This window comes from Clostridiaceae bacterium (genome assembly GCA_012840395.1).
In the GTDB taxonomy this organism is placed as follows: domain Bacteria; phylum Bacillota; class Clostridia; order Acetivibrionales; family DULL01; genus DULL01.
In genome coordinates, this window is sequence record DULL01000106.1 from 1 (window position 1) to 42,277 (window position 42,277).

General features: G+C 34.3%; 41 protein-coding genes and 1 other RNA gene. 33 read left to right on the plus strand and 9 right to left on the minus strand.

What is annotated here, in order from left to right:
* Positions 1 to 270: 270 nt before the first annotated feature.
* From GXX20_11315 to rsmI, 3 genes are all read left to right on the plus strand, one after another.
* Complete coding sequence (locus GXX20_11315) at positions 271 to 441, plus strand: 4Fe-4S binding protein (GenBank protein ID HHW32238.1); 171 nt, start codon at positions 271 to 273, stop codon at positions 439 to 441.
* Between the two features lie 128 nt (positions 442 to 569).
* Positions 570 to 1,355 (plus strand): tRNA1(Val) (adenine(37)-N6)-methyltransferase, encoded by a 786-nt coding sequence (locus tag GXX20_11320; GenBank protein ID HHW32239.1) that lies wholly within the window; start codon positions 570 to 572, stop codon positions 1,353 to 1,355.
* Positions 1,356 to 1,462: 107 nt separating this feature from the next.
* On the plus strand, positions 1,463 to 2,290 hold the full coding sequence (gene rsmI / locus GXX20_11325) for a 16S rRNA (cytidine(1402)-2'-O)-methyltransferase (GenBank protein ID HHW32240.1): 828 nt from the start codon (positions 1,463 to 1,465) through the stop codon (positions 2,288 to 2,290).
* An 87-nt stretch (positions 2,291 to 2,377) separates the two neighbouring features.
* On the opposite strand, the gene GXX20_11330 is transcribed toward rsmI, so the two are convergent.
* Positions 2,378 to 2,617, minus strand: coding sequence for an AbrB/MazE/SpoVT family DNA-binding domain-containing protein (locus tag GXX20_11330; GenBank protein ID HHW32241.1), 240 nt, complete (start codon positions 2,615 to 2,617; stop codon positions 2,378 to 2,380).
* Positions 2,618 to 3,156: 539 nt separating this feature from the next.
* Here GXX20_11330 and GXX20_11335 point away from each other — a divergent pair.
* Complete coding sequence (locus tag GXX20_11335) at positions 3,157 to 3,798, plus strand: nucleoside recognition protein (protein HHW32242.1); 642 nt, start codon at positions 3,157 to 3,159, stop codon at positions 3,796 to 3,798.
* Entirely contained in the window at positions 3,786 to 4,319 is a 534-nt protein-coding gene (locus GXX20_11340) for a spore maturation protein (GenBank protein ID HHW32243.1), read from the plus strand. The genes GXX20_11335 and GXX20_11340 overlap by 13 nt, the downstream gene beginning before the upstream one ends.
* Before the next feature lie 2 nt (positions 4,320 to 4,321).
* On the opposite strand, the gene GXX20_11345 is transcribed toward GXX20_11340, so the two are convergent.
* Positions 4,322 to 5,401, minus strand: a complete 1,080-nt coding sequence (locus tag GXX20_11345; protein HHW32244.1) for a DUF2600 family protein — start codon at positions 5,399 to 5,401, stop codon at positions 4,322 to 4,324.
* Positions 5,402 to 5,701: 300 nt separating this feature from the next.
* On the opposite strand from GXX20_11345, the gene metG reads away from it, so the two are divergent.
* The 8 genes from metG to GXX20_11385 all read left to right on the plus strand — a co-directional run bounded on the left by metG (position 5,702) and on the right by GXX20_11385 (position 15,199).
* Positions 5,702 to 7,699: a methionine--tRNA ligase gene (metG, locus tag GXX20_11350; GenBank protein HHW32245.1), complete on the plus strand. Its 1,998-nt coding sequence runs from the start codon at positions 5,702 to 5,704 to the stop codon at positions 7,697 to 7,699.
* Positions 7,700 to 7,770: 71 nt separating this feature from the next.
* Complete coding sequence (locus GXX20_11355) at positions 7,771 to 8,538, plus strand: TatD family hydrolase (GenBank protein ID HHW32246.1); 768 nt, start codon at positions 7,771 to 7,773, stop codon at positions 8,536 to 8,538.
* Positions 8,539 to 8,560: 22 nt separating this feature from the next.
* Positions 8,561 to 9,271: a hypothetical protein gene (locus GXX20_11360; protein HHW32247.1), complete on the plus strand. Its 711-nt coding sequence runs from the start codon at positions 8,561 to 8,563 to the stop codon at positions 9,269 to 9,271.
* Positions 9,272 to 9,400: 129 nt separating this feature from the next.
* A complete protein-coding gene (locus tag GXX20_11365; GenBank protein ID HHW32248.1) occupies positions 9,401 to 9,823 on the plus strand; it encodes a hypothetical protein in 423 nt (140 codons plus the stop codon).
* A gap of 253 nt (positions 9,824 to 10,076) precedes the next feature.
* Positions 10,077 to 11,096: an amidohydrolase family protein gene (locus GXX20_11370; protein HHW32249.1), complete on the plus strand. Its 1,020-nt coding sequence runs from the start codon at positions 10,077 to 10,079 to the stop codon at positions 11,094 to 11,096.
* A gap of 450 nt (positions 11,097 to 11,546) precedes the next feature.
* Positions 11,547 to 12,584 (plus strand): DUF348 domain-containing protein, encoded by a 1,038-nt coding sequence (locus tag GXX20_11375; GenBank protein ID HHW32250.1) that lies wholly within the window; start codon positions 11,547 to 11,549, stop codon positions 12,582 to 12,584.
* Positions 12,585 to 12,753: 169 nt separating this feature from the next.
* Complete coding sequence (rsmA, locus tag GXX20_11380; protein HHW32251.1) at positions 12,754 to 13,662, plus strand: 16S rRNA (adenine(1518)-N(6)/adenine(1519)-N(6))-dimethyltransferase RsmA; 909 nt, start codon at positions 12,754 to 12,756, stop codon at positions 13,660 to 13,662.
* Between the two features lie 112 nt (positions 13,663 to 13,774).
* On the plus strand, positions 13,775 to 15,199 hold the full coding sequence (locus tag GXX20_11385; GenBank protein HHW32252.1) for a hypothetical protein: 1,425 nt from the start codon (positions 13,775 to 13,777) through the stop codon (positions 15,197 to 15,199).
* 58 nt (positions 15,200 to 15,257) lie between these two features.
* Here GXX20_11385 and GXX20_11390 read toward each other — a convergent pair whose 3' ends face one another.
* Positions 15,258 to 15,602: a DUF4870 domain-containing protein gene (locus tag GXX20_11390; protein ID HHW32253.1), complete on the minus strand. Its 345-nt coding sequence runs from the start codon at positions 15,600 to 15,602 to the stop codon at positions 15,258 to 15,260.
* Positions 15,603 to 15,956: 354 nt separating this feature from the next.
* Between GXX20_11390 and GXX20_11395 the strand changes: the two genes are divergently transcribed.
* The 7 genes from GXX20_11395 (at position 15,957) to GXX20_11425 (ending at position 23,305) form a co-directional block, all read left to right on the plus strand.
* Positions 15,957 to 16,538 (plus strand): DUF1836 domain-containing protein, encoded by a 582-nt coding sequence (locus GXX20_11395; protein HHW32254.1) that lies wholly within the window; start codon positions 15,957 to 15,959, stop codon positions 16,536 to 16,538.
* A 313-nt stretch (positions 16,539 to 16,851) separates the two neighbouring features.
* The gene (gene zapA / locus GXX20_11400) at positions 16,852 to 17,262 is read left to right on the plus strand and encodes a cell division protein ZapA (protein ID HHW32255.1); all 411 of its coding nucleotides are present in this window, start codon (positions 16,852 to 16,854) and stop codon (positions 17,260 to 17,262) included.
* A gap of 106 nt (positions 17,263 to 17,368) precedes the next feature.
* On the plus strand, positions 17,369 to 19,894 hold the full coding sequence (locus GXX20_11405) for a U32 family peptidase (protein HHW32256.1): 2,526 nt from the start codon (positions 17,369 to 17,371) through the stop codon (positions 19,892 to 19,894).
* Positions 19,895 to 19,970: 76 nt separating this feature from the next.
* The gene (locus GXX20_11410; GenBank protein ID HHW32257.1) at positions 19,971 to 20,591 is read left to right on the plus strand and encodes an aminotransferase; all 621 of its coding nucleotides are present in this window, start codon (positions 19,971 to 19,973) and stop codon (positions 20,589 to 20,591) included.
* 168 nt (positions 20,592 to 20,759) lie between these two features.
* On the plus strand, positions 20,760 to 22,007 hold the full coding sequence (locus GXX20_11415; GenBank protein HHW32258.1) for an aminotransferase class I/II-fold pyridoxal phosphate-dependent enzyme: 1,248 nt from the start codon (positions 20,760 to 20,762) through the stop codon (positions 22,005 to 22,007).
* 181 nt (positions 22,008 to 22,188) lie between these two features.
* On the plus strand, positions 22,189 to 22,617 hold the full coding sequence (locus GXX20_11420; protein ID HHW32259.1) for an NUDIX hydrolase: 429 nt from the start codon (positions 22,189 to 22,191) through the stop codon (positions 22,615 to 22,617).
* Positions 22,618 to 22,660: 43 nt separating this feature from the next.
* Positions 22,661 to 23,305 (plus strand): YigZ family protein, encoded by a 645-nt coding sequence (locus GXX20_11425; GenBank protein HHW32260.1) that lies wholly within the window; start codon positions 22,661 to 22,663, stop codon positions 23,303 to 23,305.
* Here GXX20_11425 and GXX20_11430 read toward each other — a convergent pair.
* On the minus strand, positions 23,298 to 24,023 hold the full coding sequence (locus GXX20_11430; GenBank protein HHW32261.1) for a HAMP domain-containing histidine kinase: 726 nt from the start codon (positions 24,021 to 24,023) through the stop codon (positions 23,298 to 23,300). The genes GXX20_11425 and GXX20_11430 overlap by 8 nt on opposite strands.
* 232 nt (positions 24,024 to 24,255) lie before the next feature.
* On the opposite strand from GXX20_11430, the gene GXX20_11435 reads away from it, so the two are divergent.
* Complete coding sequence (locus GXX20_11435; protein ID HHW32262.1) at positions 24,256 to 24,999, plus strand: YebC/PmpR family DNA-binding transcriptional regulator; 744 nt, start codon at positions 24,256 to 24,258, stop codon at positions 24,997 to 24,999.
* A gap of 87 nt (positions 25,000 to 25,086) precedes the next feature.
* On the opposite strand, the gene GXX20_11440 is transcribed toward GXX20_11435, so the two are convergent.
* Positions 25,087 to 25,422: a hypothetical protein gene (locus GXX20_11440; GenBank protein HHW32263.1), complete on the minus strand. Its 336-nt coding sequence runs from the start codon at positions 25,420 to 25,422 to the stop codon at positions 25,087 to 25,089.
* Between the two features lie 840 nt (positions 25,423 to 26,262).
* Complete coding sequence (locus tag GXX20_11445; GenBank protein ID HHW32264.1) at positions 26,263 to 26,478, minus strand: DUF378 domain-containing protein; 216 nt, start codon at positions 26,476 to 26,478, stop codon at positions 26,263 to 26,265.
* 321 nt (positions 26,479 to 26,799) lie between these two features.
* Between GXX20_11445 and ytxC the strand changes: the two genes are divergently transcribed.
* The 3 genes from ytxC to GXX20_11460 all read left to right on the plus strand — a co-directional run bounded on the left by ytxC (position 26,800) and on the right by GXX20_11460 (position 29,305).
* Positions 26,800 to 27,708 carry a putative sporulation protein YtxC gene (gene ytxC, locus GXX20_11450; GenBank protein HHW32265.1) on the plus strand — a complete coding sequence of 303 codons (909 nt, stop codon included), beginning with the start codon at positions 26,800 to 26,802 and terminating at the stop codon, positions 27,706 to 27,708.
* A gap of 475 nt (positions 27,709 to 28,183) precedes the next feature.
* The gene (locus tag GXX20_11455) at positions 28,184 to 29,014 is read left to right on the plus strand and encodes an Asp23/Gls24 family envelope stress response protein (GenBank protein ID HHW32266.1); all 831 of its coding nucleotides are present in this window, start codon (positions 28,184 to 28,186) and stop codon (positions 29,012 to 29,014) included.
* Between the two features lie 72 nt (positions 29,015 to 29,086).
* Positions 29,087 to 29,305 (plus strand): hypothetical protein, encoded by a 219-nt coding sequence (locus GXX20_11460; protein HHW32267.1) that lies wholly within the window; start codon positions 29,087 to 29,089, stop codon positions 29,303 to 29,305.
* On the opposite strand, the gene GXX20_11465 is transcribed toward GXX20_11460, so the two are convergent.
* Together GXX20_11465 and GXX20_11470 are read right to left on the minus strand one after the other, a co-directional pair.
* Positions 29,295 to 30,572 (minus strand): hypothetical protein, encoded by a 1,278-nt coding sequence (locus GXX20_11465; protein HHW32268.1) that lies wholly within the window; start codon positions 30,570 to 30,572, stop codon positions 29,295 to 29,297. The genes GXX20_11460 and GXX20_11465 overlap by 11 nt on opposite strands.
* A gap of 54 nt (positions 30,573 to 30,626) precedes the next feature.
* The gene (locus tag GXX20_11470; GenBank protein HHW32269.1) at positions 30,627 to 31,403 is read right to left on the minus strand and encodes an ABC transporter substrate-binding protein; all 777 of its coding nucleotides are present in this window, start codon (positions 31,401 to 31,403) and stop codon (positions 30,627 to 30,629) included.
* Positions 31,404 to 31,511: 108 nt separating this feature from the next.
* Between GXX20_11470 and GXX20_11475 the strand changes: the two genes are divergently transcribed.
* The 3 genes from GXX20_11475 (at position 31,512) to GXX20_11485 (ending at position 33,881) form a co-directional block, all read left to right on the plus strand.
* Entirely contained in the window at positions 31,512 to 32,402 is an 891-nt protein-coding gene (locus GXX20_11475; GenBank protein ID HHW32270.1) for a DNA-3-methyladenine glycosylase 2 family protein, read from the plus strand.
* A gap of 137 nt (positions 32,403 to 32,539) precedes the next feature.
* A non-coding RNA gene (gene ssrS / locus GXX20_11480) (6S RNA) lies at positions 32,540 to 32,753 on the plus strand.
* A 204-nt stretch (positions 32,754 to 32,957) separates the two neighbouring features.
* Positions 32,958 to 33,881 carry a hypothetical protein gene (locus GXX20_11485; protein ID HHW32271.1) on the plus strand — a complete coding sequence of 308 codons (924 nt, stop codon included), beginning with the start codon at positions 32,958 to 32,960 and terminating at the stop codon, positions 33,879 to 33,881.
* Between the two features lie 74 nt (positions 33,882 to 33,955).
* Here the strand turns inward: GXX20_11485 and GXX20_11490 are convergent, their stop codons facing one another.
* On the minus strand, positions 33,956 to 34,324 hold the full coding sequence (locus GXX20_11490; GenBank protein HHW32272.1) for a phage holin family protein: 369 nt from the start codon (positions 34,322 to 34,324) through the stop codon (positions 33,956 to 33,958).
* A 466-nt stretch (positions 34,325 to 34,790) separates the two neighbouring features.
* On the opposite strand from GXX20_11490, the gene GXX20_11495 reads away from it, so the two are divergent.
* The 6 genes from GXX20_11495 to GXX20_11520 all read left to right on the plus strand — a co-directional run.
* Complete coding sequence (locus tag GXX20_11495; GenBank protein ID HHW32273.1) at positions 34,791 to 35,723, plus strand: serine acetyltransferase; 933 nt, start codon at positions 34,791 to 34,793, stop codon at positions 35,721 to 35,723.
* Positions 35,724 to 35,861: 138 nt separating this feature from the next.
* A complete protein-coding gene (locus tag GXX20_11500; GenBank protein HHW32274.1) occupies positions 35,862 to 37,280 on the plus strand; it encodes a cysteine--tRNA ligase in 1,419 nt (472 codons plus the stop codon).
* Positions 37,281 to 37,472: 192 nt separating this feature from the next.
* Positions 37,473 to 38,471, plus strand: coding sequence for a LacI family transcriptional regulator (locus tag GXX20_11505; GenBank protein ID HHW32275.1), 999 nt, complete (start codon positions 37,473 to 37,475; stop codon positions 38,469 to 38,471).
* A gap of 218 nt (positions 38,472 to 38,689) precedes the next feature.
* On the plus strand, positions 38,690 to 40,201 hold the full coding sequence (locus GXX20_11510) for a hypothetical protein (protein HHW32276.1): 1,512 nt from the start codon (positions 38,690 to 38,692) through the stop codon (positions 40,199 to 40,201).
* 73 nt (positions 40,202 to 40,274) lie between these two features.
* Entirely contained in the window at positions 40,275 to 41,630 is a 1,356-nt protein-coding gene (locus GXX20_11515) for a hypothetical protein (GenBank protein HHW32277.1), read from the plus strand.
* A gap of 87 nt (positions 41,631 to 41,717) precedes the next feature.
* Positions 41,718 to 42,277: hypothetical protein (locus GXX20_11520; protein HHW32278.1), on the plus strand; the 560-nt coding region annotated here is incomplete at its 3' end.

Here is a 42,277-nt window from a genome sequence, read left to right on the forward strand (position 1 = left end):
AAAAAGTATAGAGAGATGGATTAATGAATATCCAAGAAGAATGTTTGGTTATAGGTCAGCCATAGAAATGGCGGTATGATGTATAGAATTTATTCCAGTAAGCAATGGATTTACCAAATTTTTCACGACATTTAATATTGCAATTTATAATAAATTATATTAACAAAAAAAGTATTCCTTTTGTCCTTTATTGATGGTAGAATAAATTTGTTGGGTTTTGGGGCAAAAGAACCTGACCTTAACTGTATTTTGTGGGGAGGTGTACTATAGATGGCATATTTTATTAGTGATGCTTGCATTAGTTGCGGCGCTTGTGAGTCTGAATGCCCCTCATCAGCCATTTCTGCTGGTGAAGATACTTATGTTATAGATGCTGAAGCTTGTATAGATTGTGGAGCATGTGCAGATGTTTGTCCAGTAGGCGCTCCGGAACAAAAATAATTAATTATTGCAGATAAACTGCAAATAAGAGGTCAGGTAGGGAGTTAATAAGTTCTTTCTACTTGGCCTTTTGTTATATAACTAAATATATGACTGTAAAAATAATTAATATATGAGGGGTGAAATATTTGGAGTTCTCCAATGAGGTTGAACTGCTGGATAACGAGAGAATAGATGATCTTCAGCTTAATGGTTTGCGTATTATACAAAAAAGAGAGGGTTTTTGTTTTGGAATAGATGCAGTACTCCTGGCGAATTTTGCAGATGTTAGAAAAAAGGATAAAGTTATTGACTTGGGAACAGGTACCGGGATTATACCTATTCTACTGTCAGGCAAAACTCAGGCAGCTTCAATAACTGGAATCGAAATTCAACCTGATATGGCGGAGATGGCTTCAAGAAGTGTCAGATTAAATGGACTGGAAGAGAGAGTCAGTATAATATGCATGGACTTAAGAAAATCTGTTGAGTATTTCGGCGCTTCCAAATTCAATGTAGTAATATCAAACCCTCCTTATATAAATCAAGGTTGCGGTCTGGTTAATCCATCAGACACTAAGGCTATTTCCAGGCATGAAATAATGTGCAGCCTTGAAGATATTATAAATACTGCCAGCAGGCTCCTTGTTCCGGGAGGACAGTTTGCCATGGTTCACAGGCCTTACAGATTGGTTGACATAATGTATCATATGAGAAATTATTCTTTAGAACCTAAATACTTGCGTTTTGTTCATCCTTCAGCCGGGAAAAAGCCTAATTTATTGCTGATTAAAGGAATAAAGGGAGGAAGGCCTGAACTTAAAATGATGGATCCCTTATATATCTATGATGAAAATGGAAAGTACACTCGTGATATTGATTTAATTTATGGAAGAATAACTGTGATGGAATTAAAGATAAATGAAGATAAATGATGGTATATAAATAAAAATAAAATTGAAAATATTGAGAGGGAAATACCTTGAATGATACAGGAACAAATGCAGGAACACTTTATATAGTTTCAACGCCTATAGGTAATATGGAAGATATTACATTCAGGGCTCTTAACATATTAAGAGAATCAGATGTAATTGCCGCAGAAGATACAAGGCAGACATTAAAGCTGTTAAATCATTATGGAATCAAAAAAAAGCTGATAAGCTATTATGAGCATAATAAGATAAAACAGGGAAATTATCTTATAAAGCTGCTTCTTGAAGGGAAAAATATAGCTCTTGTATCTGATGCAGGTACTCCGGGAATATCAGATCCCGGTGAAGATCTCATAAAGCTTGCCATTGAGGAAGGAATTAAAGTGGTAGCAGCTCCAGGGCCTACTGCTGCAATTACGGGGCTTGTAGTGTCCGGATTGCCTACCAACAGATTTGTATTTGAAGGGTTTCTTCCAATGAATAAAAAAAGCAGAAAAGAAAGGCTTTCAGAAATAAAAAAGGAATTTAGAACTATGGTGCTTTATGAAGCTCCCCATAAGCTTAGGAATACGCTAAATGAATTATTTGAGACTCTTGGAAACAGAAAAATAGTAATAGCCCGTGAACTGACTAAAAAATTTGAAGAAGTAATACGGTGTACTCTAAAAGAAGCTGTTGAAATATATAAAGAAAAAACACCTAAGGGAGAATATGTACTTATACTTGAAGGTTACTGTGTTGATGAAAATATTCAGGATAATATAAATAAATGGGAGGGCATTCCAATAAAGGAACATTTGGATTATTGGATAAAAAACGGTTTAAGCAGAAAGGAAGCTTTAAAGAAAGTTGCCGAGGAAAGATCAATGTCCAGAAGAGAAGTGTATGACAGCATAATTAAGGATAAAGATGAAATCTGTGAAGAAAACCGGTAAAACATGGAACCTTATATTACTGAAAATATAGGTCCGTAAAATATAAAAAAAGCTTAGATTTAATCTAAGCTTTTAAGGGATTTGAGATTATTTTTTTAATTCTTTCAGGCAGTTGGGGCAAATATTTTTGCCTTTGTATACAACAACATCTTTTGCATCGCCGCAGAAAATACATGCAGGCTCATATTTTTTCAATATAATGGTATTTCCATCTACATATATTTCTAATGCGTCTTTTTCTGCAATATCAAGAGTTCTTCTGAGTTCTATGGGAAGAACAACTCTTCCTAACTCATCAACCTTTCTTACTATACCAGTAGACTTCATATCAACATCCTCCCTGAAATTACAATTTTCGACAAATTTATTTTATCATAAATTCCAATAGTCGTCAACAAATTATAAAAAAAATTTCAAATATTTTCTATGGAAATATATTACATAGAAAATATTCCAGAAATGTCCAAATCCCTGTAATATGCATGAATGCTGCTTATTCAAATTTGAACATTTATAATTATTTTTATTTAGATTGATTTAAATAATATTAGCTAACATATATAGAAGTAATTACCAGGGAATATTTAGATAACTTTCTTGAAAATCTCATGTAAATAATAGGAAGTGTATTCTAATAAAGTTAAATATATCCACTCATTTTTCGACATTATTCGACTAAATATATTTTTCCATTAATACTTTATACTCGTTTAAGGTTGAACTTAATGTGTACACTTTATTATCTATCTTTATTATGAATTCAATATATAAATTCAATGTAGTAACATAATTATGAATAGTCTCCTGCCAATCTTCATATGAATTATTACTGGGTTTTAGTTTTCTGGTGTTAGGGAGCAGATAATATGCTTAATTACATATGGCTTGGGATGCTGATGGCCGGGTTTGTCATTTCCATTCTCAACGGCAATGTGGAAGCCACAACCCAGGCAGCTTTGGAATCTGCCGGGAAAGCAATAGAATTATGCATTGGTCTTGCAGGTGTAACATGCCTGTGGACAGGTATAATGGCAATAGCTGAAAAAAGTGGTTTGGTTCAAACAATTTCAAAACTTATGCGTCCTGTCTTAAGATTTTTATTTCCTGAAATTAAACGGGATCATCCGGCAATGGGAGCTATTGTGATGAATCTTGCAGCTAATTTTTTAGGTCTGGGAAATGCTGCTACACCACTAGGACTAAAAGCCATGCAGGAACTTCAAAAATTAAACCCTAAAAAAGACAGGGCTACCAACGCAATGTGCATGTTTCTTATTCTGAATGCACAATCATTGCAACTGATACCTGCAACATTGATAGCCATCAGGCTTAAAGCTGGCTCTGATAACCCCACAGATATAATAGGAGTAATCTGGTTGGTTTCATCTTTAGCAGCCATGACTGGAATCATTCTGGCTAAATTATTTTCAGGCGCAAATATAACAAGTACAGATATAAAAAGAAAAAATAAAAAAGTAGGAAGAAAGCAGGGTATATGGATTTTTTAAAAGAAATATCAAAATATGCTATAGCTGTAATTTTTACAATAATTTTATTTTCCGGACTGTATAATGGAGTCAGGGTTTATGATGTGTTTGTTGAAGGTGCAAAAGAAGGAGCAAATACTATATTTAGAATAGTTCCCTCTCTTGTAGGATTATTTGTAGCCATTGAGGTTTTCAAGGCTTCAGGTGCACTTGATTTAATAATACATGCAGTTGCTCCTTTAACTTCCCTTGTGGGAATCCCCAGGGAGGTGCTGCCTCTGGTTCTGCTAAGGCCGATTTCCGGTAGCGCTTCTCTTGCTGTGGTAGCCGGGATTATTGAAAACTATGGCCCCGATTCATTGATAGGAAGAATTACTTCTGTGATGATGGGGTCAACAGAAACAATTTTTTATACACTAGCTATTTATTTTGGCTCGGTAGGCATAAAGAAAATAAGATATACTCTTGCGGTAGCTCTAATAGCAGATGCTGTCAGTATACTGCTGTCTGTATGGATATGTACCCTTGTCTTTGGAAACTAATATCAAATTGCTTTTATATACCTCAATAACTGGCAAACCTTATAATAGGCGCCCGTTGGTGGGGGCGGCTGGATAAGCAATTTGGAACTGGTTAATTTATTCATCCCGAAAGAAGCTCTAGGGTCTGAGAGATAAGCAGCTATCAATGCTTTTATTACTGTAGCATGAAAATCTCCATGCTTTAATTTTGTACAGAGCAATAAAGACTTATCTATAAAAAAAGACAACCTCTCTTCACATTGTTTTAGGTTTCTATAGTAGTAAGTATAGTTCAGTTTACCCAGTTGGAAATGTTCCTGATAGTTAATGTAATGATTTAGTAAGGAATGCAGGCCACATATCCATGGAAAGTAAACAGAAACTAAAGTATTTACTTCTGAAGAAGACAGATTAGGGTCATATGCTGCAGCAATTAGAGAAAAGATTCCAAAGAGAGATTCTGATGAAGAAGCAAATTCCCACCAATATATTTCAGGATAGCTGCTGGTATAATTATCTGCCCATGTTTTTAGCAAGTCATCTCTTAAATCTTTATTCATATGTTTATATACTTGTATATCAATATAATAATTTATAAATTTTATAATAGATTTTTTAATTACATTATATGAGGGCAGGGTTTTAAGCTGATTTCTGCAAAGATCCACAAGATTATTTAACAGATCACTCTTTTTCTTGACGGTATTATATTTGAAATAATTACTTTTTAATCTTTCAGGCTCAGTAATATCTAAAAGTGCCGTATACATTTGTCTGAAATTGGCTTCTTCTTTTGTTGCCGAAAGATTACATAAATTGTCCAGGTAATAGCATAAAAAGTTTAAAGGGACAATGATTTTTATTATATCGGGTACTTTCACTCCCGGATAAATGGCATATAAGCTTCCTTCCCTGAAATATGTCTTTTTTTCAGAGAAATCTTCAGCCAGTTGTTCATACAGTAATTCCATATCATCATTTTTCAGAATATTTATATATGACTTAATCTCTCTGTCTACTTTAGGAAATACTTTTATAAAGCATGTTAATAATAACTTGCTGTAATCGCTGCTACCATATAAATTACACTGACTGTCTGCCATTAATTCATCCCCAATCTTAATTGATATTATATTCTTGCCTTTCCATATTTTAATAAACTAATGGGTTGACAGCTTATAAATTCTAACACAAATTTACAGTATTGTTAATACATATGGTAATTATTTCCTGAAAAGCTTGTTTATCAGAATAATCCTGCAAATATGTAATTTTCCAATATGAATTAGCCTTGAAAAAAAGTTTCCTAAAATGTATAGTAATACTAAGACAATTTTTGTGCTGTTTTTTAAGTCATTTTCGTTATTAATAACAAACTGCTTGTTAGTTGCAAGGAGGATACGATGAGTAAAGGTACTTTTTATATAACTACACCTATATATTATCCGAGCGATAAGCTCCATATAGGCCACTCCTATACCACAGTGGCAGCTGATGCCATGGCAAGATATAAGAGACTGAGAGGCTATGATGTAATGTTCCTGACGGGTACTGACGAACATGGGCAGAAAATTCAGAGAAAAGCCCAGGAAAAGGGCGTTCCCCCAAAGGAATATGTAGATAATATTGTTGATGGAATAAAAAAATTGTGGAAATTAATGAAAATAACCAATGATGATTTTATAAGAACCACTGACAAGAGACACGAAATGACCGTTCAAAAAATATTCAAGCAGCTTTATGACCAGGGAGATATATATAAAAGCGAGTATGAAGGCTGGTACTGTACTCCTTGTGAGTCTTTCTGGACGAAAACCCAGCTGGTGGACGGAAAATGTCCTGATTGCGGAAGAGAAGTTGAATTAACTAAAGAAGAGAGCTATTTTTTCAGATTATCAAAATATCAGGACAGATTAATTAAATATTTGGAGGAAAACCCTGATTTTATTCAGCCTGTTTCCAGGCAGAATGAAATGATTAATAATTTCTTAAAGCCCGGATTGGAAGATCTTTGTGTTTCTAGGACAAGTTTTGACTGGGGAATTCCTGTGTCTTTTGATAACAAGCATGTGATATATGTTTGGATAGACGCTCTTTCAAATTACATAACTGCTCTTGGATATGGTTCTGATAATGATGAAAAATTTAAAAAGTATTGGCCGGCAGATGTACATCTGGTTGGTAAGGAAATTGTACGTTTCCATACTATTATATGGCCGGCAATGCTTATGGCTCTTGGACTTCCCTTGCCAAAACAGGTATTTGGACATGGCTGGCTAATACTTGAGGGAGGCAAAATGTCAAAATCCAAGGGAAATGTTATAGACCCTGTGACTTTGGTTGAAAAGTACGGTCTTGATGCTGTAAGGTACTTCTTATTAAGAGAAGTTCCTTTCGGCTCTGATGGAGTGTTTTCTAATGAATCTTTAATAAACAGAATTAATTCTGATTTGGCAAATGATTTAGGAAATCTGGTAAGCAGAACTGTTGCCATGATAGATAAGTATTTTGGAGGAGTTTTGCCAAGTCAAAAAAATTCCGGGGAATATGATGAAGATTTAATTAATGTTGTCATCCAGACTTCCGGTAAAGTTGAAGAGCTTATGGACAAGTTGCAGTTTAGTTCGGCACTGGCTGAAATATGGAAAGCCATAGCAAGAACAAATAAATATATAGATGAAACCATGCCCTGGGTTCTTGCCAAAGATGAGTCAAAGAAAGCAAGACTGGCAGCAGTTTTATATAATCTGGCGGAAAGTATAAGGATTATTTCTATCCTGATTCAGCCATTTATGCCTGAAACACCTGAAAAAATATGGAAACAGCTTGGGATACTTCAAAATTGTGATTTGACATGGGATAGTTCAAAGAGGTGGGGAGTTTACCCTGAAAATGCTGTAGTAGAAAAGGGAGAAGTTATTTTCCCAAGAATAGACCTTGAGAAAGAGCTTATGCATTTAGAGGAAATTACGGAAGCTAATAAAGCAGCCAATTCAGCCGCTGCTTATAAGACTTCTGAAAAAGTTTCAGAAACAGGTGGTAAAGCACAGGAAAAACCAAGTGAAGATTCAAATAATGGTATTATTACTATAGATCAATTTGCAAAAACCGATTTAAGAGTTGCGAAAGTTGTGGAAGCAGAAAAGGTTGAAGGAGCCGATAAGTTATTGAGGTTGAAATTGCAGTTAGGGGATGAAATAAGACAGGTTGTTTCAGGAATTGCCAAATGGTATTCTCCTGAAGAATTAATAGGCAGGAATTTAATTCTGGTAGCCAATCTGAAACCTGTAAAAATAAGAGGAATTGAGTCCCAGGGAATGATTCTGGCGGCTTCCGAAGGTAATAACCTGTCACTGTTGACTGTTGATAAAGATATTAAATCAGGTACAAAAATCTCCTGACAGATTTATATTTTAAGATATTAGATTTAGAATTTAAAATTAATAGCGAATAATTACAGGACGGTTTAAAAATGTTATTTGATACTCACGCCCATTATGATGATGAGGCATACAATGAGGATAGGAAAGAAGTATTAAGAAGAGCCTTTGAAAGCGGCGTTACTTACATTCTGTGTGCTTCCTGCGATGTAACTACCTCTGTTCACAACATAGCCATAGCAAAGGAGTATGAGTTTGTGTATGCCTCTGTGGGCATTCACCCTCATGACGTTGGTAATGCAACTGAAAATGATATTGAAACCCTCATAAAGTTGGGGATGGAGGATAAAGTAGTAGCTGTAGGGGAGATAGGCTTAGACTATTATTACAACAATTCTCCAAGAGAGCTTCAGAAACATTGGTTCAGACTCCAAATAGACGCCGCTAAAAGACTTAAACTTCCTATAATAGTCCATAATAGGGATGCCCATGAAGATTCGTTGAAAATTATTAAAGAAGAAAAAGCAAGTGAAGTTGGTGGGGTATTCCATTGTTATTCCGGAAGCGTTGAAATGGCAAGAGAACTGCTTAAGAATAATTTTTATATATCAATAGCAGGTCCGGTAACATTTAAAAATGCCAAAAAGATATTAGAAGTAGCAAAAATTATTCCTGATGACAGATTGTTGATTGAAACAGATTGCCCATATCTGACTCCGGAACCTTACCGGGGAAAAAGAAATGAATCTGCCTATGTAAGGTTTGTTGCAGAAAAAATTGCTGAGATAAGGGGAACAACTTTTGAGCATATTGCTGAAATAACAAGAGAAAACGGAAAAAGGCTGTTTAGGATCAAGTAAACAGAGTCAATGGGGGTTAAATATGAAAAAACTGGTTCTTATTGTCGTTTGGTTGTTGCTTATAGCAGTTTTTGTTGTTTTAAACTATCTGATATGGGATCGGGAAAATAAAGAAAAAGACATCGAGAGCCTTGAAAGTCTGAATGCCAGCAACAGTTCAAGTATTGCAGCCCTGGGAAGAGAAATCAATAATCTTGAAACAGAGAAAAAACGAATGGAATCAGAAATATTTGACTTGAAGAAAAAAATTTCGGATCTGGAAGATGCAAATAAAAAAATTGAGGAAGATAACAAGAAAAATCTCGAAATAATCCAGCGGAAAAATGAAACAATCTATACGCTTATTCAGCAATCAGGCACAAAAGATATTGAAAAAGCCATCATAAATTGGGTAGATAGTATAAATGCCGGAAATTATGATGAGGCATATAAATTAATAAGACTAAGACCTTCCAGTAATCAAGTTTTAATGAGCCCCAAGGAATTTGCTGATAATTATAAAAACAGTATAAAAAGTATTAAAATCGAATCTATGGAATTTCTTCCTGAGGATATATTAGATAATAAAAAAGGAGATATTGTATTTAAAGTACAGTTTATTATAGAGAAATCCGAAGGTTTTGACAGATCATTTACTGATTTTTCTGAAGGATTGAATGAAAGATATATTACAGTGGATTATTCAAAAGAAATGGAACAGTGGATGATCTCAGGAATTTTCACAGCCTATTAACATAATTAACATAAATAAAATTATCACAAATTACTTCCAGGTTCATATAATGTACTAATAGCAGGGGAAATTATGGGTTTATGTATTTCCCAAGCTAGCTATGAAATTATATGCTGGAGGGATAAGTAAATGAAAGAAGAAAATAAAATGAAAGAAATGGGCAATAGATCTGGCGAAAGAAAGAGTGCTGCATCACAAGCAGCGAAGGTTCCGCAACAGGCTGAAGTACCTCAGATGATGGAAATACCTATGCCCACCCAGGCGCAAGAAGCTTTCCCTAGCCATGATATATACGATGTATCAGGTATGTATGGAATGCAGCCGATGCTTCATAATGGTATGCCTATGATGATGCAGAATGATTACATGTGCCCGACACCAGAAACATACCATATGCCTGAATCATATGTAATGCCACAGCAATATCAGATTCCTCAGATGTATATGGGACCGATGATTTGCTGTCCTATTCTGAAACAGTTACAGTGTCCTATAATAATGAATGGATACGGAATGAACGGCATGGGCGGTATGGGAATGCCTAGATGGTAATTATTTCAGGCAAGGAGAGAAGTAATCAAAATAATAATGTAAAAAGTAGTCAGCATTAAGAGGTAGTATAGGGTTATAAACAAGCCAGTATAGAGAGCAGTTTACTTCTGCTCTTTTTTATTAAGCAGTGCTTTGATTAATGGCAATGCATTCACTTATCATTCATTTTAATATTAGATTTATAGAACTCTGCCATATTATGTTATATAATTTATTTTGTAAAGGTGATACCTGGATAAAGGAGGATATACTCTTGAATACTTATTTTATAAAAACTGAGGTTGACAGGATCTTTTATTCTGAATATCTTGAAGAACGCATGCCGTCAAAGATTTTTGATGCACATGTACATATAAACTTAAAGTCCCATGTGGAAGGAGTTACACCAGAAAGAATAAAGACAGACTGGGCTCTTGAGTGCGGTATCGTACTTCCCTGTGAAGATGCATATGCCTGCGCTGAGGAATTATATCCTGGTGTTGAATACAAGATAGCTGGAATGCCATGGCCAATAAAAGAAGCAGATTTAAAAGCAAATAATGAATACCTGTCTCAGAAAAAGTCAGAAGGCAAACTGACACCTTTTATGAGTTTAGCACCTGACTGGGATATAGAAGAAACAGAGGAATTTCTGGTAAATGGCGGGTTTATAGGCTTTAAACCATATCCTGATATGGTTTCAGGTAAAAAAGGTGCGGATATAAGCATATTTGATTTTATAACAAGGGAACAGCTTAAACTGCTTGACAAGTATAAAAGAGCGCTCATGCTCCATCTGCCACGGAAAGAAAGATTAGCAGATCCTGACAATGTCAGGGAATTAATGGAAATAAGAGAGAAATATCCGGAAATAAAAATTGTTATTGCTCATTTTGGCAGAGCTTTCTGTCCCTATTATCTGGAAAAGGGGCTTGAAATGATGAGTGGGGCAGAAGGTTTCTATTTTGACACTACTGGAGTAATAAATCCGGCAGTCTATAGACTGGCTTTTGAAAAAATACCTGTTGATAAAATATTATATGGTTCCGATATGCCTATATTTTTCTGGCATGGAAAAAGAAAGTGGACTGAAAGAGATTATTTTAACTTGTGCAGAGAAGATTTTTCCTGGAACAAACACCTGGAATCTCCGGAAGAAGAAGCAAAATATACATTCTTCTTATACGAACAAATGAAATCTATACTTGATACAGCTGATGAAATCGGATTTACTGACCGGGAAAAAGATAAAATTTTTTACGATAATTTGTACAATTTGGTTAACAACATTTAAATTTACCTCATGTGCAGAAGTTAAGAATTAATTAAAGAATTTATTATTGATGTTTAATATTTCAGAAATCACAGCAAACTCATTTCTTTTAAAAGTGAAATTGCTGTGATTTCTTAAAGTATTATACTATTTTCCCTGCATTAGCAGATATACAACTTGTCTCAGTAATGTATGTATAACTTGTCATATTTTTTTAAAAATAGAATATACATAAAACATGGTTTAAGACAAAGCCAACAAACTGACAGGTAAAAATAAAGGAGGCAATGCCATTGTTTTATGATATTTAAGGGTATGTATATTTTATCAAAAACAGGTAAATAATTACAATATAAGTAATATAATGGGAATATAATTGACAAAAAGATTCTAATAATTTAAAATGGCAACAAGTCCCTTATTATTAATATTTAATAGGAGGAACTTATTTTGAAGCCGATAGAAAAAAATATAAAAAGGCTAATAAAATCTACAGAAAGGATTATTGCTGTTGGTGTATTAATAATAGTTACTTTAGCAGGTTTAGGTTTATTCGAATATCTAAGAAGAGATGTGGTAATTAGCTGTGGTACGGAAAGAATTGTGCTAAAGACTATGAAAAACACTGTAGAAGAAGTTTTGGAAGAAGCCGGAGTTGAAGTTGTACCTGATGATTATATAAGTGTACCTCTTGACTCCATATTACATAAGACAAAAATCAATGATATACAAATAAAAAAAGCTGTACCGGTTTATGTAGAAGTGGATGGACAGGAAATCAAACTTATGAGCTGTAAGGAAACCGTAAAAGATGCTCTTGCAGCCGGCGGTATTAACTTATCACCGTTAGACAGGCTTGAATATGCAGATCTTGACGATATAGTAGTTGAAAACATGAAACTAAAAATCGTCAGGGTGGATGTAAGAGAAGTAAATGAAGAAATTCCCATTCCTTATCAGGTAGTAATGAGAGAAAACGATAAATTGGAACATGGTAAGGAAAAAGTTGTTCGTCAGGGAGAAGAAGGAGTTGAGCAAAAAACATATAAGGTGGTCTATGAGGATGGCAAAGAAGTAAAAAGAGAGCTGCTTATTCAAAAAATATTGTCAGCTCCCATTGACAAGATTGTAGAGATAGGCACTATGCTCACCTATAAGACTGCCAGAGGAGATACTATAAGATATTCAAAGGTCCTTAATATGAGAGCCACTGCTTACACCTCCTCCTTTGAAGATACAGGAAAGAATCCTGATCATCCACAATTTGGTATCACCTACACAGGTATTAAGGCAAAAAAAGGAGTAATTGCCGTTGATCCAAAGGTGATACCACTGGGAACCAAAGTATATGTAGAAGTTGCCGGGAGCACACCTGATTATGGGTATGCTGTGGCAGCAGATATAGGGGGTGCAATAAAAGGCGATTTGATAGACCTGTATTTTGAAGATGTTGAAACAGTTAGATCTTGGGGTATAAAAAGAGTAAAGGTTTATATCCTTGAAGAGTAGATGTGTTTTAAAAGAATCTTAAATTATAATCATATTATGAATTAAATTATGGATTAGCATATTTCAAAAACAAATCATTATAAAATAAGGGACTAAATTCTAAAGCCGGGTAAATCCCGGCTTTGCTTTAATAAATTATTAGCATAGTGAAAATAAAATGAGGTTGGGTATGGAAAATAGTACTGGCAGCCCTAAATATAGCTGTATTAACACCAGAGAAATTATAAAAAAACATAATATTAGATTGTCAAAAAGCCTGGGGCAAAACTTTCTTACAAGTATAGATGCAGTCAGGAAGATTGCTGATGCAGCAGAGATCAGTAAAAGAGATTTTATTATAGAAATAGGCCCTGGAATAGGTAACTTAACAGTTGAGCTTGCAGATAGGTGCCATAAAGTCCTTGCAATAGAAATAGACCGGCGCCTTATTCCTGCCCTTGAAGAAAACATTTCCGGTTTATCAAATGTCAGGATTATTAATGAAGATTTTTTGAAGGTCAATTTAGCAGAATATGTTTGTAAAGATAACAATATCTGTTCTTCTGAATCAGGATATACCAATATTAAGATTGTGGCAAATCTTCCATATTACATTACAACACCAATCATTTTAAAACTAATAGAGGAAAAATTACCTTTGGACATGCTTGTTCTTATGGTTCAGAAAGAAGTTGAGAAAAGGATAACTGCCAGCCCCGGAGAAAAAAACTACGGGATATTATCGGTAGCAGTACAATGTTTTTATAATATAGAAAAAGCTTTAAACATACCGAGGCATTGCTTTTTCCCACAACCAGATGTGGATTCTGTAGTTCTTAAAATGAATAGGAAGAAGGAATCTTTAATATTACAATCTCAAAAAGATACATTTCTTAAAGTTCTAAAGTGTTCTTTCAGCCACAGAAGAAAAACAATAATTAATTCTTTGAAAGATTCAGAGTTATTCGTGGGAAATGAAACCATGATCAGGCAGACTTTAAACATGTTGGGAATAGAAGAGTCTGTGAGAGCCGAAGCACTTCCTGTTCTGCAGTTTGTCAGGCTTGCAAAGACCATATCAAATATGGACAAAGGGTAATCTTATTTTTGCAATAAATAGTGTTGTTAAATCCCTATTCCAGCATATATATAGTATAAAAGAGATTTGAATACTCAAGTTTTTATGTATGTTTGGAATAGGGGGCAATGCTGTGGTTGAAAGATATAAATTCCAGAGAAATTATTATATTTTTGAAGTTGAAGATGCTGAATATGGAGCTGGTAAGGAACCAATAGGTTATATAAAAATAGAAATCAGAAAAGGCAAAGGAAAGCTGTCTGCTTTAGTTCAGGATATAAAGAATACTATTGGTTTCATCTATAATTTATGTGCTTTTGATTGCAGCAGAAATGATATTTTCAAAGCGGATATATGCAATATAGAAGTGATTAACAATAAAGCGGAAGTACAGCTGGAATTTAATCCCTATGACTTTTTTAACAGTGGAAGAAGCATAGATAATTTTTCAGTATTCGCACTTCTTGTGGAACCCAAAGGTTCTGAGAGACTTAAGATAATTTGTCCTCTTGCTGCCTATAAGGATAAGAAAGAAGATTGGAGAGGCAAGCTGAGAACAAAAACAAATAAAAATTATATAGAAAACACTAAAGAAAGATATGAGGAGAAACATCAGGAAAACCAGGAAGAATTAATACAAAAAAGCGAGAGAACTGAAGAATATAAAGAAAAAGAAAAGAAAGAACAAATAGAAGAACATAAGGAAGAACGGATAGAAAAAAATAGAAAAGAATGTACAGGAAAACAAGAAGAAGATATAAAGAAAGAGTACATACAAGAGTATAATAATGAAAATAAAAAAGAATATATAGATGAGAACAAAGAAGAAGGCAAAGGGGAAGATAAAAGAGAAGATGTAGAGGATAATAAAGAAGTTGCAAAAGATATTAAGGAGAAAGACAAAGAGGATTACAAGGTAGAATCCAAAAAGGAAAATAATAGTTATGAAGGAAATTTTAAAGGAGATAATGTTCCAGTAGAGGAAAACAAGGCTCCAAGTGAAGAACAGGGAAAAAAGAATTTAGGTCAGGAGTATAGGGAAAGACAAAGTCCCAGATACTGGCACTGCCCTGCAGGAATTTCCTCCTGTACTGATTGTGCATTTTTTAAAGAAAGAGAAAGAGCCCAGATAGAAGCTGGTACAAACAAAACCTTCGATTTTGGAGCTTTGGCTGAGTATTTTGATAAGTATTTTGAAAAGTCAGATCCTTTCAACAGCAGGAGAAAAGACTACAGGTGGTGGGAAGTAAGTACTCTGGTCTATCTAAACAATATACTCTATCAATTCGGGATTAAAACAACCGACCTGTTTAATACAAATGTAATGAGGGCACATCTTAAATACCGGCACTTAATTGTGGGTATATATACTGACAGAATAAGGCACAGAGGGTATGTTGTATTCGGTATACCAGGAGTATATAGTGTGGATACCAGGCCTCTTGGCAGTGCCTGCAGATGGGTTCAGCTAAAAGGCAACAGACCCAGAGAAGGAGCTTTTGGATACTGGCTTGCCTATTATGAACCGGAAAGTGGAGAATTCCTGAATTTTAGCTAATAAAAGTATTTAAAAAACATAAAATATTTCGAACCCCAATTATTATTCATATGTTTTTTTACTTGTCTAACTGCTGTTCGGCAAAATCGCCGGTAATAGGCAGTTTATACATTTCGCCTCTGTACGCTTTAATCATGAGGATAAGCCAGAGAATAACCTCCAGTATCCAGATTATTGATTTAATTAGTGGCCCTAAAAATGGTATAATTCCTATAATATAAGAGAATACCATTAATGGAAGAAATGTTACTATTGACTGAATAGCATGAAATTTTACAAATCTGTTTTCCTTTTCCAAAATATAAAATATTATTCCTGTTATCCATGTTAATACGTAACAAAGCAATCCTGCAACATTTTCACTAATACCCAGTGAAGTTTTGTTTGAATTTCCACTAGACATAACTTTCCCCCCCTTAAAAAATTGTTTTGTATTGTTTTTTTACCTCTTGGGGTTCGAAATATTATCAGAGCAATAAATAAACGGTCCATTAATAAGTATTATAACGCATAAAAAACATTTCTAGATAATTAAACACCGCATTTTGATTTAATCCTCTCAATTCAAAGTACTGTTATAAAAAGTATTTATTATAAAGCAATAGAAAAATTTTGTCTGTAGAAAAAGTTCTTCTATATATTGTATTTTATAATATTTTCTACTATGAAACAAAAATTATTTATGTTAGAATTATAATAGTTAACTACACTATATTATATAGATAATAAGTAAATAAAATGTAGAGAGGAGTATTATATGAAAAAAGCTATGGATAAAGAATCCTTATTAAGTCTTTGTGATAAGATAATTAACAAGGATGATCAGGTTAAAATAGCGACACTTAGTGATGAGCTGACAATTTCACAAGTAGTAAAGTTTTTTGACCGGCAAAATAGAAACTTTACGAAAACAATGATACAAAACTATGTAAGAGTAGGGTTGTTGCCTCCTCCTTTTGAAAAGAGGTATTATACTAAAAATCATCTTATACTTCTTGCTTTAATTGATAATCTCAAGGAGATATACACCTTGGAAGAAATAAAAGCAGTTCTTCAGCCTATCAGGAACAATCCGGAAATTTTTGAAGACGATATTATTAAAGTAAGCGATATTTACAACAACTATCTTGCCATGAGAAAAGAAAGTCTTAACACCTGGAAAAAGTTATTACCTGATCTTTTCGATAACATGGAAATTCTTCTTAAAAAAGATGGAATAACCGGTGATGAGATAAATAAGGCGTCTGCTTTCATGATTGCCCTTACTATTATGGCAAACACTGTAGCAATGAAGGATTTGATAAGAGAGATAATTAATGAATATATCCAGGAAAATTAAGAATATAATAAATTTTTCCACAAAAATGTTTGAGGGACGGCTCGAACATTATCTGCAGGAAAGCTTCCCTCTGATTATTAAAAGGAATTTTAAACAAGTAGGATTATTTAACTGCATACTCAGGTCTTTCACAGAAAACATGCAAATACTCTCCGATTTCCGGATAAAGGTTGTGAATACTTCTGCATAAGCAATTCTCATAAAATGACCGAAAATGAAAAATATAAATTATATTTTTATTATGTTTGATAGTGAGTGCAAAATTTGACGAAATATAATATAATATAGAAAAGAAGTTAAGGAGCTGATCCCTGTGGCTGCCAAAAACAAGGTTGAGGTTAGGATAGGTGGAAAGGATTACATTTTAGTCGGGTCTGAATCAGATGAATACATCCAGAAAGTCGCCCTATACATTGATAAAAAAATGAATGAAGTTACCAGGATGAATAACAAACTGAGCACATCATTAGCAGCAGTTCTGACAGCCGTAAATGTTGCAGATGATTTATTTAAAATTCAGCAAAGGGAAGCGAATCTAACCGGTGAACTTGAGAGAACAAAAGAAGAACTTGAGCAGTTGCGGACAGAAGTAAAGAAGCTTTCAGCAGAAAATTCTACTTTACTAAGTAAGAACAAAGACCTTCAAATTGAGTTGGCTAAAAGAGAAGCTGAGTTGAAGGAAGTAAGAAATTCTATTGAAAAATATACAAGGTTGAAGGGTTAAGAGTAGGATGAAATGAGAATATTATTAACTAGAGAAGCGCTGAACATAAGCGCTTTTTTAACGACTTTACAACTCTGTTCCTTGATTGGAGAGATGAAAGAAAGAAATGGATAATAATTTTATAGAACTATTAGCGCCTGCAGGGGACTGGGAAGCATTTTTGGCGGCAGTTGAAAATGGTGCCAATGCTGTTTATCTTGGCGGAAAATTATTTAATGCCCGGCAACAAGCAAGTAATTTTGACGGGAAACAGCTTGTTGAAGCGATTGATTATGCCCATGTAAGTGATGTAAAAGTATACCTGACTGTAAACACTATAATTTCAGAAGAAGAAATGGAAGAAGCTCTTGCTTTTGTAAAGGAGGCTTATATTGCAGGAATTGACGGGATTATTGTTCAGGACATCGGTTTAGCAAGTCTTGTTAAAAAAACTTTGCCTGATCTGGATATTCACGCCAGTACACAGATGACTGTATATAACCTGGAAGGAGTGGAATTATTAAAGAATCTGGGGTTTAAGCGTGTGATACTGGCAAGAGAGCTTTCTCTGGATGAAATTCTCCATATCACTAAAAATACTGATATAGATATTGAAATCTTTGTTCATGGAGCACTATGTATAAGTTATTCAGGTCAATGCCTTATGAGCAGCATGATAGGAGGGCGGAGCGGCAACAGGGGGAAATGTGCCCAACCTTGCAGGCTACCATATACTTTTAACAATGAAAAAAAATATCTGTTAAGCCCCAAAGATTTAAGCACAATACATATACTTGACAGCATTATAGAAGCTGGTGTCAGATCCCTGAAAATAGAGGGAAGAATGAAAACACCGGAGTATGTGGCTACAGTTGTAAGGATATACAGAAAATATATGGATAAGGTACTTGACCTAAAGAATAATAATAAATCTATAAGCTATACTGTTGAAGAAAGTGATTTGAAGGACCTTACCCAGATATTTAACAGAGGAGGATTTTCAAAAGGATATCTGAAGGGAAAACCTGGCAGAGACCTGATGGCATATCATAAGCCAAAAAACTGGGGAATTAATATAGGAAAAGTTATATCCTATGATAATAAAAGCAGCAATATAAAACTGAAATTAGAAGATAGTCTTTCGATAGGTGACGGAATTGAAATATGGAATGGGGAAGATAATAGCCCTGGAACAGTTGTAACCCGCATTGTCAGGGATGGAAAGAAAATAACTTCTGCCAACAAAGGCGATATAGTAAATGTAGGTGATATAAGGGGAAAAATAAGCAAAGGAAATCCTGTTTACAGGACTTCAGAAAAAAGACTTAATATTGCTGCCAGAGAGTCCTTTACTAAAAGATCAGGTATAAAAGTTCCCATTATGGGAAGAATGGAAATCCATGCTAACAAGCCCCTTTCCCTGATGCTATGGGATGCGGGCGGAAATACAGTACATGTTCTGTCTGATTTTATTCCGGAAACTGCAATAAATTATCCTATTACTGAAGAAAGGGTAAAAACACAGTTGAACAAAACCGGGGATACGCCCTTTGAATTTGCTGAACTTTTTATAGATATTGAGGGCTCTTTGTCTGTACCGGCAAGTGAAATAAATAAAATCAGGCGTATGGCACTGGAAGAACTGCAAAAGACTAAAACCCATAAATTCCGTAGAAATAAAGAGAGCATAAGGCATGAAGATAAATTATATCTTTATGCAGAAATGCCTTTCAGCAATAAAAGTGAAATAACTTCTGAAGTGTTCAAACTGTCTGTCCTATTCTATGACTATAATAATAAAGAAATATATAATCCAGAGAAGCTTAACAGTATAAATGTGGAAAGAATATATCTTCCCTTTAGATCATTTTTCAATGAGAATTTGCCATTTGTTGTTGATGCATTGCACAGGCAGGGAAAAGAAATATTTGCCTGGTTACCTTCTATAACAAAGGGAAATTATGATAAGGTGATAAAATCCGGCTTAAATAAAATTATAGAAATGGATATAAACGGATTTTTGATCGGGAATATTGGTTCATTAGGATTTTTCAGGGATTATCCGGATATTAAACTTGTTGGTGACTTTTCTTTTAATATTTTTAACAGCTTTACAATCAATAAATTATTCCAACTTGGATTGCAGGAGGTTACCCTTACTCCCGAAATGACTATCTATCAGATAGAATCAATTAAAAAAGGACTTCCAGATAATTCAGGAAATATTGAAGCTTTGGTATATGGAAGAATACCATTGATGACAAGTGAGCATTGCGTTATAGGAAGCACTTTTGGAGATTCGGGCGGAAAGTCAAGGTGTAGCTCCAGGCCTTGCAAAAACCAGAATAATGTAATTAGAGACAGAATGGGAATGGATTTTCCTGTAATAAGCGATGATATCGATTGCAGAAGCGTTATTCTCAACTCAAAGGTATTGTTTATACCGGATATGATTGAAAGATTGAAGAAATCACCGGTAAATATGGGACGTATATGCATATATGATGAAAGTATTGACAGGATAAATGAGATTGTATCCTTGTACAGAAATATAATATACGGTGAAACGAAAGATGCAGACAAATTTAAGGAATTAATCCGGAGCATTAAAGAGCAAGGATTTACCAAAGGACATTACTTTAAAGGTGTGTGAGATAGTTTAAAACAGTATTTATGTCAGCATGTATACTGGTATGTGTATTATAAATAAGGTTTGGGGGTATTAAATGTTGGGAAACGAGATTAATGTATTCATTAAGTTAATGGATGGAGGCAAACTTCCTGAATATATTTCGGTAAATTCAGCCGGATGTGATTTATATGCCACTGAGAATATGATATTACAGCCGGGGGAGACAAAGGTCATGCCTTTAAATTTTATAATGGCAATGGATAATAATGTTGAAGCACAGGTAAGACCTAGAAGCGGACTGTCCCTTAAAACCTATCTGAGAATTCCAAACAGTCCGGGAACAATTGACAGCGATTACAGAAATGTGGTTGGTATAATACTTGAAAATACATATAATATCAGCTGCCTGCCTTATCAAATAATTGAGGATCCAGGCTTGCTTGATAAACTGAATAAAGAGTACCGTGGAATTAAACTGGGAGACTACTTGAAACAAGAAAAAGGTATTGATATATCAGCTTATGGAAACCGGGGAATATTTAATGAAATAATCTATATTGATAATAATGGATATCCCTTTGGCACATTATATATAAAAAAGGGCGATAGAATAGCTCAGATGGTATTTGCGGAGTATAAGAAAGCAAATTTTGTAATTCATCCAAATCCAGAGTTAATAGGCAAAAACAGAGGAGGAGGTTTCGGACATTCAGGATAGTAACGGGCAAAACTGTTGCGGATAGCAAGGTTTTGGTGTATTCTATATTTATATATTTATTTATGTATTAATTATTTTTTTATTTTATGTATCTATTAAATTATTTAATATTTTTATTTATTAGGGTGCTTGAGTTTAGCTCTAAAATTCATTTACTGGAGGGAGACCATGGATTCAACTAATTTAAGCCTGGCAAATTTTATGAATATGCCTGAATGTGATATCATGCAGAGAGCAGAGATTTTTTATGAGTTTATTGAAGATTATATTGATAAGAAGCATTTTCAATATAAAAGGGTAGCTACAAATGGCTCCGGACCGGTTAGAAAAGTTATTGACCGGTATACAGGAGAAATCAGAGAAATGGTTTATCTTGCCTCAAATGATTATCTAAATTTAACAGCCCATCCAAAAGTAATCGCGGCAGGAAGAGAAGCTTTAGAAAAATATGGGGCTGGAGCAGGCAGTGTCCCATTACTGGGAGGAACAACAGATTTGCATATAAAACTTGAAGAAAGAGTTGCTAAATTCAAGAGCTGTGAATCTGCTATTATTTATACATCGGGATTTGGATCAAATGCCGGAACGTTGCTTTCACTTCTGGGAGAAAATGATACTGCGGTTTTGGACATGCTTGTGCATGCAAGTATTATAGATGGTTGCAAAAATACAAATATAAACTTTTTCAGGCACAATGATATGGACTCCCTTGAAAAAACCTTAAAAAAGGTAAAAGATAAGTTCAGGACAAAATTAATTGCTGTAGATGGCGTCTATTCAATGGATGGAGATATTGCACCCCTTGACCGGATAGTAGAAATTGCAAAACATTATGGTGCTTATGTTATGGTTGATGAGGCTCATGCATCGGGAGTTATAGGCAAAAACGGCAGAGGAACTCCGGAACACTGCAATGTGGAAGGCAAAGTGGATATTGTAGCTGGTACATTTTCAAAAGCATTAGGAGCAGTTGGCGGATTTATAGCTGCAAATAAAGAACTGGTTACTCTACTACACTTTTATTCAAGACCCTATATGTTTTCAACAGCAATGACACCTCAATCTGCCGCTTCACTGATTGCTGCAATGGATGTAATTGAAGAGGAACCAGAACTGAGAGAAAAACTATGGGAAAATATCAGATATTTCAGAAAAAATCTGCTGGATTTGGGATTTAATCTTGGAAATTCTGAGACAGCCATATTCCCCATAATAATTGGAGATGATTATAAAGTAAGGGAAGTTTGCAGAGAACTGCATGAAAATAATATCTATGTGAATCCAGTACTATATCCCGCTGTGCCAAGAAAGTTATCCAGAATCAGGATGAGTGTAATGTCTGCCCATACAAAGGAGCACTTGGATAAAGCCCTGAATGTACTTGAAGACGTAGGCAGAAAATATGATCTGATATAACTTCATATTCATATTTATATAGGGGAATAATATTCATAATATCATTGATTAAATTCTTCTAATAGGGTATCCTTATATTAAGAAGTGCTCTATGGAAAAATGAATATTATCATTTGAAGAATTATTGTAGTGATGCCAGATTGTAACCATAACATTCAAATTTTGAAAGGGGTTTTGCGATATGCTGGTGAGAAACTGCGCGGGTGGTGTCGTCTTCTGCCCTGAAGGAAAAAGGGTTTTCCTTCTAAAGAATGAAAAAGGCGAATGGGTATTCCCAAAGGGATTAATTAAAGAAGGTTTATTGTCAAGTCAGGTAGCATTAGACAAAGTCAAGGAAGAAACCGGGATAACAGCTGAAATTATTTCCCCGGCAGGTCATACGAGCTATGAATTCTATTCTATAACACGGCAAAGGCCGGTCTGCAATAAAATTATCTGGTATATTATGAGATCACTGCAAGATGATTTTAAAATTAATAAGGAAAAAAATTTTACGGACGGCGGTTTTTTCGATATTGAAGAAGCCATGAATCTTGTTACCTATAGTCAGGACAAATCTTTGCTAAATTTCTCTTATATGAAATACAAAGATTTAATAGCTGTGGTTTGATAACTGCTGAACTTAATGAAATAAAATTTTGTTAAGAGGTACAATGGAGATAGAATATAAAACTGTACTTAAGGAAGCTGTTGCAGAGTTTGAGGAAAAGAAGTCCAAGTTTATTGCGTCTGTAAAACCTGTGTCCAAAGAGGAAGAAGCTCTGGAATTTATCAACAGGATAAAGTCCAGATACTGGGACGCTACTCATAACGTGTACGCATATTATATTGGCGGTGATGTTACAACCCAGAGATTCAGTGACGACGGAGAACCTTCAGGTACGGCAGGTATGCCGGTATTAGAGGTAATTAAAAGAATGGATGTCCGAGACTTAGTAGTTGTAGTAACCAGGTATTTTGGAGGAACTCTGCTTGGAGCTACAGGTCTTGTGAGGGCATACAGCAAAAGTGCAACTCTTGGCATTGAAGCTGCAGGGATTGTTAAAAAATCATTGTGTACTGAAGTGAAAGCTATAGTAGAATATACACTTTGGGGCAAAGTACAGAACTTAATTCAGAAGAAAGGATATCCCGTAAATAATATTTCTTATGGCCAGGATATAGATATATCCATATTTGTGCCTGTTGGTGAAGCAGATGATTTTTTAATCCTGATGGAGGAGGAAACCAACGGCAGGGCAGTTACTGAATTGGGAGAAAAAATGTACGTACCTATGAATGAGACCTTTTTCAAATAGTAGTGTTAGTTATATTATTCATATGGGCTTTATTATTTATTGGTATTTCAATAATAAACTCACTGCCTTCACCTTCTTTGCTTAATAGGCTTATTTTCCCCTTATGCAGGTCAGTAAAATATTTGGCAATTGAAAGTCCTATACCTATTCCTTCAGAACTGGCAGAAAGAGGACTTCCTACATGGCTGAAACGTTCGAAAATAAGGTCCTGCATTTTATCAGGTATTCCGATTCCTGTGTCTTTTACAGAAATATATGCTTTATTATCTAAACAAGATACTTTTACTGTAACTTTTCCACCTGATGGTGTAAACTTAAATGCATTTGAGAGAAGATTCAAAATAATTCTTTCAAACTTTTCAACATCTATTAATGCAAATATTTCTTTTTCAGAACTCTCGAACTCAAGGTGAATTCCCTTTACATGGGCATAAGGAGCAGAGGTTTGTACTAATTCCTCAACTATTGGTACAATATTGCAATACCTGGGATTAAATAAAATATGTTCATCTTCGGTTTTAATTAGGTCAGTAATACAATTTACAAGATGTAGAAGCCTGTAAGAATTGTGCTTTATTGCCTGAAAGTGTTTGGCTTGCATCATTATTACTTCTGAGAGGGGATCATTATTATGTTCTGTTAGTTGAATGGCACCAATTATAATATTTAATGGTGTTTTTATATCATGGAGAATATCTATAAAATTCTCAGAGAACATAATATAATCATCTCCAAATAAATAAATAAGAGAACATACTAATAAATTAAATATTAGGAAATAAAATGTTTATAAATTAACCAAATTATAACCATTTTTTTACAATTTTATTCTATACAAAATGTGATTTTTTGTAAATATTATTTCCTGGAAGAATGGATATCCACTTGTTAACGCATGCTTATTCTGATATTATATTTTTATAAGCTTGAATTCAGGAGGTTTTATAATAATGGCCGGACATTCTAAGTGGGCAAATATTAGGCATAAAAAAGGCAAAACTGATGCACAAAAAGGAAAACTGTTTACCAAAATAGGCAGGGAAATAGCAGTTGCAGTAAAAGAAGGAGGCCCAGATCCTGAATCAAATTCAAGGCTTAAGGATGCTATAGCAAAAGCAAAGGCTGCAAACATGCCTAATGAAAATATTATGAGAAGTATCCGGAAGGCAGCAGGAGAAGTAGATTCAGATAATTTTGAGGAAATTACTTATGAAGGATATGGTCCCGGTGGAGTTGCTGTAATTGTTGAATCCTTGACCGATAACAGAAATAGAACCGCAGGAGACATACGGCACTATTTTGACAGATTTGGAGGGAATTTAGGTCAAACAGGCTGTGTATCGTTCATGTTTAATAAAAAGGGAGTTATTATTGTTGAAAAGAGTAATATAATAACGGAAGATCAGATAATAATGGATGCTCTTGAAGCTGAAGCAGAAGATGTCAATATTGAAGAAGACTACTACGAGATCCTGACAGCAGCGGATGATTTTTCAAAAGTAAGAATAGCTCTTGAACAAAAAGGTTATGAATTTGCTGAGGCAAGTATAGAAATGTTACCTGTGACTACAACAAAATTAACTGACCCAAAACATATTGAAAATATGGAAAAGCTAATTGATAGCCTGGAAGATATGGATGATGTCCAAAATGTATATCATAACTGGGATATGCCTGAGACAAAGGAAGAATAACTTGATATTAAGTTAAAAACCCCTTCTATATTAGTAAAATTATAGAAGGGGTTTTTTATATCCGGCAAAGAATTCTTCACTCCAAACTTATTGAGGCTGTTCAGCATCAATATTTTCTGCCGTATCATTTCTAAACCCGAAACCTGGAGAATCTGTAATATCTCTTATGAAATGAACATGCTGGTCTGTAACCTGAGTATTTACTCTTATAAAGTGAATATGTCCTCCCCCTGGAACAGGAAAATCAACAGATGTTGAAACTCCATAGGTGTGAACATGTCCATCTTCATAGCTTGTAACACCTTCAACATAGTGTATATGGCCTTTCCTGTCCGGAGCAAAGGTTGTTGTACCGGCATATCGGTGAACATGTCCGTCATTAAATGAAGTCACTCCAGAATAATTATGGTCATGGTAATACATTTTTACTCCCCCAATTAAACATAATAGTTTTAGTAGCATATTTTATATTATGTTAATCTCAGCATACATGTTACAATCCAATCCAGCATTTTCTTAGTATAAATAATCTCAAGGTAACAATAAAAAATAAATGACTTAATTGTACCTATTATAAGGAGTTGAATATCATGTAATATAATTAATTTATTTAATTTATGGAGGTAATGAGAATGTCTGACGGCGGATTCAAAAACTTCTTTAATAACAACTGTGAGATCTTATTCTTCATACTGGTTTTCCTCTTATTGTTCTTTAACGGAAGATTCTACGATTAAAGCAAAATTATTGAGGAATAATGCTGCCATGCCTAATTTACCGCCATACCTAATTAGGTATGGCAGTTGCCAGTTATAGTTCCTTATCAATCTCATAAGTGACTTTTCTTTTTATTTTATTATAAATCTCCAAATCCTGTAAGGTATATATGGAATATCTCCTGCTGCATTTTCTGCATACTGAAATTCCTTTAAATATTCCTGTGTACAAGCTTTTTTTATTATGAATTAAAAAAAATGAGATGAATTTACTTTTATTACAACATGAACAGATAGGAAATAAGTAATTCCAAAAGGCCGCGACAGAAAGAAAAATAATCAAGAAAACAAAGAGAATCCATATATCCATATGATATCTCCGAAAGCCAAAGAATCTCTATCTGTAGAATTATATGAATTATACAAGTATTAATATGAATAATAGGATATGAGCAATAAAAAATCAGTTAAAAAATATAAAAGAGCGTCTATTATTTACTAATAGGCGCTACATAGCAATAATGGAGATATTACTATTTAACAGGCTCTATTCTTTTACGGGTGCACTTTCTCTAAACAGTAAGCTTATGCTGTATAACCCTGCCAAGCCCACTACTGTATAGATTATTTTGCTAAGAAAGCTTGTATTCCCTCCAAAAATAGATGCTACCAGATCATATTCAAATAATCCGATTAATAACCAGTTTAATGCACCAATTATAACAAGAACTAAAGCTAATCTGTCTAAAGGTGTTCTATTCATTATAACAGCTCCTTTTTACATAAAATTCTTTTTAAAAGTTTTTAGTGTGTAATTAGTATATCCCAAGTATTTTATAATGATTCATTAAATTAATTTGTTAACAAAAGACGCTTAGAATCTATCATATAGTAACTTAAGGTTTTAAAACACATATAATATAGAAGTAATGTGATTGTGATGAATTTTAACAATCATTTTTAAATATAAGTATATAAGAGATATATGTTTTAGTAATAGATTCCGTGGCAAAAATTGTTGCTGCTGTCGTAGTATACAATAATTTGCTTAGACATATACTACGCTTGAAAGGGAGTGAAACAAATGCAATTTGTTTGCATAGGAGTCGAGGGATCAACAGGTACTTTAATGCAGCATTTAAACAGTGAATTGGTACAGCTTAAAAAAGAAAAAGTAGACTATTCTCTGGAACAGATAGATAAAGATGGTTCTACTTCCATTGTGTGCAGCATTAATGATGATAACTATTATAACGAAAAATCAGTTAGGTCATATAGAGCTCTTAAGGTTCGCATAGCCCATGCTTTAGCGGATTATATTATAAGACAGTATGAAGAAAAACTTATTTTAAGAACTATAAATAGTAATTATTGCTATTTTAATGCCGCAGAGAAAAGAGACATCTTAAACAATGTATTAAAAATGATAGAAAATAGTGATAAAAATGGACAATATGGTCTGTTTAAAATACGCAGACGTAATATTATAATAAGGAAGTTGCTGGATTATTTCGAAAGTACCAACAGCTTGATACTTGATGGGTTTGTTAATTTCAGGTTAAAAGATTATATCAAAGATCTGGAAGAAATAGTAGACAAGGCTGTCGACGATTATCTGATGGACAGGGAATATAAAGAGTTTATAAGATTGCTTAGATATTTTGTAGACATCCAGGAGCCAAAGGCTGATGTAATACATGTGATAGCAGGTTATAACTGTAATTATATGCTGTTGGATCAGTCCAAGAAAGAAATAACAAATGAATGCATCCAGGAGTTTATAAGTGAAGTATCTGATGGAGAGATAAACTATGATGACTTGCTGGTTAGTTCCCTAATAACATTTGCACCCAGAAAAATTGTCATTCATTGTGACGGGCAGATAAAGAACAAAGAACTGTTGGAAACAATAAAAAATGTATTTTCAGGAAAAGTAGTAATCTGCAATGGCTGTGAGTTGTGCCTGGTAAATGTTGTTAAAACTGAAAAGTAGAAAAATATGCAGTATAAATAGAATGGGGTGTTCAAGAAACTTTTTAATATTATTGACAGATCAAAATTCATAGTGATAAAATATACTCGAACCTACAATATGGTGTATATTTTTACAAAATCCACCACATAATATTGAATAATTATTATTTTTTGTTATTTTTTTGGAATATAAATTTGTAAACTGATGAATATTATCAATTTTTTACTAAAGATAAAAGTACAAATTACGCAAGATGAAATCAATAAATGTACTTAAGACAAGTATCCGGGGAGTAAAAAGAGAGTCTGACAGGACTCTCTTTCCCTTTATGGGGATTTTTAGTTTCTTGTATTTCCATTTACTATAAATTAAAATGTATAATATATGATATGCTTGAATTATAATTTGTAACATAATTATAATATGAGGTAATACTTAATTATGTGATAATTTGATGTGAGGTATAAAAGATACCTTTGTTATTGGAGGTAGTATGAGGGTTGTAGGATTTGTGGGACCCAGTGGTACGGGTAAAAGCCATAGGGCCTCATGGGTTGCAAGAGAAAAAGGAATAGATTTTATTATTGATGATGGTTTGCTGATAAGTGGTAATAGAGTAATTGCAGGTATGTCTGCCAAAAAGGAGAGTACAAAAATAGGCTCTATTAGAAGAGCTTTGTTTATAAATAAAGATCATGCCAACGATATAAAGAAGGCTCTGGAAACTTATAAACCAGAGTCAATATTAATACTGGGAACCTCTGAGGGGATGGTCGAAACCATAGCGAAAAACCTGGGTTTAAAGGGTATTGATGAAAAAATATCTATATATGATGTAGCCAGTGAATTTGAAATAAATCAGGCCTTATCCACAAGAAAAGAACAAGGTAAACATGTTATACCAGTCCCGACTTTTGAAATAAAAAAGGATTTCTCCGGGTATTTTTTGGATCCCCTTCAGATATTCAGAAGAAAAGGTAAAGGAAATTATCAGCTTATTGGTGAAAAATCAGTTGTAAGGCCTACTTTTAGTTATCTGGGTAAATATACCATATCTGATTATACCATATATCAAATCGTGGAGCATGTGGTTTCCCAAATAAAAGGTGTCAGCAGGATATCCAGGTTTAGGGCTGAAAACTCCCCTGATGGAATATTTATAGAAATTGATCTCATTATTGTATACGGATATTTAATAAGACCATTACTTTCAGACGTCCAGAAAAAAGTGAAGGAAGAGGTGGAGAGGCTCACTGCATTAAATATAAAAGCTCTAAATGTTGTGGCCAAAAGCCTCGTAATGCCAGAGAATAAATCTGAATAACAGTAATCACATTTTGTTTTTATCTGAATAATATAAATGTAGTATTATGTAAAATTAAAAACAAGGTGATATATGGGTTTCTATCACTGTGTTCTTGAGACAAGAAACCAGGTTTTTATTGTCGAAAAACGTTTTAGAGAGAACAGTATTCCTTGCGAGCTTAAACATATATCCTATAGCCTTACAAAAGATTTATGCAATTTAACAGTCAAATTTGATGACCGCTATTATGATAAAGCAATAGAAATACTTAAAAAACTAAACTTTCCGGGATATAAGGTTATTCGGTAATAGATTTTGATTTTGTAATCAATTCAACAATATTTCTGATTTTTGTTAAATCAGAATTTAGCATATCATATTTTATATTTATTTTCTCTATCTCTTGTTCAATTTTATTCTTTCTGGATTCCAGGTTAAGAACTTTCGTTTGTAAATTTTCAAGGGATTTTCTTGTATCTTCCATGTTCTTGGCCAGAAGTTCCAATGTACCGGTCAATTTATATCTGAAATCTTCCGCGCCGACAATTTTCTGTTTGAATATATAATCACCTGCAAAAGCAAGCTTATATCCTCCTGAGTAATTACCTGGCAATTCATTAATATAGGAGGTGAATAATTCATTTTCAAAGGTGCTTCTGTATACCATACAATATACAACCCGGCCGCCCTGTAGCTGATAAGTGGAAGCTTTACCCCATGTATTACCGCCATCTTCTGAAATACAGTAATAAATATTATTATCTCTTACCCAGAATACAATTACCTGTTCTTCCAGCAATATGATGGAGCTGAGCTCGAAAGAATATTCTGCAGTAAAAAGAGGAATTTCCATGTAACGGTTTTCTGACAGAGGCTGATATTTTGAATACATAAGCTCATATTTTTGCAGTGCATCCTTTTGCCATAGAAGATGGATGGAACCGCTGATATCTGAGCTTGCGGAGAGGAGATCGCTGTCTCCTTTATAATTTGTTATAGGGATAAATTCTCCCCAGCGGTCTTCTTCTTTTATGAAAGTTCTAAAACCTATATGGTTACTCTTGCTTTCTGTAAATTTGTATACAACATGTAAAGAATTATTAGGACTTAGCACCACATGGAAAGGCTTATTTACAAATGGGACATAATCTATAACCTTTGGAGCAGTTAATTTGTCCTTTTCTTTAATCTGGTAAGATAATATTTTCCTGCCTCCATACTCAATAACAAAAAGGAATATTAAAACTTCTTGAAAGTATACCAAATTTAAGTACTTATTATACGGGCTTGGGTTTTTACTTTTCAATATAGTTTCAATATTCCAGTCGTTATTATTAGAGTATATATACATTATATTTCCGTTATTATCCTGACATAATACATGAATATTATCGTTATCATCAACACAGGCGCTGAAATCAGGGTGACAATTTTTCAAAAGAACTAAAGGTTCTGTCCATTGGTTTCTTTTATTAAGTACACTTAAAAGAATTCCTGCGTTATCTTTATAAAATATATTAATTATTTTTCCGTTAGATAGCTTGATAATATAATGTTTTCTGTTTATATCATACATATTATCCACCCCACAATATTATATTGTGGGGAAGATAAAAATATAACCGCAATGCTATTTTAAGTTACAGAACCCTACAATTTTTTGTATACTTCTGGGGAGTGCATCTTTTGAATTACCCCAGGGCGCGTCATTGTTTCTATAATCAAATTTTTTTGTAAACCAATTTACTTCCTCGTTGATGCGTTTCAGATTTTCAATTTGCAGGTTTATAAGATTATCATTAAAAATGGCAGCATCTTTCGGGTTAAGATATTTTTTTGAAGCTTCCAATAAAAGATGGAAATGCTTTAAACAGAAACCTTTTTTATTATTGAAGTTATTCCTAAATTCATCTTCCTTAAACCACAAATAGAAAATAACATCAACATATCTGTCCATGGTATAGTCAAGCTTACTGCAGATTGCGCACTTATTTTCCAGAGAATTTAAAATATTTATTATTTCATCCAGTACCTTTCCGCTTTCAGTTGATTTATTTCTAAATTTATAGATCATAGATTTTAAAAATGGCATATTTTTATCTTTATCTATAACAGATTTTCCATTGCCATATACTTTATTTAACAGTTCCAACTGGTATCCAAGATGGGTATCGATTATCAGTCCCAGGCCCAGTTTGTTTTCTTCCCTGTTATAAAGAAGTTCAAAATGCCTTTTGCAGAAACCTTTTTCATTAGTATCAATCCTTGAATCAGGTTCCATTAATGAAGGTCCTAACATATAATCTACATATTCATTTTCCAGCTTTTTTTCCAGAATGCACATTGGGCATTCGCATTCTTCTTTAAAAGCTTCATTTACAGGTATAGTATATATTTTTTCTTTCACTAAGACTTCCTCCCAGAGTTTGATGTATAATATTATAACATATAGCAATTATACTAAACTTAATGTAGAAATTTTTTAAGTCTTTTTGTGGTTACTTGGAGGAAAAACGTGGAATACAAAGGATATAATATAGAAGAAACAAAAAGTGGGGTTATAGTAGAAAATATCAGAGATTTTAATCCTGTGCATATTTTTGAATGCGGCCAGTGTTTCAGGTGGATAAAGGAACAGAACGGCAGCTATACAGGAGTTGCCAGAGGAAGAGTTGTTAATGTTGATGTATGCAAGGATAAACTAATAATTAACAATACTAACTTGCAGGAATTCAAAGATATATGGTTCGAATATTTTGATCTGGGCAGGGACTATTCAATTATAAAAGAAAAACTGTCAGAAGATGAAATAATGAAGAAAGCTATAGAATTTGGATATGGAATAAGAATACTGAAGCAGGACATTTGGGAAACTCTTATTTCTTTTATTATTTCAGCAAATAACAGAATACCTATGATAATGAAGTCTGTATATCTCTTATCTAAGACATATGGGGATGAAATAACCTATAATGGAGAAAAATACTATACTTTTCCCGGCCCGGAGAAATTATCAGATTTATGTATTGAGGAGCTTGAAGCTTGCAGGGTAGGATTCAGGTGTAAGTATTTATTAGAAACTTCTGCAATTATTAAAAATCGGCAGGTCTTATTAGAAAAATTAGAATCTATGAATACCTTCAAGGCAAGGGAAGAGCTGAAAAAATTGCCCGGTGTGGGAAATAAAGTGGCAGATTGCACACTACTGTACAGTGGTGTTAAAACTGATGTTTTTCCTACAGATGTCTGGGTAAAGAGAGTAATGGAAGTTTTGTTTTTCGGTAGAGAGGCTACATTGGCTGAAATCCAGGAATATGCAGAGAAGAAGTTCGGTCCTTGGCGTGGCATTGCTCAGCAATATTTGTTTTATTATGCCAGGGAAAACAAAATAGGAACTAGAGAATAATATCGACCTGTATACCGCTGAAATAGCGAGCTTTGGGAAGTGTAGCCCCAATAATTAAGAATTATTAGTAATAATAGTGTGAAAGATTTCTTGTTATATAGGGTTAATTAATGATATAATGTGCTCACACAGAATAATGTTACCTGAAATGAGCGGATTAACCTATAATTTTGAACCTACATCCGATATACGGGAGCCTCAAGTTTGGATATTAATGTCAGGCCTCAATTTAATTCCGACACTAAATACTAATTTAGTGCAACGGCGGAGGAAGGCAAAGGTATTCATCTGGGCACCCACCTAGCTGAGGCTAGGTGTCAAAATATAGGGGAACGCCATTTTGGGGCTAAAATTTTAAAAGCCTCTGTCAAGGAGGCTTTTTCTTATGGTTTCTATCTATATCTCTTTCCCTGCCTCCATTTTTTTTACCTCGTATTTATTACTTAATTGTCATCATTATAGATATTCAAAATATTTTTATAACTTATCACAAAACTTTCAGTACAACATATTATGGAAATGAGAAAGAATATTTTTTAATAAAGGAGGTATAACATGCATTTCGATAATGATGGAGTTGTAGCAGGAGCTATAAATGAAAAAGATCTGTCAAGGATCAGAGAAGCAGTCTGCATACAGGTTGAGAAGATATATGATTCCTGCAGGGAAAAGGATTGCATTGAGAATGCAAAAGTATTATTTAGGGATCAGCAGAAAATACAGTGGATAATAAACAGGGCGATAAATGTAAAATTAAGGAGAGCAGAAGTAGTAGATGTTTTTACTGATATTGAACCTGTACCTTTTAAAAGAGGTTTCTACACTGTAGATATTAAATTCTTCATCAAAGTTACTCTCGACTTCTTCCTGCCCAGGGATAGCGCAGGTGCGAGGATAGTAACTGTTCCGGGTATAATATTATTTGATAAGAAGGTAATACTGTTCGGGTCTGAAGGAAATGCAAAAATATTCAAATCAAGCTTTGTAGAAGATGGAATTGACAAGAAAATAAAGGGTTCACTGCAGCAGGATAATCTGCCCATTGCCAAAGTAGAAGTTGTAGAGCCTATTGCTCTGAATGCCAAGATTCAGGATCCCGCAGACAAATTCTTTGAAGATTGCTGCGTAGCACATTTACCAAGAAGTATTGAAGACCTTTTGGAAGATGAAGTAGTATATGATTTCGATGATGTTGAAATGGCAACTGAATCCAGGCAAGTTATATCCCGGAGAGTAGTTGCATCTGTAGGATTGTTCTCAATCATTAAACTTGTAAGATTTGTTCAACTCCTTATCCCTGCTTTTGACTTCTGCGTTCCTGCAAGACAGTGTATTTCCGCTACGGAAGCAAATCCCTGTGAACTCTTTGAAACAATAGCATTTCCTGTAGACGAGTTCTTCCCTCCTCAAAAAAGAGATTTTCCAGGGGCTCTTGCTGCAGAAAAGGAAATGGCAGGAGAGATGAAAGATAAAAGATAATAAAAAAATAAAGGATAAAAAAGGTAATTGCTAAAAGGGATATCTAACAAGTAAAGGGATAGTGAACTATCCCTTTACATTGTTTTACCCGGTATTATCAAGTCAACAATACCATATACCAAAGCTCCAAGTATTGCTCCAAAGATTGTAACTTCAAAGCCAGATACGAAGTACTGAGTCGCATAGATAATTACAGCTGCCAGAATGAATCCTGTAATTCCCCTGCCGAAAGGAGAAGCATCCAGTCCCAATAATCTGAAAACCAGGTAATCAATAATGGCCAGCACTAGTGCGCCTAATGCCAGGGACCATAGGTCTGAAATAGCAAATCCTGGAGTTAAAGCGGCTGTTATACCTAATACAACCATACCTACTATTAATCTAACCACAAAGTGAGTAAGAGAAAAACCTTCTTTTTTTTCACCAGTGTATTGTTCTTCCATTCTATCACATCCTTTCAACAAATCATAATATTGCACGAAATATCTTTTATTATCCATATAAATAAATCTTAACTTAATAATATTATTGATTAATGAGGACTCAATTATTCAGGACGGAAAGATTTGGGCAAACTGTTTGTATTTTTTTCCATACCTGTATTATTGCTTTGAATGCTGTGATATTTACTTTAATCATTATGTTTGATAAAATATACTAAAAATTTTGAACAAAATATGGCAATGTATCAAAGAATAAATTCCTGATAAAATAATGCTTAGTTATAAGCTATGTTTATTATTAATATGCTCAAAATACTTAAAAAGCATTAAAAATATTAATAAAAGATTATAAAAAAGATTATTGAAAAGATTATAAACTATATTTAAAAAGCTGATTATTTTGAAGAAAAAGTTTAAAGAAAATTAATAAAATGATTATATAGATAATAAAGAAGAGGTTATTAATATGAGATTAAATACGTGGCTTAATGAAAAAATCCCTGATATAGCGGAATATTTGGAAGACATGAACAGAAAATTTTTCTTGAAGGACAGTACCATTGGAATTGCAGGCAAAGATTGTGTCTATAAGGTTCTTCACTATCTTCGGTGTGCTTTGTTTCCGGGAGTATATGAAAAGTATCCTATAGAAGAGAAAAGGGTAAATATAATTATAGGAAATTATATCAGGCAGGCTGCCCTGGATTTAAGCAGTCTTATTGAAAAGGTATTTAAAAACATTTGCGAAGATGAAGAAAAACAAAATAAAGACTGCAATATATGCAGGGAAAAAGCTAATGAGATAACAATAAAGCTTATAGAAGAATTACCTGAAATAAGGCGAATACTTCAAACTGATATACAAGCAGCCTATAATGGGGATCCTGCAGCTACTTCCACTGAGGAAATTCTTCTTAGTTATCCTTCAATAAATGCAATAAGTACCCACAGAATTTCCCATTTTCTATATAACCAGGGAGTTCCCATTATTCCAAGGATTATGTCTGAGTGTGCGCACCAGCAAACCGGAATTGATATCCATCCTGGCGCGAAAATAGGAGAGTATTTCTTTATTGACCACGGTACTGGTGTGGTAATAGGAGAAACCTGTGTAATAGGCAATAACGTCAAGCTATATCAGGGAGTAACATTAGGGGCAAAAAGCTTCCCTCTTGATGAAAAAGGCAATCCAATCAAAGGTATAAAGAGACATCCTAATATTGAGGATAATGTAATAATATATTCAGGTGCCACAATCCTCGGAGGTGATACAGTTATAGGCCATGATTCCATAATTGGTGGTAATGTATGGCTTACTCATTCCGTCCCTCCTTATTCAAAAGTTTATAACCAACAGCCTTCGCCTGCAATAAAGACAGAAGATCACAATAATAAATAGAGGAATATTTTGCTATAGCTACAGAATACCTGTCATTAAGTAAAACATAGTATAAAGACTTGCTGCATTTCAGAATAAAACTGATGTATAATATATTTTGTAGAATTATATACCAATATTCAGAAGAGGAGAATTTATATGAAAATTTTTAATACATTAACCCGCCAAAAGGAGGAATTTGAACCTATTGAAGGTAATGATGTAAAGATGTATTGCTGCGGCCCTACGGTATACAATTATTTCCATATTGGAAATGCCAGGCCTTTTATTATATTTGATACTCTAAGGAGATATCTTGAGTATAAGGGATATAACGTAAAATTTGTTCAAAATTTCACGGATATTGATGACAAAATGATCAAAAAGGCAGAAGAGGAGTCTATTACCGTAAAGGAGCTTGCAGACCGCTTTATAAAAGAGTATTTTACCGATGCAAGGGGACTTGGTATTAAAGAGGCTACTGTACACCCCAAGGCAACTGAAAATATAGATGCAATTATTGATATGATAAGTATACTTATTGATAAAGGATATGCTTATACTTTGGATGGAGACGTATATTTTGACACCAGCAAGTTTGCAGAATATGGAAAATTGTCTCATCAGAATCTCGATGACTTGAGCCTGGGAATAAGAATTGACATACATGAGAAAAAGAAAAATCCCATGGACTTTGCCTTATGGAAGGCACAAAAGCCTGGAGAACCCTATTGGGAAAGCCCATGGGGTAAAGGAAGGCCTGGATGGCATATAGAGTGTTCGGCTATGGCAAACAGATATCTAGGTGAGACAATAGATATACATTGTGGCGGCCAAGATCTCATATTTCCCCATCACGAAAATGAAATTGCGCAAAGTGAGGCAGCTTCAGGGAAACCTTTTGTGAAATACTGGGTGCATAATGGATTTGTTAATGTAAATAATGAAAAAATGTCTAAATCTGCAGGAAATTTCTTTACAGTAAGAGATATTGCATCCAAATTTGATTATGAAGCTATCAGATTTTTCATGCTTTCAGCTCATTACAGAAGTCCCATTAACTTCAGTGAAGAACTGCTGACCCAGGCAAGCAATGGATTAGATAGAATTTATAAATGCTTGGAAAATCTCGAATATATCAAAGAGAACGCGGCTATAGAGCCATCTTCTGCAGAAGATGAAGAAAAGATTAAAAATACAATACTTCAATTAAAGGATAAATTTATTGAAGCAATGGATGACGACCTTAATACTGCAGATGCTATTTCGGTAATTTTTGAAATGGTGAAAGAGATTAATACAAATATTAATTTAAACTCCAATCCTTCAAAATCATTGATAGAATTTTGCATAAAAATATTGAAAGAACTTGGAGGAGTTTTAGGTATCCTTCAGAAACAAGTAAAGGAAGAGATCGATCCTATTATCGAAGAATTGATAAATAAGCGTCAGCAGGCAAGAAAAGAGAAAAACTGGAAGGTAGCTGATGAAATAAGAGATAAACTTAAGGAAATGGGAATTATTCTTGAAGATACACCCCAAGGAGTAAAAATTGTAAGACAGAGGGTTACAAAATAACCCTCTTTTACTTTACAATAAAAAATACAATTTTCGAAGAAGGTTGAAGTAGTAAGACAATTCATGTATAATCACTACAAGGCTAATTATCTAAAGAAAGACTTATTAAGGCTTTTTTGATGAAATCAGAGGTTTTCAGATTTTTTTAGTTTGTAATGTTAATTTTATAATTTCGCAAGTGAGGGATGATTAATGACAACGCTAAAGGATATTGCTTACAAGGCTGGAGTTAATATCTCAACTGTTTCGAAAGCTTTGAGAGACAGTACAGATATAAATAAAGATACCAAACTTAGAATCAAAAAAATAGCAAAAGAGATGAATTATCACATAAAATCTGATAAAAATAGATGTATGGAAGGCCTTGGCCTTATAGGCGTTGTTTGCCCGGAAATAAGAAGTAATTACTATTCGCAGATTGTGAGTGCTATTGAAGAGGAAACAAAGAGAAATGGGTATTCTCTAATAGTTGGATGTACGGATTTTGGTGTGGAAAATGAGAGATACTTCCTTAAAAGTTTCAATAGATCAAATTGTGCCGGAATTATTTTTATTACTGAAAGTGAAGATGTAGAAGAAATATTGAAAGAATACAGGACAGAAAATAACCAGCCTCTTGTTCTCATAGCCCAAAATACAGAAACAAAGGAATTTGACTGTATAAAGATAGATGATGAATATGGGGTCAGGCTTGCATTGCAGCATCTTATCTCTTCAGGCCACAAAAATATCGGTTATATTGGAGATATGTTATCAAGCACCAGATTGAACACTTTTCTTAAAATTATGAAAGAGAACAATATTGCTATAAATCAAAATTGGATAATGGAAAGTAATGAAAGGTTTGAAAAATGTGGTTATAATTTAATGAAAAAAATTATAGTTGCCGGTGAGATGCCTACAGCAGTAATGGGAGCCTATGATGATATTGCCATTGGGGCTATAAAAGCGTTGCACGATAATGGTTTTGTTGTTCCTAAGGATATATCTGTTGTGGGAATAGACAATATCAGGTCTGCTTCGTATATTTCTCCGGAATTGACCACTGTGGCAGCGCCAATAGATGAAATGTGCAGAATAGCAGTAAAATTATTATTAAAAAAGATCAAAGATAATAATTATAAGATAGTTCAGAATGTTAAATTATCTCCTTTTCTTGTCCAAAGAAATACAGTAAAAAAAATAAATTAATGGCAGTAATTGGGATGCTACAGTATTAGTTTCGAAATGTTCCTTAAAAAGTTTTAATTCATGAATAGCGGCCAAGTATATTGACAATTGGTTTTTTTTCTTATACAATTGTTTTTGAATAGGGTGCTTGGAGCAACCTGTTTTGTTTCTAAAACAGCATGCTTTTTTCGAAAATCAAAAATTTTATATGGATAATTTTTTGTTTATAGGAGATTGCCATGAAATATTTATTAGGTGTTGATGCTGGAACTACCTCTTTTAAAGGAATTCTGATCAATGAAGAAGGTAAAATAATCAGTGTTGTCAGCCAAGCTTATGATCTTCTTACTCCCTCAAATAATACAGTAGAGCTGGAAGTCGAAAAATACTGGGAAGTTTTCAAAAGGGTTATATCCAAATTATTGGACAGCTCTGGCGTTAAACCGGAACACATTGTAGGTTTGGCTATTGATAGCCAAGGAGAAACTCTAATCTGTTTGGATAAAAATGGACGACCTTTGAGAAATGCTATAGTATGGATGGATAACAGATCTACTGTTGAGGCGGAACTAATAAGACAAGAATTTGGATTAAAGCATGTCTATGATGTTACAGGACAACCTGAATTAACCGCAACTTGGCCGGCTACTAAAATATTATGGCTAAGAAGGAATCAAAAAGAAATCTTTGATAAAACATACAAATATCTTTTATTGGAAGACTACTTAATCTACAGGCTTACTGGTAAATTCTACTGTGAAAAATCCCTCATATCCTCCTCTTTGTATTTTGATATACATAATGGCAGATGGTGGGATGATATACTTAAGTTTATTGGTATTGAACAGGATAAACTTCCTGCCATTGAGGAATCCGGAGTTGCTGTGGGAACCCTTACCGATGAAGCCAGCAGGGAAACAGGTTTATGCAAGGACACGGTGGTGGTCACCGGTGCCCTGGATCAGATATCCGGTGTGCTGGGAGCAGGTGCGGTACATGATAATGAAATATGTGAAACCACAGGAACTGCTCTTGCAATGTGTGTAAGTACGGAAAAGGCCCCACCTTTCAATGAAAACTTAAAAGTCCCATTCCAATGCCACGCTATTAAAGGGAAATATTATCTTCTTTTCTGGGCTCAGACTGCAGGTATCATACTGAAATGGTTCAGAGATAATTTTGTAAACTATAATGATCTTGGAAACATGAGTGTATTTGCAAGGATGGATATGGACGCTGCCAAGGTTCCGGCAGGTTCTGAAGGATTGATTCTCCTACCTCACTTAAGCGGATCTGCATGCCCTGAATTTAATCCTTTTGCCAAGGGTGTATTCTACGGGATAACTTTGAAACATACCCGTGAGTATTTCATAAGAGCTGTACTGGAGTCAATAGGATATATGCTTAAAGAGCAAATTGAAACGGCTGAAAGCCTTGGTATAAGAATAAATGAAGTAAGATCTCTTGGCGGAGGAGCAAAAAGTAAGGTTTGGAGCAGTATTAAAGCTAATATAATTGGCAAACCTATTATTACATTGGAAAATGATGAAACTGCTGTTTTAGGAGCCGCCTTACTTGCAGGTGTGGGAGCAGGAGTTTTTGATAGTATTGAAAGTGCTTGTAGTAAGGGCTCAGTTGTAAAAGATAGATTCTATCCTGAATCTGAATTGGTAGAAGCCTACGTAAAGCCGTATCAAATGTATAAAAATGTATATAAAGCCCTGGACACTTTATTTAGAGAGGAAATATAACTGCACTATTATTAGCTGGTTGTATTCGTTAGACAATTAAAAAATATAAAAAATTATTAAAAGAGGTGACGAAATGTATAAGTATAAGGGTGGCTTTGTTGGATTTGGAGAGGTAAACACTCCAATTGAAGTTGTTAGACAGAAGTGCGAAGAGGCAAGAAAACTACTTAATGAAAATGGTATAGAGCTGGTAGGAGCAGATGCAATTACTGATGACGAAAAAGGAGAAGACGCAGCTAGAGCCATAAGGGCGTTAAAAGGTCAAGAGTTTGACTTTTTAATTGTTTGTATCACCGGATGGATACCCTCCCATACAGTTATCAGAGTGATTAACGAATTTAAAGAAAAGCCAATGCTTCTATGGGGGTTGGCTGGAAAAACCAACGGAGGAAGGCTTGCAACTACGGCTGGGCAAGCAGGTACTACTGCTTTAAGAAAACCCATGGAAGATATGGGATTTAACTTCAAGTATGTCTATGATTTCCCGGATTCTCCATCAAATATTGAAGAAATAATGGATTTTGTTAAAGCAGCAACTGCAATAGCCAAACTCAAAAGAGGCAAAGTAGGAATGATGGGTTACAGGGATATGCGTCTCTATGGTACTCTGTACGATGGTGTTTCCTTAAGAGGAAAAATAGGAACAGAAGTAGAATTCTTTGAAATGCTGGAAATTGTACAGAGAATGGAGAATTTGAAGAAAGAAGATATAGACGCTGTTGTAAACAAGGTAAAATCTGAGTGGGTGTTTGAAAAAGAACCCAAAATCGAGACACTGGAATTAGGTGCAAAAGTATATCTGGCATTAAAAGAAAAAATAGAAGAATGTGGATATGACTGTGTATCATTGATCGATGTTGACGGAATGAAGAAACTTCTCAAGTTCCCTCCCTCAATGGTATTTATGTTGATGGCTAATGAATTAGGTGTATGCACCATTCCTGAAAATGATACCATGGGTGCTGTTACACAGCTTGTTACAAGGTATGCAACAGGTCAGATTTCTGCTTATTTTGAATTCTATGAGTTTATGCCTGACAGACTCTTGGTGGGTGTTCCTGATTATGTTCCTATGGAAGTAATAGAGGGTCCATTGAAAGTTTGTCCCACAAGCTTTGGCTTGCTTAGCGAAGGTATACTGAATGTATCAAAAGTTAAAACTGGAAGAGTCACCCTTGCCAGATTAGGATATAAAGGTGACAAGTATGTAATGCATATGATTACTGGTGAAGCTGTAACACCAAGAAGTTGGGAAGAAGTTGGATGGACACCTCCAGCTCCTCAGTTGCCCAGTCTTGAAGTAATCCCTGATACACCGGTAAAAGACTTTGCTCAGAAGGTAATGGGACAGCATTACATTTTGACATACGGCGATAATACAGGAGTACTTACAGATATATGTAATTTGCTTGGCATAGAGATAATATAGTATTTTGCTAGATGTATGAATCGAGTATCTCCACCTTCTATAAGGTGGAGATACTCAAATGCATATGACATTGGAAAGGTGAATAGTATGGATAGTAATACTAATAAAAAACTGTTAGTTGGTTGGGCTACCCGGGATATAACACCCGGAAAGCCTGTTCTTCTTTGGGGACAGCTCTATGAAAGGGTTTCCGAATCAGTAAGAGATCCCCTGACAGTAACAGCCCTTGCTCTTGAAAAAGTGGATGAAAACGGTAATTCCTGTGATTATGCTGTTATGATATCCTGTGACCTTGTTGGAGTAGAAAAAACAGTTATGGACGGAGTAAGAGAAAAGCTCAAGTCCAGAATGGAAAATTTTGATGTGAACCGTATATTTGCTTTTGCTACTCATACGCATACTGGATTTTATTATGCAAAAAGTGAAGACACTGTAGGCTTGAATGTTACTTACTCCAATTCCCAGAAAAAGGATATAATGACACCTCAAGAATGTTATTATTTCTTAGTCGACAGGATAACAGAAGCTGTTGAAGAGGCATGGAGCAAGAGGGCACCCGGAGGAGTTAACCGTGCCATGGAACATGCCACTGTTGGTTATTGTAGAATGGCCATGTACCGGGATGGAAGTTCAAGAATGTACGGTAA

What these genes read in the sequence shown, in the direction of transcription:
- GXX20_11365 (HHW32248.1), top strand. Translation starts at nt 9,401, where the DNA reads ATGAAAGAAGAAAATAAAATGAAAGAAATGGGCAATAGATCTGGCGAA.
- metG (HHW32245.1), top strand. Translation starts at nt 5,702, where the DNA reads ATGAGTAAAGGTACTTTTTATATAACTACACCTATATATTATCCGAGC.
- GXX20_11490 (HHW32272.1), bottom strand. Translation starts at nt 34,324, where the DNA reads ATGGAAGAACAATACACTGGTGAAAAAAAAGAAGGTTTTTCTCTTACT.
- GXX20_11440 (HHW32263.1), bottom strand. Translation starts at nt 25,422, where the DNA reads ATGTATTACCATGACCATAATTATTCTGGAGTGACTTCATTTAATGAC.
- GXX20_11355 (HHW32246.1), top strand. Translation starts at nt 7,771, where the DNA reads ATGTTATTTGATACTCACGCCCATTATGATGATGAGGCATACAATGAG.
- GXX20_11515 (HHW32277.1), top strand. Translation starts at nt 40,275, where the DNA reads ATGTATAAGTATAAGGGTGGCTTTGTTGGATTTGGAGAGGTAAACACT.
- GXX20_11455 (HHW32266.1), top strand. Translation starts at nt 28,184, where the DNA reads ATGAGGGTTGTAGGATTTGTGGGACCCAGTGGTACGGGTAAAAGCCAT.
- GXX20_11330 (HHW32241.1), bottom strand. Translation starts at nt 2,617, where the DNA reads ATGAAGTCTACTGGTATAGTAAGAAAGGTTGATGAGTTAGGAAGAGTT.
- GXX20_11335 (HHW32242.1), top strand. Translation starts at nt 3,157, where the DNA reads ATGCTTAATTACATATGGCTTGGGATGCTGATGGCCGGGTTTGTCATT.
- GXX20_11430 (HHW32261.1), bottom strand. Translation starts at nt 24,023, where the DNA reads ATGTTCTCTGAGAATTTTATAGATATTCTCCATGATATAAAAACACCA.
- GXX20_11405 (HHW32256.1), top strand. Translation starts at nt 17,369, where the DNA reads ATGGATAATAATTTTATAGAACTATTAGCGCCTGCAGGGGACTGGGAA.
- ytxC (HHW32265.1), top strand. Translation starts at nt 26,800, where the DNA reads ATGCAATTTGTTTGCATAGGAGTCGAGGGATCAACAGGTACTTTAATG.
- GXX20_11460 (HHW32267.1), top strand. Translation starts at nt 29,087, where the DNA reads ATGGGTTTCTATCACTGTGTTCTTGAGACAAGAAACCAGGTTTTTATT.
- GXX20_11315 (HHW32238.1), top strand. Translation starts at nt 271, where the DNA reads ATGGCATATTTTATTAGTGATGCTTGCATTAGTTGCGGCGCTTGTGAG.
- GXX20_11360 (HHW32247.1), top strand. Translation starts at nt 8,561, where the DNA reads ATGAAAAAACTGGTTCTTATTGTCGTTTGGTTGTTGCTTATAGCAGTT.
- GXX20_11505 (HHW32275.1), top strand. Translation starts at nt 37,473, where the DNA reads ATGACAACGCTAAAGGATATTGCTTACAAGGCTGGAGTTAATATCTCA.
- GXX20_11425 (HHW32260.1), top strand. Translation starts at nt 22,661, where the DNA reads ATGGAGATAGAATATAAAACTGTACTTAAGGAAGCTGTTGCAGAGTTT.
- GXX20_11500 (HHW32274.1), top strand. Translation starts at nt 35,862, where the DNA reads ATGAAAATTTTTAATACATTAACCCGCCAAAAGGAGGAATTTGAACCT.
- rsmA (HHW32251.1), top strand. Translation starts at nt 12,754, where the DNA reads ATGGAAAATAGTACTGGCAGCCCTAAATATAGCTGTATTAACACCAGA.
- GXX20_11395 (HHW32254.1), top strand. Translation starts at nt 15,957, where the DNA reads ATGAAAAAAGCTATGGATAAAGAATCCTTATTAAGTCTTTGTGATAAG.
- GXX20_11390 (HHW32253.1), bottom strand. Translation starts at nt 15,602, where the DNA reads ATGTCTAGTGGAAATTCAAACAAAACTTCACTGGGTATTAGTGAAAAT.
- GXX20_11495 (HHW32273.1), top strand. Translation starts at nt 34,791, where the DNA reads ATGAGATTAAATACGTGGCTTAATGAAAAAATCCCTGATATAGCGGAA.
- GXX20_11510 (HHW32276.1), top strand. Translation starts at nt 38,690, where the DNA reads ATGAAATATTTATTAGGTGTTGATGCTGGAACTACCTCTTTTAAAGGA.
- GXX20_11420 (HHW32259.1), top strand. Translation starts at nt 22,189, where the DNA reads ATGCTGGTGAGAAACTGCGCGGGTGGTGTCGTCTTCTGCCCTGAAGGA.
- GXX20_11435 (HHW32262.1), top strand. Translation starts at nt 24,256, where the DNA reads ATGGCCGGACATTCTAAGTGGGCAAATATTAGGCATAAAAAAGGCAAA.
- GXX20_11465 (HHW32268.1), bottom strand. Translation starts at nt 30,572, where the DNA reads ATGTATGATATAAACAGAAAACATTATATTATCAAGCTATCTAACGGA.
- GXX20_11340 (HHW32243.1), top strand. Translation starts at nt 3,786, where the DNA reads ATGGATTTTTTAAAAGAAATATCAAAATATGCTATAGCTGTAATTTTT.
- rsmI (HHW32240.1), top strand. Translation starts at nt 1,463, where the DNA reads ATGGAAGATATTACATTCAGGGCTCTTAACATATTAAGAGAATCAGAT.
- GXX20_11415 (HHW32258.1), top strand. Translation starts at nt 20,760, where the DNA reads ATGGATTCAACTAATTTAAGCCTGGCAAATTTTATGAATATGCCTGAA.
- GXX20_11485 (HHW32271.1), top strand. Translation starts at nt 32,958, where the DNA reads ATGCATTTCGATAATGATGGAGTTGTAGCAGGAGCTATAAATGAAAAA.
- GXX20_11445 (HHW32264.1), bottom strand. Translation starts at nt 26,478, where the DNA reads ATGAATAGAACACCTTTAGACAGATTAGCTTTAGTTCTTGTTATAATT.
- GXX20_11345 (HHW32244.1), bottom strand. Translation starts at nt 5,401, where the DNA reads ATGGCAGACAGTCAGTGTAATTTATATGGTAGCAGCGATTACAGCAAG.